The organism is Pseudomonas sp. UYIF39, from assembly GCF_029963765.1.
GTDB lineage: Bacteria > Pseudomonadota > Gammaproteobacteria > Pseudomonadales > Pseudomonadaceae > Aquipseudomonas.
The window spans coordinates 575017-632687 of record NZ_JALBYU010000001.1; the positions used below are offsets into that span (position 1 = coordinate 575017).

41 protein-coding genes and 7 pseudogenes (2 of these 48 only partly in view) are annotated in these 57671 nt (G+C 56.5%); 23 read left to right on the top strand and 25 right to left on the bottom strand.

Translation table 11 applies throughout. The features are described from left to right. From MO767_RS02680 to MO767_RS02705, 6 genes and pseudogenes are all read right to left on the bottom strand, one after another. Window positions 1–2346, bottom strand: partial view of a bacteriophage N4 adsorption protein A gene (locus tag MO767_RS02680; protein WP_282479297.1) — the 5' portion only. Its footprint begins 198 nt before the window's first position; 2346 of the gene's 2544 nt are visible here — the first part of the coding sequence; its start codon is at window positions 2344–2346; its stop codon lies beyond the left edge, outside the window. Further along, complete coding sequence (locus tag MO767_RS02685; RefSeq protein WP_282479298.1) at window positions 2343–4457, bottom strand: glycosyl transferase family protein; 2115 nt, start codon at window positions 4455–4457, stop codon at window positions 2343–2345. Before MO767_RS02685 ends, MO767_RS02680 begins: the two co-directional genes overlap by 4 nt. A 12-nt stretch (window positions 4458–4469) precedes the next feature. Further along, on the bottom strand, window positions 4470–6683 hold the full coding sequence (locus tag MO767_RS02690) for a hypothetical protein (RefSeq protein WP_282479299.1): 2214 nt from the start codon (window positions 6681–6683) through the stop codon (window positions 4470–4472). Between the two features lie 41 nt (window positions 6684–6724). After that, window positions 6725–7963 carry a UDP-N-acetylglucosamine 2-epimerase (non-hydrolyzing) gene (gene wecB, locus MO767_RS02695; protein WP_282479345.1) on the bottom strand — a complete coding sequence of 413 codons (1239 nt, stop codon included), beginning with the start codon at window positions 7961–7963 and terminating at the stop codon, window positions 6725–6727. A 680-nt stretch (window positions 7964–8643) separates the two neighbouring features. After that, window positions 8644–8832 (bottom strand): annotated as a pseudogene (locus MO767_RS02700) (glutathione-dependent formaldehyde-activating protein); the annotation flags it as partial. A gap of 53 nt (window positions 8833–8885) precedes the next feature. Further along, complete coding sequence (locus tag MO767_RS02705; RefSeq protein WP_282479300.1) at window positions 8886–9788, bottom strand: LysR family transcriptional regulator; 903 nt, start codon at window positions 9786–9788, stop codon at window positions 8886–8888. A gap of 337 nt (window positions 9789–10125) precedes the next feature. On the opposite strand from MO767_RS02705, the gene MO767_RS02710 reads away from it, so the two are divergent. From MO767_RS02710 to MO767_RS02730, 5 genes and pseudogenes are all read left to right on the top strand, one after another. After that, the gene (locus MO767_RS02710) at window positions 10126–11466 is read left to right on the top strand and encodes an aromatic acid/H+ symport family MFS transporter (RefSeq protein WP_282479346.1); all 1341 of its coding nucleotides are present in this window, start codon (window positions 10126–10128) and stop codon (window positions 11464–11466) included. Between the two features lie 176 nt (window positions 11467–11642). Beyond that, window positions 11643–12926: a salicylate 1-monooxygenase gene (gene salA / locus MO767_RS02715; RefSeq protein WP_282479301.1), complete on the top strand. Its 1284-nt coding sequence runs from the start codon at window positions 11643–11645 to the stop codon at window positions 12924–12926. An 82-nt stretch (window positions 12927–13008) separates the two neighbouring features. Further along, window positions 13009–13170, top strand: coding sequence for a hypothetical protein (locus MO767_RS02720; protein ID WP_282479302.1), 162 nt, complete (start codon window positions 13009–13011; stop codon window positions 13168–13170). 55 nt (window positions 13171–13225) lie between these two features. Then, window positions 13226–13669 (top strand): annotated as a pseudogene (locus tag MO767_RS02725) (LysR substrate-binding domain-containing protein); the annotation flags it as partial. A 173-nt stretch (window positions 13670–13842) separates the two neighbouring features. Continuing rightward, a pseudogene (locus tag MO767_RS02730) lies at window positions 13843–14411 on the top strand (transposase). Between the two features lie 565 nt (window positions 14412–14976). Here the strand turns inward: MO767_RS02730 and MO767_RS02735 are convergent. Then, window positions 14977–15243 carry a hypothetical protein gene (locus MO767_RS02735; protein ID WP_282479304.1) on the bottom strand — a complete coding sequence of 89 codons (267 nt, stop codon included), beginning with the start codon at window positions 15241–15243 and terminating at the stop codon, window positions 14977–14979. Window positions 15244–15767: 524 nt separating this feature from the next. Here MO767_RS02735 and MO767_RS02740 point away from each other — a divergent pair. Further along, window positions 15768–15998 (top strand): hypothetical protein, encoded by a 231-nt coding sequence (locus MO767_RS02740; RefSeq protein ID WP_045060682.1) that lies wholly within the window; start codon window positions 15768–15770, stop codon window positions 15996–15998. Between the two features lie 387 nt (window positions 15999–16385). Continuing rightward, the gene (gene map / locus MO767_RS02745) at window positions 16386–17177 is read left to right on the top strand and encodes a type I methionyl aminopeptidase (protein ID WP_282479305.1); all 792 of its coding nucleotides are present in this window, start codon (window positions 16386–16388) and stop codon (window positions 17175–17177) included. A gap of 80 nt (window positions 17178–17257) precedes the next feature. Here the strand turns inward: map and MO767_RS02750 are convergent, their stop codons facing one another. From MO767_RS02750 to MO767_RS02765, 4 genes are all read right to left on the bottom strand, one after another. Continuing rightward, window positions 17258–18271, bottom strand: a complete 1014-nt coding sequence (locus tag MO767_RS02750) for an isocitrate dehydrogenase (RefSeq protein ID WP_282479306.1) — start codon at window positions 18269–18271, stop codon at window positions 17258–17260. Window positions 18272–18767: 496 nt separating this feature from the next. Then, the gene (locus MO767_RS02755; protein WP_282479307.1) at window positions 18768–19529 is read right to left on the bottom strand and encodes a YoaK family protein; all 762 of its coding nucleotides are present in this window, start codon (window positions 19527–19529) and stop codon (window positions 18768–18770) included. Window positions 19530–19698: 169 nt separating this feature from the next. Beyond that, the gene (locus MO767_RS02760) at window positions 19699–20943 is read right to left on the bottom strand and encodes a malic enzyme-like NAD(P)-binding protein (protein ID WP_282479308.1); all 1245 of its coding nucleotides are present in this window, start codon (window positions 20941–20943) and stop codon (window positions 19699–19701) included. Between the two features lie 539 nt (window positions 20944–21482). Next, the gene (locus tag MO767_RS02765; RefSeq protein ID WP_046047630.1) at window positions 21483–21713 is read right to left on the bottom strand and encodes a hypothetical protein; all 231 of its coding nucleotides are present in this window, start codon (window positions 21711–21713) and stop codon (window positions 21483–21485) included. 140 nt (window positions 21714–21853) lie between these two features. On the opposite strand from MO767_RS02765, the pseudogene MO767_RS02770 reads away from it, so the two are divergent. Further along, window positions 21854–22776, top strand: a pseudogene (locus tag MO767_RS02770) (SulP family inorganic anion transporter). A 69-nt stretch (window positions 22777–22845) separates the two neighbouring features. Here the strand turns inward: MO767_RS02770 and MO767_RS02775 are convergent. Further along, window positions 22846–23031, bottom strand: coding sequence for a ribbon-helix-helix protein, CopG family (locus MO767_RS02775; RefSeq protein WP_045060687.1), 186 nt, complete (start codon window positions 23029–23031; stop codon window positions 22846–22848). Window positions 23032–23774: 743 nt separating this feature from the next. Further along, on the bottom strand, window positions 23775–23948 hold the full coding sequence (locus MO767_RS02780; RefSeq protein WP_282479309.1) for a hypothetical protein: 174 nt from the start codon (window positions 23946–23948) through the stop codon (window positions 23775–23777). Window positions 23949–24210: 262 nt separating this feature from the next. Between MO767_RS02780 and MO767_RS02785 the strand changes: the two genes are divergently transcribed. From MO767_RS02785 to hutH, 9 genes are all read left to right on the top strand, one after another. After that, window positions 24211–24843: a trimeric intracellular cation channel family protein gene (locus MO767_RS02785; protein ID WP_282479310.1), complete on the top strand. Its 633-nt coding sequence runs from the start codon at window positions 24211–24213 to the stop codon at window positions 24841–24843. A gap of 618 nt (window positions 24844–25461) precedes the next feature. After that, window positions 25462–26136 carry a dTMP kinase gene (locus MO767_RS02790; RefSeq protein ID WP_282479311.1) on the top strand — a complete coding sequence of 225 codons (675 nt, stop codon included), beginning with the start codon at window positions 25462–25464 and terminating at the stop codon, window positions 26134–26136. A gap of 432 nt (window positions 26137–26568) precedes the next feature. Continuing rightward, on the top strand, window positions 26569–27351 hold the full coding sequence (locus tag MO767_RS02795; protein ID WP_282479347.1) for a transporter substrate-binding domain-containing protein: 783 nt from the start codon (window positions 26569–26571) through the stop codon (window positions 27349–27351). Window positions 27352–27406: 55 nt separating this feature from the next. After that, on the top strand, window positions 27407–28135 hold the full coding sequence (locus MO767_RS02800) for an ABC transporter permease (protein WP_282479312.1): 729 nt from the start codon (window positions 27407–27409) through the stop codon (window positions 28133–28135). Beyond that, on the top strand, window positions 28132–28842 hold the full coding sequence (locus MO767_RS02805) for an ABC transporter permease (protein ID WP_282479313.1): 711 nt from the start codon (window positions 28132–28134) through the stop codon (window positions 28840–28842). The genes MO767_RS02800 and MO767_RS02805 overlap by 4 nt, the downstream gene beginning before the upstream one ends. 16 nt (window positions 28843–28858) lie before the next feature. Continuing rightward, window positions 28859–29623: an ATP-binding cassette domain-containing protein gene (locus MO767_RS02810; RefSeq protein WP_282479314.1), complete on the top strand. Its 765-nt coding sequence runs from the start codon at window positions 28859–28861 to the stop codon at window positions 29621–29623. 119 nt (window positions 29624–29742) lie between these two features. Next, the gene (hutC, locus tag MO767_RS02815) at window positions 29743–30495 is read left to right on the top strand and encodes a histidine utilization repressor (RefSeq protein ID WP_282479315.1); all 753 of its coding nucleotides are present in this window, start codon (window positions 29743–29745) and stop codon (window positions 30493–30495) included. A 305-nt stretch (window positions 30496–30800) separates the two neighbouring features. Beyond that, the gene (hutU, locus tag MO767_RS02820) at window positions 30801–32492 is read left to right on the top strand and encodes a urocanate hydratase (protein ID WP_282479316.1); all 1692 of its coding nucleotides are present in this window, start codon (window positions 30801–30803) and stop codon (window positions 32490–32492) included. After that, the gene (hutH, locus tag MO767_RS02825; RefSeq protein WP_282479317.1) at window positions 32489–34021 is read left to right on the top strand and encodes a histidine ammonia-lyase; all 1533 of its coding nucleotides are present in this window, start codon (window positions 32489–32491) and stop codon (window positions 34019–34021) included. Before hutU ends, hutH begins: the two co-directional genes overlap by 4 nt. 235 nt (window positions 34022–34256) lie before the next feature. Here hutH and MO767_RS02830 read toward each other — a convergent pair. The 3 genes and pseudogenes from MO767_RS02830 to hisC form a co-directional block, all read right to left on the bottom strand. After that, window positions 34257–35205: pseudogene (locus MO767_RS02830) on the bottom strand (hypothetical protein). A 41-nt stretch (window positions 35206–35246) separates the two neighbouring features. Then, entirely contained in the window at window positions 35247–35984 is a 738-nt protein-coding gene (gene hutC / locus MO767_RS02835; RefSeq protein WP_149630893.1) for a histidine utilization repressor, read from the bottom strand. Then, complete coding sequence (gene hisC, locus MO767_RS02840) at window positions 35984–37120, bottom strand: histidinol-phosphate transaminase (protein ID WP_282479318.1); 1137 nt, start codon at window positions 37118–37120, stop codon at window positions 35984–35986. Before hisC ends, hutC (MO767_RS02835) begins: the two co-directional genes overlap by 1 nt. A 747-nt stretch (window positions 37121–37867) precedes the next feature. Between hisC and MO767_RS02845 the strand changes: the two genes are divergently transcribed. The 5 genes and pseudogenes from MO767_RS02845 (at window position 37868) to MO767_RS02865 (ending at window position 44932) form a co-directional block, all read left to right on the top strand. Then, entirely contained in the window at window positions 37868–38215 is a 348-nt protein-coding gene (locus tag MO767_RS02845) for a RidA family protein (protein ID WP_149630891.1), read from the top strand. Window positions 38216–38227: 12 nt separating this feature from the next. Further along, window positions 38228–39463, top strand: coding sequence for an FAD-binding oxidoreductase (locus MO767_RS02850; protein ID WP_282479319.1), 1236 nt, complete (start codon window positions 38228–38230; stop codon window positions 39461–39463). Between the two features lie 209 nt (window positions 39464–39672). Next, complete coding sequence (locus MO767_RS02855) at window positions 39673–41619, top strand: methyl-accepting chemotaxis protein (RefSeq protein WP_282479320.1); 1947 nt, start codon at window positions 39673–39675, stop codon at window positions 41617–41619. 137 nt (window positions 41620–41756) lie between these two features. Further along, window positions 41757–42269, top strand: a complete 513-nt coding sequence (locus MO767_RS02860; RefSeq protein WP_282479321.1) for an antitoxin Xre/MbcA/ParS toxin-binding domain-containing protein — start codon at window positions 41757–41759, stop codon at window positions 42267–42269. Between the two features lie 1343 nt (window positions 42270–43612). Then, window positions 43613–44932: pseudogene (locus MO767_RS02865) on the top strand (chloride channel protein). Between the two features lies 1 nt (window position 44933). Here MO767_RS02865 and MO767_RS02870 read toward each other — a convergent pair. Next, window positions 44934–46211, bottom strand: coding sequence for a DUF2254 domain-containing protein (locus MO767_RS02870; RefSeq protein ID WP_282479322.1), 1278 nt, complete (start codon window positions 46209–46211; stop codon window positions 44934–44936). A gap of 297 nt (window positions 46212–46508) precedes the next feature. Here MO767_RS02870 and MO767_RS02875 point away from each other — a divergent pair, with 297 nt between their 5' ends. Then, window positions 46509–47963 (top strand): TrkH family potassium uptake protein, encoded by a 1455-nt coding sequence (locus MO767_RS02875; RefSeq protein ID WP_282479323.1) that lies wholly within the window; start codon window positions 46509–46511, stop codon window positions 47961–47963. An 11-nt stretch (window positions 47964–47974) separates the two neighbouring features. Here MO767_RS02875 and MO767_RS02880 read toward each other — a convergent pair. The 8 genes and pseudogenes from MO767_RS02880 to MO767_RS02915 all read right to left on the bottom strand — a co-directional run. Beyond that, window positions 47975–49291 (bottom strand): annotated as a pseudogene (locus tag MO767_RS02880) (cyclic beta 1-2 glucan synthetase); the annotation flags it as partial. 520 nt (window positions 49292–49811) lie between these two features. After that, window positions 49812–50669 carry a hypothetical protein gene (locus MO767_RS02885; RefSeq protein ID WP_282479324.1) on the bottom strand — a complete coding sequence of 286 codons (858 nt, stop codon included), beginning with the start codon at window positions 50667–50669 and terminating at the stop codon, window positions 49812–49814. Window positions 50670–50727: 58 nt separating this feature from the next. Beyond that, window positions 50728–51894 carry an XdhC/CoxI family protein gene (locus MO767_RS02890; RefSeq protein ID WP_282479325.1) on the bottom strand — a complete coding sequence of 389 codons (1167 nt, stop codon included), beginning with the start codon at window positions 51892–51894 and terminating at the stop codon, window positions 50728–50730. A gap of 135 nt (window positions 51895–52029) precedes the next feature. After that, a complete protein-coding gene (locus MO767_RS02895) occupies window positions 52030–53418 on the bottom strand; it encodes an amidohydrolase family protein (RefSeq protein ID WP_282479326.1) in 1389 nt (462 codons plus the stop codon). Between the two features lie 12 nt (window positions 53419–53430). Further along, window positions 53431–54786: a nucleobase:cation symporter-2 family protein gene (locus tag MO767_RS02900; RefSeq protein ID WP_282479327.1), complete on the bottom strand. Its 1356-nt coding sequence runs from the start codon at window positions 54784–54786 to the stop codon at window positions 53431–53433. A gap of 164 nt (window positions 54787–54950) precedes the next feature. Further along, window positions 54951–55991, bottom strand: a complete 1041-nt coding sequence (locus MO767_RS02905; RefSeq protein ID WP_282479328.1) for a GTP-binding protein — start codon at window positions 55989–55991, stop codon at window positions 54951–54953. Next, window positions 55988–56599 carry a UbiX family flavin prenyltransferase gene (locus MO767_RS02910; protein ID WP_282479329.1) on the bottom strand — a complete coding sequence of 204 codons (612 nt, stop codon included), beginning with the start codon at window positions 56597–56599 and terminating at the stop codon, window positions 55988–55990. The genes MO767_RS02905 and MO767_RS02910 overlap by 4 nt, the downstream gene beginning before the upstream one ends. After that, window positions 56596–57671 carry the 3' portion of a UbiD family decarboxylase gene (locus tag MO767_RS02915; protein ID WP_282479330.1) on the bottom strand. It continues 310 nt past the right edge of the window, so the window shows 1076 of its 1386 coding nt (coding positions 311–1386); its start codon lies off the right edge, out of view — the gene reads right to left on this strand; its stop codon occupies window positions 56596–56598. The genes MO767_RS02910 and MO767_RS02915 overlap by 4 nt, the downstream gene beginning before the upstream one ends.

Consider the following 57671-nt stretch of genomic DNA (forward strand, 5'->3'; position numbering starts at 1 on the left):
TGTCTCGCTGTTCATCTTCGAGTCGTAGTCGAACGCGGCCACCACATGGGGGAACGTCACCCAGCGCGAGCCCGCGCCGCCGATGGCATAGCTGCGGCCCACCTGCCATTCGCTGTTGAAGTAGTCGCGCGAGTCGTTGACGTAATGACCGGCTTCAGCGAACAACTGCGAGGTCCACCAGCTGTCAGCATCGACCCGCAGATCGGTGCCGATGCTTGAGCCGTAGCCCAGACGCACCAGCCAGTCACCGTCGACGCCCGACGATCCCAAGGGGAATGTACGCTCGACGGCGGCCATCACGTTCAACGCGGTGAACGGCTTGACCCGCACACCCACGGCGCCTTGCAGCGCATCGAAACCGGTATCCGAATCTCCGTTCTTGCTCCACAGCGTGTCGGTGATGCGTCCGTAGAGTTCGACAAAGCGTGCGTTGCGATAGCCCAAGGGACGCCAGGAAAGCTCGGTGCTGTTTTGCAGGCTGTCATTGCTGCTACTGCCGCCGCTCGGCGCTGAGCTCAGGCCACTGCTGGTGCTGTTGCCGCGATAACTGGTGGTGTTGGTCAAACCCCAGGTGCGCGACACATCGGCCACCGCGCGACGGGTGTCGAACGTCTGCTGCGGAGACATGTCGAGTTCACCGGCATTTTTCGCGTCGATGACTCGCTTGAAGTAGGTGACGGCTTGCTCGTCGTCATTGACCCGCATGGCGTTGTACGCCGCATCCTGCGTTGCTGTCGGCGTGAGTCGGGTGTCGGCATCGGCCTTGCGGAACGAAGTGTGGGCACCGTCATCGTCGCCGGCCTGGACCGACAAATAAGCGATCTGCAGGTCGCTCATCGATTCCAGCTCGCCCGTGTCCCGCGCTTGTTGCATTCGTTCGCGCGCAGTTCGGCGCTGGCCGATAGCGGCATACAGACTGGCTTCTTCGTAAGCGGGCAGGCTGCCCAGTGCCAGTGCCTGGGTAAAGTCCTTGCGCGCCCCGGCATCGTCACCCGATTGCTGACGCAGACGACCACGCTGGGCGAGCAGACGAGCGTCATCGCCCGTGAGCTTGAGACCGTCACTGGCTGCCGCGATGGCTTCAGGCACACGTTTCTGATCACTCAGGGCGCTGACCAGCAGTCGGCGGTACGCCGGATTCTGTGGCGCACGGGCAATGGCTTCGTTCGCCAGGGCAACCGCGGCCGCAGGGTCTTTGCGGGCCAGGGCCGCGTAGGCTTGGCTGGCCATGTCGGTTCCGCCATCACGCTGGTTGCCCGGCCAGATATCACAGACCAAGCCGAAAGCCGTTTCCTGACAGTTCAAGGCCGGAGCAGGGAAGTGGGCAATCACGTTCGCGCCATTGTTTTTCTGCCGCAGCGCCATACGGGCGGCGGTGCGTCTACGGGCCACTTCACCGCCTTCATCGTCGGCCATTGGCTGCAGATGATCGAGCGCTTGTTGAGGCTCGCCATGGGCTAGTGCAGCGTCCGCGGCGAAGAAACGAATGTCACGGGTTTCCGCTTCCAGCAGGCCATCGATGGCCAGGGCGTGATTCAGGTCAGCCTGGGCTGCCTGAGTTTTGCCCTGGCGATCACGGGCGTAGCTGCGCAGAATCCACGGAGCGATTTCACCGTCGTCCTGAGCCAGTGCGCCTGACGCGGCCTGTTCTGCAGCAGGGTAATCCTTGGCCGCGAGGAGGGCACTGATCAGCAGTTGCTGATTGGCGCCGATTTCCGGCGCCCAGGCGACGGCTTTTCTGGCCTGGTCCACGGCCAGGGACACATGGCCTTGTTCCAGGGCACGATAACCCTCAACCGCCAGCGGTGCGGCCAATTGACGACGAATCGCTTCGCGACGCATCAGCAGGGTATCGTCGTCCGGGAACACGGCAAGCGCCTGGGTGGTGGCTTGATCCGCTTCCTGCAAGTGCTGCTGGCGCTGCAAGGACTCGATCAGCAGCAATCGATAATCCATGCGTTTGGGCGCTTGGGCGATGGCTTTGCGTGACGCCTGGGCTGCCGTGCCGAAGTCATCGCGGTCATAGGCCTTGAAGGCCTGGGCCGCGGCGCCGAAGCCTGGGGCCTGACGAGACTGGGGGTAGCGCTTGGGATGATCACGCAGGTCCTTGTCGCGCTGAGCCAACACAATCAAGGTGTTCAAGCGGGTGATGTCAGCGCGCTGACGCAAGGCTTCGCGGGCCTTGGCGATGGCCAGGTCGTAGTCTTTGCGTTCGTAGGCGCTGTAGGCCTCGTTGGCGGTGACATAGGCCGGACCGGTCAACGGCAGTGGCAGCGTTTCGGCATGGGCCAGCGCCGGTATCAGGCTCAGCCCCGTGGCCATGAGGGTCAGCAGGGGGCGATTCATACCGGAAGCTCCGCAGGGTAGTGGCTGTGCTGACGTGCCACGGCCTTTTCGATGGTGGAGCGGGGCAGCACGCCGCTATCGACCAGATAGTCGCCGATGCGTCCGTGACGCTGCGGGCGGTACTGCAACATGGTGCGATTGAATACGCCGCGATCCAGCAGGCCCATTTCGATCAACAAGTCACCCAGCAGTGGCGCGCGGGCATCCGGCACGGACTGGCCTTCGCGCACGTTCAGTTGACGCAACTGCGCGACGATTTCGCTTTCCCGGGCAATCAGCTGCACCGGTTCGCTGCCCAGTACCTCGCTGACCTGTTGCAGACCTTCGGCCGGCAACGGGCTGGCCACGGCAAGTTGTGCTCGGCCGTCGTCATTCAAGCCAACCGGCACCACGCGCCAGCGCAGAGCGAATTCATCATCCAGGGTAAGGGTCGACGCCTGCGCCTTGTTGGCCACATCGAACACCCGCGGCAGATCGTTCTGGAAGGCGATGGCTTCCGCCAGTGTCTCGTCGTCCAGCCAGCCATTGCTGAGCAAGATCCGTCCCAATGGCATGTGCCGGGTTTTCTGTTCGTCGAGAGCGCTTTGCAGGTCGGTTTCGTTGATCGCCTGCCAGGACACCAACACGCTGCCCAACTTGCGCGGTGCGAAGGCAACCAGGTCGGTGGACGGGAAGTCGTGCATGGTCTTGTCCCACACCAGTTTGCGGTTCATTACCTTGCCGACGATGAACATGCGCCAGGCGCGTGATGCAGCCATGAAGTTGACAAAGTTGCCCACCACCATGCGCGGGATAGACAGCAATCCATGCTGCCAGCCGTACAGCACGGTGGTGAAATAGCAGCGGTGCGCGATACGCCAGGCCAGCGCGATACCGTTGGCCAGCAGCAGATATTTGATGAAGCCGTTGGTTTCAAACGGCGTCGGGAAGCTCACATCCCACAGGCCACTCTGGCGCAGGATGACCAGGCCGAGCAGCTGCACCAGAATCACGTAGGCGATGATGCTGACGAACGCCGTCACCACGCCCTTGCGGTCACGAAACAGCAGATAGCGGTTGGCCAGCGAACCGTTCCAGCCCATTTGCTCCCAGCCTTGCAGTCCGATGCCCAGCGTCCAGCGGGCTTTCTGGCGGAACGCGGTACGGAAGGTATCGGGAAAGAATTCGCGCACGCACAACGGCATCTTCAGGGTCGATTCGTAGGGCTTGCGAAACCAGGATTTACGCAATACGCGAAACTGCACCGGGAAGCGCACGAAGATCGCGTTCATGCCGACCTTGGCCAGGCGTGCGCCGACGTCGTAGTCCTCGGTGAGGCTGTCCGTGTTGAACGGCTGGTTCTGGGTTTCCCCGGCCAGCACTCGCAGGGCACGGTGGGAAAAACAGGTGCCGACCCCGGCAGACGGCACCGTGTCGGTCATGCTTTCACGCACTACCAAATCCTTGCCATGCCATTCGGCGAATTCGTCCATGTAGGTGCCGGCCACCCATTCGTACCAGTTGCGCTCCAGTGAAACCACGGGTAACTGGATCATGTCCTTGCGCGGCAACAAGTAGTTGAACAGGCGTAACTCCATCGGGTGCAGTACGTCTTCGCTGTCGTGCAGCACCACGCCGGCGAAGGTCATGCCGTGGGTTTTCTCGTGCAGGAAGATCGCCTGGATCACCCAGTTCAGGCAGTCGGCCTTGCAGGTCGGCCCGGCATGCGGGACTTCCACGCGATGCAGCTGCTTGTAGCGCCGACGCATGCGTTCCACTTCATCGATGGTGCGTTGGTCATTGATATAGGTGCCGACGAAGACCACATAGTTCTGGTAATCCAGAGTCGACACCATGTTCTCGATCATCGGTGCGATGACGTCATATTCCAGCCAGGCCGGGACCATGATCGCCAACGGCTGTTCATCCCGGGCCATCAACTGCTCGGCAGTCAGTGGCCGGTATTTGCGATCCACGGTGAACTTGCGAAACAGGCGGCGAGACCAGTACCACAGGTCAATGAACAGATCGTCCAGGCTGGAGATCAGGATCAGCACCGCGACCACGATGGTCGAGATTTCCAGGAAGCTGTAGTAGTGGGCCAGCCAATAGGGCCAATAAAGCGACGTCATCGAAAGTTTCCGTTACTGGCGATTGCGACGGGCGTTACGGCCGGCCAGCAACAGGATGAGGACCAACAGGATGCCACCCGGAATCAGCCACAACAGCGACGGCTTGCGCCACGCGTCCAGGCCCTTGGGTTCTTCGTTGTCGATCAGTTGGCTGCCACTTGGGTCCTGGGTATCGAAGGTGGTCAGTGCACCGTTGTCACCGAGGATGGCCACGTCGCCGCGGGTCAGCAGAATCTGTTTGGCGAAGCGTGGCGCGTCATTGCCCAGGGCGCGATAGACCAGACCGTGCTGGCCGCCGGCATCCACCACTTGCAACGAGGCCAGGTGGTTGAGGGGATGCACGTCCAGTAACACCTGATCTTTGTGATTGATGCGCAGGCGACCCTGATCATCGACCTGCACCGATTCTTTGCTGTTCTTGATCGGCAGCTCGAAGGCGAGGAAGGCTTTGTCCGGTGCGACCAAGGCTTTCGGGTCGGCACTTACGTTCAGCTGCGCCCGCAACGGCGAAACACCGGCGGCGTCAGCCACCGAAATCACTTGCGGCAAGCTGCTCGCCGGATGATCGAGGTAGGCCTGTGGTACGAGAATTTGCGTGTCCATGGCAAAGCGCGCGGCCATGCCGGAGAAGTCATCACCCAGGGCCGTTTTATCCAGCACGATGTGGCTGGTCGGCAGCACCGAGACCGGGAACGCCTGTGGCGTTTCCAGGCAACGATCACTGACCGGCTGACGCTGAAACGACACGCGCAGCACGTTCTTCGAACCCAGGGCGTAACGCGGGATACGTGCTTCGATGCGTTGCTGTTCACCGTTGGCCACGAGCTGTTGCGCGCCAATCAGGTAATCGTTGAGAAACAGCGAGGCCACCGGCGCGGTGTCCGAGGCGCCGGGTGCGGCAGACACATCGACCACCGCCTTCACCGGCAGGCGACCGTCGTAGGCCACGCTGCCCAGAGGAAACGAAGTGCTCCAGTCGGACTTGGCCAGCACGTCGATGGCGCCGGGGTCACCGCCCAGGCGCGACAAGGCCACACGACCGTCGGCGCTCAATGGCATTTGTGCTTCGCTGACCGTCAATTGGCGGCTGCGTGCCAGTGCGTTCCAGGCAGTGCTGAACAGCGCCAGCGCCTTGCCGGTTGCTTGCGGCGCGATCATCAGCACCGGGCGGGTGCCCAGCAATGCCAGGCGCACGTTGTCTGTGCCGGTGGCGGCCAGACCTGCATTGATATGCCGCCCACGCCATTGCGTGAAGGCGTTGGCGGCCGTGGCGTCGAGGCCTTGAATCTGGCTCTGCAGCGCGTCCAGCGATTCGTTGACGGCTTTGAGCAGTTGCGGGTCGTTGATTGCCAGATCCGCCTGGACGTTCGGCGTTTGCCCCAACATCAGCAACGCACCGATTTGCGCCGGGTTGGCCAGAACGTGCGGGCCTTTGCCATTGAGGCTGGCGAACGCCGGAATGGCCAGCAGTTCGGCCGGGATGCGCAGGCTGGTCAGGTCGACAGTGTCTTGTACGGCGGGGAAGGGCAGAACGCGGCTGTGCTTGCCAACCCGCTCCAGAGCCACACCGAGACGCCAGGCCGCATCGTAGCTCTCGGCGGACAAGGTGCCCGGCGCGACCATGATTCCCGGTTTACCGGGCAGTGCCGTCCAGGCAGCGCCGACGTCCTGTAACTGGCTGGCGTCGTAGCTGTAATTGAGGCGGGTGTCCGGTTCGATACGCAATACATTGCCGATCGCGCGCTCGTCTTCGCACAACACACGGGACACGACTGACGACCAGGCAATGCCCAGGCGCAGCGAGCCGCTATCACGCGCTTGCTTGCCCACGCCCAGTGTGGCGCTGGCATCACCTTGGGCTTCGCTGAGCCCTTCGGCGCGCACCGGATAGCCGTCGAGCGACAGCAGCAGCGTGTTGCGTCCACCTTCGCCATTGAGGTAACTGGCGTCGAAATTCAGTGTGGCATCTGTCAGCGGTACGCCCGCCGGCACGGGAAGATACAGTTCACGCCGGGCGTCGGTGGAGCCGAGGATGATCGGTGCATCGATCCCCAGATCGCTCAAGCGGATCTCACGCTCTTGTCGCGTGTCGGCGTTGAGTCGGTTGATCGCCTGGGTGAGCGGGCTGTCCGCGGCCAGGGCGAAAGTCGGCATGAGCGCGAGCAGGCTCACGCCACAGGCAAGGGCGCTGAGCGTGCCCGTATGGATGGCAACGGAAGACTTCATTCAGGTAGATCTCGAGCTGATAAGGGGATGAGTGGTTTGGTTTATTGAGAGGTAAAAGCCGGGTAATTTTTTTCGGGCACAGGCACCGCTGACGAGTGGCGCAGGAACTTGGGCAAGGGCTGCCCGGCCACGATGAAATCATCGACCGGGCGACCCATCAGGGCATCGACGATGCGCGCACTGGCCTTGCCATCGCCGTAAGGGTTGGCCGCCTGGGAGCATCGGCGCCACAGCAGGTCGTCATCGAACAATGCATTGACGCCAGCGATGATCGAGTCCGGCGAGGTGCCGACCAAGCGCACAGTGCCCGCCGCGACAGCTTCCGGGCGTTCGGTCACATCACGCATGACCAGCACCGGCTTGCCCAGGGACGGTGCTTCTTCCTGCACGCCACCGGAGTCAGTGAGGATCACATGCGCCCGTTGCATCAGGCGCACGAAGGCCAGGTAGTCCAGCGGCTTGATCAGGTGCACGTTGGGCAGATCGCCCAACTGCTCGGTGACCGGGCCCATGACATTGGGGTTCAAGTGCACCGGATAGACGATCTGGATATCAGCGCGCCGCGCCAGATGGCTCAAGGCCTTGCAAATATCCAGGAAGCCTTCGCCGAAGTTTTCCCGGCGATGCCCGGTCACCAGCAGAACCTTGCGGCCGGCTTGCAGGAACGAGAACTGTTGGTCCAGGCTTGCCCGCAGGTCAGCGTCTTGCTCAATGCGCCGCGCCGTCATCTGCAAAGCGTCAATTACCGTATTGCCGGTCACGAAAGCGCGACCTTGAAGGCGTTCGTCGAGCAGGTTTTGGCGCGATTCGTGGGTCGGCGCAAACAGCATGTCTGCACCGAGGTCGATGCAGCGGCGGTTCATTTCTTCCGGCCACGGGCTGTAGATATCGCCGGTGCGCAGTCCTGCTTCGACGTGACCGACCGGAATGCGTCGATGGAACGCAGCCATTGAGGCAACCATGGCCGAAGTGGTGTCGCCGTGTACCAGCACCCGGTCCGGGCGGGTCATTTCCAGCACGGGGTCAATCGCACCGTAAAGCGCCGCGGTCAACGAGTTGAGCGACTGGTGCGGCGTCATCACATCGAGGGTGTAATCGGCCTTGAGCTCAAACAGATCCAGCACTTGCTTAAGCATGCTTTGATGTTGGCCGGTGATGCATATCTGCGAATGAATGCCTGGTTCCGCAGCGAGGGCTTTGACTAAAGGCGCCATCTTGATGGCTTCTGGACGGGTACCGAAGATCGAAAGGATTTTAAGCCTTGAATGATGGCGAGCGATGATGTCTTCCTTGCGCAGTTTTAGTGCGCAGCACAACAACGGCCCAAGTTTTATTGAAACTTGAGCACGCCATCGTTATTTGGATTTAGTAAAGGCCGGGGTAATCAGCGTGAGATCTGATGTTCACTTCATGTGAGGTGATGCGTCGCCCAAGAACCCGGAACCGGCCGGATTATTAGCATCGATCGCGAATGTTTAAAAGCGTTATATGTGTGATTTTCTTTAATAATTAAAGTTTGAAACTTTTGTGTTTTGGGTCGGTCTTCTTTAGTTTTTCATGATTTCAAGAGGGTTTATTCTGACTACTATTACAGCTCTAACTGATTGTTTTGTAAGGATATTAATTATAATTCATCCATTCATCAGGTTGAATGAATCATTCATTCATTATAACGGTCGTGATCTATGTATTTCCGGTCTGGCTTTCTAACGTGAGGGTTATGATAGTCGCTGAATTGACGCCTGTATATTGTCATGATGCAATAAGTGTTATTTCGGAGTAATAAATGAACTTTTCCCCCGCCTTCAATTATTGATAAGCCCTCCGCCTATATTGGTTAGGCAGATGACTCGAAGAAGGGGATCTTTGAGTCACCCATAACAGTGAAGCAACATTCCATCTTCCGCCGTTAGAAATGGCGCCGCAGCGGTCCGACGAAAAAACCGCGGCGGCCGATCAATCAGGCGGCAGGGAGCAAGCCTTTTTGTTTGGCGACATGAGTCGCCATTGCGTCCATCAAGTCCGGAGACAGGCAATCGTAGGGCTCCAGGCCGATCTCGCGCAGGCGCTCACGGATGGCCTTCATTTGCGCTGGGGGTATGTCGGTTTCGATGATGGAAGACACGAACGCCGCGAAGCCCGGCGCAGCCAATCGCGTCTGCCTGGAGCAGACTGAGAAGTTACTGGGGCTGAGGGCACGCCTCAATCAGAAAACAGCTCGAACATCAGCTGGCGAAGCCAACGATTGGCTGGGTCCTTGTTATAGCGAGCATGCCAGAACAAATTTATTTCGATGTTAGGCAGTTCCACCGGAGTCGGTAGAACCGTGAGTCCAAAGGGTTGTTCGCAGCTGGTGGCGAATCGTTCAGGCACTGTTGCCATTAAGTCGGTGCGTTGAAGTATGTGGCCGACTGCGACGAAATGGGGAACCTCGAGGCGTATGTTGCGCTCGATGCCGGCCCGCGCCAGAAACGTATCGACTTCGCCGTGACCCGTGTTCGCCGCAACGACGCGAACGTGGTCATAACTGCAAAAACGCTCAAGCGTTAACGGCTCCCTGGTAGCTGGGTGGTCCTTACGGCAAATGCAGACATAACGATGGTGAAACAGGCGCTGCTGAAAAAATCCGGCTTGCAGGTGCGGCAGTAATCCAACGGCGAGGTCGATCGCACCGTTCTGCAACCCTTCAGCCAAGGTGTCGGAGGTGTTGCGCAGCGTGCTGATCGAGCAACCCGGAGCGCGTTCAGACAGCGCGTCCATCAACCGCGGCATGAAGTAGATTTCACCAATGTCGGTCATCGCCATCGTAAATCTGCGATTGCAGTTGAGCGGGTCGAACGTGTCCTGTCGGCTCAGCGCGTCGCGTAAGGTCTGAATGGCCAGTGCAATCGGCTCAGCCAACTGCCGGGCATACGGCGTGGGCTCCATTCCTTGATAAGTGCGAACGAAAAGCTCGTCGTTCAAAGCGACACGCAGTCTCTTTAACGCGTTGCTGACAGCGGGCTGGGTCAGATCGAGATTATCTGCCGCCGTCGATACCCGGCGGTCAATCAGCAGTTGGTTAAATACCAGAAGAAGATTGAGATCCAGTTCACGTAATTCCATAACGCCTCGTGCAGATTGCGCGTTCATAAGGGCTATAAATCTTTGCCCACCGTTGGGTCTGCACCGCTCTGAAATCACCGCTGCAAGAGCCAAAGCCTAACAAGTGCCAGACCGCCGCGTCCATCGTGAGATCGATGGGACTTTTGCTCCCCTTCGATCTTTATTCACGCTCGAAATAATGCCTATTCACCTGGCTGCATTTATCACGGTCGATCGTTTGCCCATGATCGACTCCATGCCCAGTGCTGCACGCTCTGCGTCACACCATTGGGCACCGCGCAATTCCCGGAGGCGTCAGACTCTCCGGCTCTATAACAATGACAAGAAGAGCGATGCCATGCGTACGATTGATGTATCAGCCCTGATTGACGGGGCACGTTTCAATGCCTTCCATGCGCGCGTGCTGTTCTGGTGCGCGCTCATCATCATTTTCGACGGTTATGATCTGGTCATCTATGGGGTCGTGTTGCCCTCACTGATGTCCGAGTGGGGCCTCAGTTCGTTGCAGGCTGGTGCGTTAGGTAGCTGTGCACTGGTGGGCATGATGTTGGGTGCGTTGTTTTTCGGTTCATTGTCGGATCGTATAGGCAGACGCAAAACCATCATGATGTGCGTCGCCATCTTCAGCGCAGTGACAGCGACCAACGGCTTGGCCCGGAGCCCCGAGGCGTTTGCGCTATGCCGGTTCATCGCCGGCCTAGGCATCGGCGGGGTGATGCCCAACGTTGTCGCTTTGATGAACGAGTACGCGCCGAAGAAATCCCGCAGCACGTTGGTCGCGATCATGTTCAGTGGCTACTCGTTAGGCGGCATGCTATCGGCCAGCCTGGGCATGATGTTGATCCCGCAATGGGGATGGCAATCGGTGTTTTATGTCGCGCTGATTCCGCTGTTGGCCTTGCCATTTCTGATACGACAATTGCCAGAGTCGATGGATTTCCTGCTGCGCACCGGCCAGACCGTCAAGGCGCAAAACCTGTTGGCACAAGCCGCGCCGTCTTATGAACCCACCGCAAATGATCAGTTGAACCAGATGGTCGCCAAAGGTACGACCGTATCGATTGCGCAGCTGTTCCAGGACGGGCGCAAGTTGAACACCTTCATGCTGTGGCTGGCGTTTTTCTGTTGTTTGCTGATGGTGTACGCGCTGAGTTCCTGGCTGCCAAAACTCATGACTGCCGCAGGTTATGGATTGAACTCCAGCCTGGCGTTTCTGGTAGCGCTAAACGTCGGCGCGATTATTGGCGCGGTGGCCGGTGGATGGCTGGGGGACCGAATTGGAATCGCAAAGGTCTTGTTCGCGTTTTTCAGTTGCGGGGCGTTAGCCCTGGGCCTGTTGGCACTCAAGGCCCCGTTACCGGTACTTTATCTGCTCATCGCCATCGCAGGGGCGTGCACCATTGGCACGCAGATCCTGGCCAACGCTTGCACGGTGCAGTATTACCCCGCGCACATACGCTCCACAGGGCTGGGTTGGGCGATGGGCGTCGGTCGCACCGGGGCCATTATCGGTCCTTTGCTGGGAGGCGCACTGCACGCTTCATCACTGCCGCTGCAGGCGAGCTTTCTCATCTTCGCGGTACCAGGTCTGATAGGGGCCATCGCTATTCTGGTGTTTCTGATTCAGACCTCTTCAGGCCGTCAGGCCGCTTCATCCAGGCAAACCCTGCCGCAGTAACGATTGCAGAAAAAGGCGAGCTCAAGGAAGAGCTCGTATCGCCAATGACTGTTCGTCCTGAAGAGTAATATTCACACGCTTGATGGGATGTATGGGAGTTGCGGTATTTATCAATAGCGCTCAGATGGCGATGATTTGGTTACTCCAATAACAATCAGCCTCATGGGTAACTTGCTATGCGTACTTCTCAATCCAAACTGCAGATCGGTATTGTTGGCGGCGGTATTGCCGGCGTGGCTCTGGCCCTGGACCTGTGCCGTCATTCCCATCTGAGCGTGCAGTTGTTCGAAGCGGCTCCTGCCTTTGGCGAGGTGGGAGCGGGTGTATCCTTCGGCGCCAATGCCGTTCGTGCCATCGCAGGTCTGGGTATTGCCGAACCCTACCGCAAGATCGCCGACCAGACTCAGGACCCTTGGCAGGACATCTGGTTTGAATGGCGTCGCGGTGAAGATGCCGGCTATCTAGGCGCAAGCCTGGCTGAAGGGGTAGGGCAGTCTTCGGTACACCGTGCTGACTTCCTCGATGCGCTGGCCAGCCAGTTGCCCGAAGGGATCGCCCAATTCAGTAAGCGCGCCGTTAGCGTGGAGCAGGATGCCGAACAGGCTCGCGTCGTGTTCACCGATGGTACTGAGCATCGTTGCGATTTGTTGATCGCCGCGGACGGGATCAAGTCTTCAATTCGTGATCATGTGCTCAACGGTCTTGGCCAACCCCTGGTGGCGCCGCGTTTCAGTGGTACCTGCGCCTACCGTGGGATGATCGACAGCGAACAGCTGCGCGCGGCGTACAGAGCCCGGGGTGTCGATGAACACTTGATCGACGTGCCGCAGATGTACCTGGGGCTTGATGCACATATCCTCACATTCCCTGTCAAACAAGGCCGGCTGATCAACGTTGTGGCGTTCATTTCCGATCGCAGTCGCCCTGATCCAACCTGGCCAAGCGATTCTCCGTGGGTGCGCAACGCCAGTCAGGAAGAAATGCTCTCTGCCTTCAATCATTGGGGAGATGCTGCACAGGTGCTGCTCGAATGCATTCCGGCACCCACCCTTTGGGCTCTGCATGAACTCGATGAGTTGCCAGGCTACGTGCACGGCCGCGTGGGTCTGATCGGCGATGCTGCGCATGCCATGTTGCCGCACCAGGGCGCTGGCGCCGGTCAGGGGTTGGAAGACGCCTGGCTTCTTGCGCGATTGCTGGCCGATCCGCAGGTCCTGGACAGCCAGCCACAAGCGGTGCTCGCGGCTTACGACGCCATCCGTCGTCCCCGCGCCTGTCGTGTGCAGCGTACATCCTGGGAAGCCGGGGAGCTTTATGAACTGCGTGATCCAGTTGTAGCCGATGACGAACAACTGCTGAGCAAAACCCTCGCAGAGCGTTTCGACTGGCTGTGGAATCACGATATGCAGTCCGACCTTCAAGAGGCTCGTGACCAATTGGGTTGGCGAGCGCTCGCCTGACGAATTGAACCGACTTGCACGGAGGGAGCGCGTCGCGCAGCTCTCTTCGTTCGTGACTACCAATAAGATCTGGTGAATCAAGATGACCGTGAAAATTTCTCAACTGCCGCACTTGCAGCAATTCTTCCGACAAGCCTCGGGACTGGACAACAACGAAGGCGAGCCGCGCCTCTGGCCCTCCAGTCGCCAGCCGTTGCCCAAGATAAAGGCGTTCGTGAGCTTTATGACATCGCGCCTGACGTAATCCGTCACTGTGATCCAAGCGCAAACCGCCGTAACGCTGATTTCGCCGCGGGTCATCCAGTGCTCTGGTGGCGCGGCGGCTGACCCGACAACGCGGGGTCATTTGTGCCGCCCCCGACTATTTGACGCGCTTTGGCATTCCGCAGACCCTGGAAGAACTGAGCCAGCACCGTTGCATTGTCGGGCATCGGCGCGGCCAGCCGCTGTCGTGGCGAGTCACGCAGGCGGGGCAGACCGTACGATACGCGCCGCCGTCGACCCATCAGATTGGCGACGGAGAAGCCATGATTCTTGCGGCGGTCGCCGGCACCGGTTTGTGCCAGATGCCACGCAGCCTGTTCCAGGACGATATCCAGGCCGGCAGGCTTATGGAGGTTCTGCAAGTGCATGAACCCGAAGCTGTCGATGTGCATGCCGTGTGGCCAAAGTTGTCTCACCTGCGGCGGAAAGTCAGGTATGTGGTCGATGAGCTGGTCAAGCTATGTGAGCATTGGCACTGACGGAAAGCCAAAGTGAATAGAGAACGCGCCAAGCCCATGATTTCAAAGGAACAGGGTTTTGTGAAAAAGGTACCGGTGATTAGTGGAATTGGACACTAACTTAGGGAAACTCTGAAAAGGCTTCCAGATTTGGTGAAATACCCGCCTCACAGGAATCGAACGGTTGAGCCCCGATGAAACAGATGTCCTTCGCCGATGCCGAGTATGCCGGCAAACGTAAGAAGACCCGCCGTGAGCGCTTCCTGATCGAGATGGATCAGGTCGTGCCCTGGAAAGGCTTGATTGCCTTGATCGAGCCGCATTATCCGAAAGGCGAAGGCGGTCGTCCGGCGTATCCGTAGCTGGCCATGCAAGTGGAAGGTATTCTTGCCGATATCGATCCCCAGAACCGTCACGGTATTCATGAGAGATCCTCCTTCGGTAAAATACCGATGTGGAGAAGCGTGCTGAGCATCAGAACCGCACGATGATTTGGTCGATTGCCGCGCGTCCCAGCAGCTATAGAAAGCACGGAAAAAAGAGTTTGATCGGGCGTGTGCGACGCAAGATCGAATACGCCAAAGCGCAGGTGCGGGCCAAGGTTGAACATCCCTTTCGCGTGATCAAGCGCCAGTTTGGCTACACGAAAGTACGCTTTCGTGGCTTGTCGAAAAACATCGCCCGACAGACAACCCTGTTCGCATTGTCGAACCTGTGGATGGTGCGAAAACGGTTGTTGAATGCGGGAGAGGTGCGTCTGTAATGCGGGCTGATCGCCCTGAAACAGCACGATCAGAGGAAAGAGCCGTGAATTAAAGACAAGAAGGGTCTGTTTTTCGGCCGACTTGGATTTTTTTGAACCTCAAGCAGCGAGGGCCTCAAAAATCGGTGGGTACTTCAGACCTTCCTTAGAAACCAATTAAGAATTGAAGTCATTGCAAAACAGAGACTTACTGGTCTTGTTAATATTTTTCAATATTTTAGTTAGCCGTCAAGCGTCTTTCATTATAGAGGGGGCGCTGTAGCGAACTAAAACATAATTTTTAGAGAAGGGTAGCTTGAATAAAAAAAGATTCTTATTTTATTCTATTGGCCTTGGCTCGACCTGCAGAGTTTGGATTAGATTGTCACGAGAAACTAGAATAAATGATCATGGTTTTGGTTTTCAATGGATGAAAACTCTATAAGCTATTCATATTTCTTATCAATTATAGAATAAATCAATCTTCTAAACGGGCGCGAATAGTTGTGTGGCATTTCGAGCCGTTTAACTAACTTGGCGCTCGCTCGTACATTTCTAACGGTGGTGTCAACGCATAGCAAGCCCGTTATTCAGTTTTAAGTGCTGATACAAATGCAGCCAGCAAAGGATCTTTTTCGGCATTTTGCTTGTGCCTTCCGATGAAAATCCACTCGTCTTCTGTCCAAAGAATTCGTGTTGTTTTAGGTGCTTTCCAGTCAAATACAACCTGATAGATTTTCGTTTCCCGCTGCTGGACGACGACGCATTGCTCAAGGCAAACCAACAATCGCTGCCCGGGCTCCAGGGGCGGAGCATTGAGCGGGACACACATCTTTATTCCTGTTTTTCGCATGATGACTTTCGTCCTTAAAATTCAGAAATCGTCGGCGTTAAATCAAAAGCAAAGGAAATCCGTTGCTGCGAGGGACTCCTTTTATGCTTTTGAGCATGACGCCATATATGCTCTTCAAGGTGCAATCATCACCGTCAAGCAAGTCGTTTTGGACCCGTACAGACAATCACGTTCAAGGAGTGGAATTGATAGCTCATTGCTGATCGTGAGCGCTTTTCGGCTCGGTTTTATTCTCGATCTGGCCGTCAGAGCCTTCTACCACTTGAAGCTCATCCACAAGGTCGTGTGCCTTCAAAGAACAAAGCATTAGGCGGGTCCGCTCAGGCCGGCGTACCTCAGGAGGTATAGCGGTTCCGCTGATGACTAGCCTCCGAGGGTTCATATGTGCATAATATTATCATTCAGTGATAATAGAAAGGCAGTCTAGTCATCCTTGCCTCAGGCAGGAGCGAGGTTTTTTGCTGAATTGCCGGGAGGCAAAATCATGCATGAGAACAGAAATATGTGAGCGCTTGGAGAGCTGTATGAAACGCGAGGACGTAAAAATCAAACACGCTGAAGGCATTCAGTTTGATACCCATTTGATTGCTAATCCGGCCAACACACAGGAGTGGATTGCCTTCTTTAAAAAGGAAGCAGGACGAAGCTTTTTCCTGGTCAATGACAACGAAGAAATTGAACCCTTCCGACACCTTGATGATTTGATTCATGAACTGCGTGAAATCGGTATCAAGGTTGCTGAAATTCATTTTTGAATTCTTTTCCTTGGAGTAACGTCATGTCTGTAAGGGTCGAACATCTGTCTAGTCAGAGTGAGGATCTATGGTCCGTGTGTGTAGGTGCCCGACGAGTTCAGTTCCGCAATGAGCAGGGGGCAAAAGACTATGCGGCAAAACTGAAAGAGCGTATTGAAGCGCCACATCTATACCCGTATGCATCGCCGGCAACCGGCGACAGAAGTATCAGTAAGTAACTAAATGTGTTGCCCTTGCTTTATTATAAATATTGAAACATAACAAAAATAATAATATTCCCTGGATAAGGGTGACACATCAGTCTGCGAGTTAAATAGAAAACTTTAAGCTTATGTCGAGCGTGTTCGACAAGCGAATGCCCGTTCATTCAGTATCTGGAGTCACATAATGAGGGTGAAAGTGCCTACTAAAAAGCCAGCGGAAATTGGCCTGTCAAGGGCTGCTGGCAAACTGGCTGCGGAGGTTTTGAGCATGATCGCGCCTCATGTCAAGCCAGGCATTTCTACCGACGAGCTTGATACGCTGTGCCATGACTACATAGTTAACGTGCAGAAGGCCATTCCAGCCAATGTCGGTTATCACGGCTTCCCTAAAACCTTGTGCACTTCTATCAATCATGTGGTGTGCCACGGCATTCCGTCGGATAAAAAGCTTCGGGATGGCGATATCATCAATATCGACATCGCAGTTCTCAAGGATGGTTGGTTCGGTGACACAAGTCGCATGTACTTTGTGGGTGAGCCAAGCGCTGAGGCTCGCCGGATAGTGGAAACCACCTATGAGGCGATGTGTGCCGGCATTTATGCAGTGGGTCCTGGTGCCACGCTCGGCGATGTCGGGCATGCCATTCAAACTGTGGCGAACCGTGAGGGCTACAGTGTTGTGCGCGAATACTGCGGACATGGCATCGGCATGGTTTACCACGATGAGCCGCAGGTTCTTCATTATGGGAACCCTGGCGAAGGACTGAATCTGAAACCGGGCATGATTTTCACCCTTGAGCCAATGCTCAATGCTGGAAAGCGCGACGTAAGAACGCTTGGTGATGGCTGGACGGTGATCACCAAGGATCTTTCGCTCTCGGCCCAGTGGGCACATATGGTCCTGGTCACTAATGATGGCTTTGAGGTGTTGACTCCTTGGCCAGACCAATCAGAGGAGCAGCAGGAGATTTTTTAATCTAGTGGTCAGTCCTCCTGCTGAGGCGCGGCGGGGGACATAAAAGCGCCAGCTCTGACTGAGCTGGCGAGTGTGTCTATCTAGTCTCGCAAATAGGCCACCAAGGCATCAGCGAAGGACTCAGTTGTACCGGTTCCCCCCATATCCGGTGTCACTTGATCGCAGGAAGTTTTCAGAACAACGCGGATAGCGGTACGAATGCGTGTCCCCTTGTCCACCATGCCCAGGTAATCAAGCATGTCTGCGGCAGCCAACAACAATGCACATGGATTCGCTATGTTTTTTCCGGCGATGTCTGGTGCCGAGCCGTGGACTGCTTCGAAGATGGCCGCATCGGCACCGATGTTCGACCCGGGCGCCAAGCCCAATCCACCCACCAGGCCTGCGCACAAGTCTGAAAGGATGTCGCCAAACAGGTTGGTGGTGACAATGACATCGAATTGATGGGGATTCATCACCAACTGCATACAGGCGTTATCGACGATCATCTCGTGGAATTCGATTTCCGGATAATCCGCAGCGACCGCACGCGCAACCTCAAGAAACAAACCGGAGCAAGACTTGATGATATTGGCCTTGTGCACCGCGGTAACTTTCTTTCGGCCTTTGCTGCGAGCCAGCTCGAACGCGTATCGCACGATGCGTTCGGAGGCTGTGCGTGTGACGCGAATGCTCGCCAAAGCGACTTCACCGTCCGCTGAAATACTTTGTCCTTCGGGTAAGTACGCCCCCTCGGTATTTTCGCGCACCGTGATGATGTCGATATCTTCGAAGCGCGAACGGGTCCCAGGAAAACTGATCGCTGGTCGTACATTGGCATAAAGATCGAAATGGCGGCGAAGGTGGACGTTGATCGATGAAAATCCACGACCAATCGGTGTCGTCAGAGGACCTTTGAGCGCGACGCCATGTTTGGCGATTGTCTCAATGGATACTGGGGGCATCAACTGCCCATGTTGCTGTAAGGCCTCTAGACCGGCCTCAACGAAGTCGTAGCGAAGATTGCAGTCAAGAGCATCGAGTACGCGTAACGTCGCTTGCATGATCTCAGGGCCGATGCCGTCACCCTTGATGATTGCGATGGTTTTGCTCATGGTCTCTTCCTTAACAGCGCTATGTCAGCCAGCTGTATTGATTGGGTCATTGAGACTGGTGTCACGAGTCTGCTGATAAGCGTTGACTGCCCGACGGCTTTACCGCGGCAGCACGCTGTGTTTCATCGTCCGCGCCGTGACTGCGCAGGTCATCGCGGATCAAATGACGGGGCGTCCTGAGAGGGTGTCAGATCTCGCGCCGCACAGAGCTACTTGAGGAGGATGCTGATGCGGGGCGAGCTACCAGCTACCGGGTCAAGCGTGCTGTCATTGCTCCAGCGAATACAGGCATAACATTAACATATAATGATAATGCTATGCGTATAGAAGTAGCGTTTTCATCGTAATGACTGTAAGGCGTTTGAACGTCTGTGCATGACAGGTTGAGGTGGCTTTCTGGCCGGAATAAAAGAGCACGAGTTGTGGCTTGAATAGTTCTGGGCGTCGTACCGCCAAACCCAAACCAGCGGACTCACGCTTATCAACAGGCATTGGTTCAATTTCGCATGACGCGGCGGACAAAAAGCCTGACGTCATCAAAGGCAGGCACGATTGCCAGCGTCACCAGAACCATCGCGAGCGGTACCGTTGAGATGTAACCGATGTGCTTGAACCCAAATGCACCCACCACGCCGCCGAAGAAGAAATTCAGCGCGAGCAGTATCAGGATTTTGAGCCGGTTCCGATTGGCGAGAACTTTTGGATGGGTCGATGTGCTAACGGCATTCCAATAAAACAGTTTTCCAAACTCGATACCGATATCCGTGATGATCCCGGTGATGTGAGTCGTTCGGATTTCGGCTTTGGAAATTTTGGTGATCACCGCGTTTTGCAGGCCCATGATGAAACACAGCAGCATCACGGTGACGGACACGAACAAACCATCCACGGTGGAAAGCTGAGCGCCCATAAATCCAAAGCAGATGAGCAGAAAGGCTTCGAACAAGAGGGGCACTGCAAACTCACTGTGCATCCGTCTGCGTCGGGAGTAATTGACCATGACCGTAGAGCACGCAGCCCCAACCAGAAAAGACAACAATGCGCCGGCGCCACTAAGCACCAGGTCGTAGTCTCCCAGCACACTGTTGTCTGCCATCGAAGAAACGATGCCTGTCATGTGTGAGGTGTACTGATGCACCGCCAGGAAACCGCCAGCGTTGATTGCTCCCGCGACGAAGGCCAAGGCAAACCCAAGATGTCGGTTTGCGGCTGCGGTACGTCTTCGCCCGGTGAGGCTCCTGACATATTTGATCGGCATTTGTTCACCCTTGTCTCAAGGGTATGAGGAGCAAAAAAGCCAACCGATTATGCATATCTGATATCACCAGGTACTCGCGATTTAGACAGGGCTGCTCGTTGGGCGTTGAAGCCGTTGGTTGTTGTTTCTTCTGATCGGTGAACAGAGGATCGCCTGCTGGCGCAGCAGCTTAGAGCGGGTAATGCGTCGGGTAATGCAGCTTCGCAACGCCGGTGTCGATAGCGGCCTTTGCCACTGCGCCGGCTATGGCTCCGAGCAGGCGAGCATCGAGCGCTTTGGGGAGGATGTAATCGCGCCCAAACTCGAGCTTATCGACGTTGAACGCTTGCAGCACTTCCACAGGCGTCGGCTCTTTGGCCAATTGGCGCAGTGCTTCCACCGCCGCAATTTTCATCGCTTCGTTGATCCGGGTTGCGCGAACGTCCAGCGTCCCGCGGAAGATGAACGGAAAGCCCAAAACGTTATTGACCTGGTTCGGGTAATCAGAGCGACCGGTCGCCATGATCAGGTCATCGCGAGTGGCCATGGCGAGCTCGTAGCTGATTTCAGGGTCTGGGTTCGAGCAGGCAAACACGATCGGATTAGGTGCCATCGCTGCCAGTGCTTCTGCCGGAAGGAGATTGGCTCCAGACAGACCGACAAACACATCAGCGCCGTTCATGGCTTCCATCAGCGTACGAGGGCCACCGTCGTTAACGAACTGTGCTTTGTATTGATTGAGGTCTTCGCGTGCGGAGTGAATGACACCGGTACGATCAACCATGTACAGGTTGCTTTTTTGAGCGCCAAGACTAAGCAATAGGCGCATACAGGCAGTGGCGGCGGCACCGGCACCGAGGCAAACAATTCTCGCATTTTTCAGGGTTTTGCCCTGAATCTCCAAGGCATTGAGCATGCCGGCGGCAGTGACGATGGCAGTGCCGTGTTGATCGTCATGGAAGACTGGGATGCTGCACTGTTCGATCAGTGCCTTTTCGATTTCAAAGCACTCAGGAGCCTTGATGTCTTCCAGGTTGATGCCACCAAAGGTGTCAGCAATGCGCACGACTGTATCGATAAAGGCCTGGGAACTCTCAGCATTGACTTCGATATCGATCGAGTCGATTCCGGCAAAACGCTTGAACAGCAATGCCTTGCCTTCCATGACCGGCTTGCTGGCCAAGGGGCCTAGATTGCCGAGGCCCAGAATGGCAGTGCCGTTGGTGATCACGGCCACCAGATTTCCTTTACCGGTGAAGCGGTAAACATTCTCTGGGTCCTTCGCAATTTCGCGTACGGGCTCGGCTACGCCTGGGCTGTAGGCCAGTGCGAGTTGGGCGGCTGTGTCGGCAGGCTTGGTCAGCGCAATGCTGATTTTTCCAGGGATTGGGAATTCGTGGTAATCCAGTGCGGCCTTCTTGAAGTCGGTAGTCATGCGATCACCTAATTAGATAGTTATTACAATCGCATGTTAACACTATTATAATGATAGGCAGCTAGGTTCTGACCCACAGACCAGGATCAAATTGCCAGTTCAGCGCTGCTGATGAAGGGGTTTATCAGCCAGCGGACCCACTCTGTTGGCCCTAAGACTTCAGGGCGGGCCTGTATCTGTTGGTCAGTAGAGATCCTCCTATGCTTGAACCCGTCTTAGGCCACCTTGTGTGGCCATTTTTTGCGCGCTCGAATGACCTAAGCGCCAAGGCGCTTAGGTCATGGGCGTGAACGATAAGCTCGGCTGAGCGCGGTGATCAGCATTGATCAATGATCTTGGCTGTGAGAGACGTGGTGAGTTCGCGGGAAGGCATGGGGTGCGTCGATTCTTTCTTTGAGTGTGGCGGCATAGTCCGTTGCTCCCTGCTCAGTCCGAAATTGGATGCAGCGGCTACCGAAACAAACCGACCAAAGCGCTTCGCTTTGGCCGGACAGATACTCAACCTTTACTGACATGATCAAACTCCTTGAGTGGAACAATCAGAAATGAACTTCGGCGGACTTGATACCCAGCTCTCGAAGCTCGCGGATCAGTTCATCGAGGTGTCCAAATGACTCAATTTCCTCGTTGTCATTGACCAGAAAATAGCTTCTCCCAGCTTCCTTTTTGAAAAGAATGATCCACTCGTGCGTATTGGCCGGGTTGGCTATCACATGCGTGTCGAAGTGCATGCCTTCACCGTGTTTGGTTTTGACGTCTTCGCGTTTCATTCGGGGTCTCCGGGCATATGTTTATGCGCTCTCGACACCGTATCTACAGTGTCGCTGGTGTCGTACGAGGCGAGGCCAATTGCTTGCCTATTATCACTACGTGTAAATAGTATGCACATGGCACCATAGCGAGGCTAGTCATGATTGCCATACGAGAAGATTGGAAAGCGGGCTTGTTAGGGCGCGAGCATTGGCTTCGAAATATCGTCTCGGGGGTCATCGTCGGCGTCTTGGCGCCACCCTTGGCCATGGCATTTGCCATCGCCTCGGGCGTCAAGCCGGAGCAAGGGATCTACACGGCAATTGTTGGTGGCTTATTGGTTTCGCTTTTCGGCGGAAGTCGACTACAGATCGCCGGCCCTATCGGCGCGTTCATCGTCATTCTGGCCAGCGTAACGGCCAAGTACGGCGTTGATGCTTTGCAGATCGCGAAAATGATCGCGGGCGCAATATTATTACTGTTCGGCATCACCGCGCTTGGTGCTCTCATCAAGTTCATTCCCGATCCTGTGATCGTGGGGTTCACCGCCTGCATCGGGGTACCCAAAATGGGTCTTCCTGAAATAACGCTGCCACAGATCATTGAATTGATTGGTCCTGCGATCGCGATGCTGGGGGCGATCGAGTCGCTGTTGTCGCCGACGGGATGGCCGACACCAAGCATGATTCCAATCAGGAGTTAATCGGACAAGGCATTGCCAATCAGCCCATTGCGGGTTTTGCGCAGGCCGGCACGTTAATTTTATTGATCTTCTTGGCACCTCTGGCTTCGGATATGCCGCTGTGCGCGTTGGCTGCGATCTTATTCGTGGTCGCTTACAACATGAGCGAACTGAAACACTTCAAACGCATGGTCAAACGAGTCTATATACGGACGCTGCGCGAAGTTATTGAGCAGTTGCGCAAACGCAGCATCGTCGTGAACTTGTGCGAAGCCAACGAAAAAGTCCTTTGCAAGCTCAACAGGGCAGGGATTCGTCAGGCGCTCGGCTTACAGCACTATCATGCTGACTTCAGTGACGCACTGGTCAGTAACGACGAGATCGACAAGACCCAGGGCTAGAAATGAGGTGCAAGAGAGTAGAAGGAGCGATGAGCAGGTATTCGTCGTACCCGCTCATGCGCAGATGAATCACTTACCATTGGCCGCAGTTTTGCTTTTGGTGGCGTAGGACACGCCATGCGTCTCCAGATAGTCCCGAATAAGCTGACGAACGACCTGAGAGGGCGTCAGATCCTGAGACGCGCACAGCTCCTCAAGCGCTTTTTTCTTGACGGGATCAATGAGCACAGTTAATCGTGCAGTCTTATTTTCCATGGAATTACCTGTACCCTAAAACGGTCAATGTTAATCAAATTGTAATGGTCGGAGTTTTATTTGTCACCGGTTAGGTTCGTTACAGTTAACTGGATTGACCGTGATCAAAAAATGGCGACGGCACGTCTACCAGAAACGGGTATAAGTAGGGATAAATGGACGGGGAGTGGGCAGGGAAACTGGTTCTGGCCTCGCCCGAATCAATCTTCATGGTCTCATTTATCCGTCGGGCTCTGACGTCCACGGCCCCTCGGAAGACGAAGGACGATGCCAGACAGCTGGCTAATTCATTTGAATGTTCGAAACTGTCAGTGACGAGAATCAAGTCCGCCCGAATTTCACGAGCCTGCCAAGGCAAAATCGCCCGATAGGGGCCGGCGTAGGCAAACACGATGGGGTTGCTTGCCATAGGCAGAATCGCTTCCGGGATTAACCAGTTCGGGTCTGCAATCCCTTCATGGCTGCAGGCGAGTGCTGCGTGGGTCCATATTGAACCGACTGCCCCAGCTGCGCGATCGTGTGAACACACTCGTGGTTATGACAATACGAGATAAGTGCGCACCCAAGTTCAGTAGCCTCACACACTCGGCCGCTGCACGCCCGTGCAGTCCATAAACGATTCTGACGCCTTTAAGTCTTTTCCCATGAGCTCTAAGTGCAGTCAACAGACTGGCCACCACCACAATTGCAATCCCGCGTGCTTCGTCTGAGATCATCGGGATGTCGCATTGAGCGATCAGCGCTTATTCGATCTCCAAGCTCTTAGACTCGGCCATACCCTCCATATGGATGCCGCCGAAGGTATCGGCAATGCGAGTGACCGTATCGATGAATGCGGCCGATTCGCTGGTGTTGACCTGAATATCTCTCGCGTTGATCTTGGCCAGTCGCCTAAACAGAAGTGCTTTTCCCTCCATCACCGGCTTGCTGGCAAGAGATCCCGGTTGCCCAGATACAGAATCGACGAACCGTCGGAAATGATCGCGACGAGGTTGCCCTTACCTGTAAAGCGGTAGACGTCTTCTGGATTTTTGGCTATCGCCAAGCAGGGCTGCGCGACCCCTGGGCTATGTATTTTTATTATCATTCTATGATAATGTAATTAGACCCTGATGCGTGTCTTTGAGGGTGCCTCATTTCAAGAACTTCTCCCATTTGCAGTACAGGCTGGTTCCGTAGATGAAGGCTTACCACGCTGGTTGGGTGATCTATTACTGTGAGTTGTCAGGCGTTGCAGCCTTCGCAGTGACAGGCACCCTGATGGCAGGGCGAAAATCGTTGGACTGGTTCGGAGTAATTACGATCAGTTTAGTCACCGCTTTAGGCGGCGGTGCCTTGCGTGACGTACTGATGGCACATTATCCGATCGAGTGGGTTTCCAATGAGAATGGCTTTTTGGTAGGGGTTAGTGCTTCGCTAGGAACCATGATTTGGGCGAGGACCTTGAAAGCCTTTAACGATAGGGTGTTGTTGGTAGCCGATGCATTTGGATTGGCTGTATTTACGGTCAGAGGGACAGATATGGCTCTTCAGCAAAACCTCCCTCCCAGCATCGCAGTGATCATGGGCGTAGCTACAGCGGTCGCAGGGGGTGTGATGCGAGATGTGTTGTGTAACGAAATACCGTTGGTGTTTAAACGTGAGGTTTATGCATCCATCAGTATTTTGGGGGCCGTCGCCTACATCACGCTGCTGGATTTGCAGATGTCACTTGAAGTAGCGTCTGCAATCGCCATTACGTTCGTTTTTGTCAGCCGTATTGCCGCCATTCGTTGGAAATGGAAGCTACCCAGATTCCATGTAGTCGATTGATCTTGTTGCTTAGCCGACAAAGCTACGTCCTATAAAAGAACATGAGTGATGCTAAGTCATCTCTGCCCCCCCATCCTTGAGGCTGCTCCTGCAGCCTTTTTTTCCTTCGCCATTAGATGATTTCGCGTCAAGGGAAGGGCTAAAAAGCTGCCTTGCACGTTTACTCGACATTATTAGGTAGGCCCCAAGGTCACCAGGTTCGAACCCGAGTGCGCACGCCGTCATATACAAACACCACGCGCGTCAGGCGGTCACATGGTCTTTGTTCGCCTCCAGCCGCTCAACCCAACGCTTGAGCCTCAACGCGTAATGGTGGCGTAGGGCTTGTATCCAAGAATCAGTTGCCAAAAAACCAAGGAATTAGTTCGGAGCGCTTGAGCATTCGCAAACAACTGCCGGCAAAGTTCCATGCAGACACATGATTGAACATATGGGCGATGACCGATGTTCATAAGCGGCTGTAACCCTGGATTTTGAGACCCGTTAGCCAGAAATCAGGTTAGAGTGCTCATCAATGTCTGTTCATAAGGGCCCTCCATTCGATTCGCGTAGTCGCGCCAAGCGGTTCCAGCGAATGAACCGGGCAAAAAAAACCGTATATCAATCGTTATGTGAAGAATGAATCGTCCGCTGTTTGTTTCTCTAGATGGGCCCAAGGGAACCGGCAAAACCACACTGTTGGAGGCCGTTACGAAAGTATTGAGGGCAGACAACAAAAAGGTGATCCGACTGTGCGAGAAAAAAAGCGATCCCTATAGGGGTGAAACAATGGCCCTCGTTAACAAGCTCGTCAGAAATCCCAACCGGGATTTGGAGTTGGGGGTTTGTGAGCGCTTTGCTGATAGCCGTACCTGGATTTCCCAGCACGTGCTGGCTAAACAGCCACCAGGCAGCATCATCTTGATCGATCGCTGGTACCCATCTGATGCCGCGTTTCGCCTGCTAATCCCGTTTGCAGAGATTCTACAGTTAAACATTGATCGAAATGTGCGAGTGCCAGACCTGCATATCGGGGTTGTCACCGCCCCTGATATTTCATGGGCGAGGGCAGCGGCACGACGGCGCGGGCTGAGCAGTACTGTGATCCATAAGCTGGAAGAACATGTCGCTTGTACCATGGCGTTCGAGCGAGCGATTGCAGATCACGGCTGGGTTTTATGCCGTAATGAAGGAACGATCGAAGACGCAACGATGCAGGTGATTTCGGAGATCTATAGAGTCCTTCGATGCCCTGCAGGCGAAGTTCGCTGCGCCGGCCTTAATGCGGTTGAGATAGCCGTAGATATAAGGTGATTTGTCACCGCTGCGGTAGCCGGCTGACGCTTTGACTGGGGGGCCTGTCGCCTAAATGGGTGTCCGGTTTCATTAGACCACTACAGTTGATCCGTTCACTCGCTATCAACAGGGCAGTCGCCTGCCAGTGAATGGGCGCACAGGGACAGATGACTGTCAGGCTATGCTCGTGTCGCAAACGCTTCAACCAGCAGTATTCCCGGCACCATCCAGCCTTCCTCATGCTTCCTGAAGCAGTCGGCCAGATAAATGGCTGATTGATTGCCTATGCCTGTCTGTACAAGTATGTATTTGCGCGTTAGAGTCGACCACGCGTCTCGACACGCTTATCCGCGAATTGGGGTCTGTGTGTGTTCTTTTTAACGACACACGTGCTCCATAACTGTACTCGTGCGCCACAAGCGCTTCTGTTGGTTCTTAGGAATAAAAACAATGAAAAAATCTATTTTGACCCTTTCAGTATTGGCTCTATGCGTGGCTGCTGGCTCTGCCCTGGCCAAGGAGTACAAGGAGTTGCGCTTTGGTGTCGACCCCTCTTATGCGCCCTTCGAATCCAAGGCCGCCGACGGTAGCCTGGTGGGCTTTGATATTGATCTGGGTAACGCGATTTGCGCTGAACTGAAGGTCAAGTGCAAGTGGGTAGAAAGCGATTTCGACGGCATGATCCCCGGCCTGAAGGCCAACAAATTCGACGGCGTGATTTCTGCCATGACCGTGACCTCATCGCGGGAAAAAGTCATCGATTTCTCCAGCGAATTGTTTTCGGTGCCCACGTCGTTCGTGTTCAAGAAGGGCTCTGGCCTAAGCGAAGACATCAAGACGCTGGCTGGCAAGACCGTGGGCTATGAACAAGGCACCACCGAGGAGGCCTACGCCAAGGCCGTGCTGAACAAGGCCGGGATCAAGACCCAGGCCTATTCCAATCAAGACCAAGTTTATTCTGACTTGGTGACTGGTCGCCTCGACGCCTCAATTCAGAACATGCTGCAAGCTGAAATGGGTTTCCTGAAGTCCCCGCAAGGCGCCGACTTTGAAGTCAGTAAGCCAGTCGATCACGAGCTGCTGCCAGCGAAAACAGCGATGGGTCTCCTCAAAGGCAACGCCGAGCTCAAAACCCTGGTGGACAAAGGTATAAAGGCGCTGCACGACGACGGCACCTACGCGGCCATCCAAAAGAAACACTTCGGTGATCAGAATATTTACAGCGGCAAATAACGACGCTGCGCCCATTCGCGGATGGGCGTTTTCCTGATTTACGAAGGGCTCCCCAATGTTAGAAAACATATTGCAGATGCTGGGGCTGTCAGGCTTCAGTCTCAAGGGCTTCGGCCCACTGTTGCTGCAAGGCTCCTGGATGACTGTCAAGTTATCCTTCCTTTGCTTGCTGCTAAGCGTGGTCTTGGGCCTGGTCGGTGCCAGTGCCAAGCTTTCAAAGTCGGCACTGTTGCGCGTCCCCGCGCAGGCTTACACCACGCTGATCCGTGGAGTGCCGGATCTGGTTCTGATGCTGCTGATCTTCTACAGCCTGCAAACCTGGCTGACCAATCTGACCGCAGCCATGGGTTGGGATTACATTGAGATCAATCCATTCAGTGCCGGTGTGATAACTCTAGGCTTTATCTATGGGGCGTATTTCACCGAGACTTTCCGTGGCGCGATCCTCGCTGTGCCCCGTGGCCAGATGGAGGCAGCCACTTCTTACGGCCTGACCCGTGCCCAGCGTTTCCGCTTCGTGCTGTTCCCGCAAATGATGCGTTTTGCTTTGCCGGGTATTGGCAATAACTGGATGGTCATTCTCAAGGCCACCGCTCTGGTCTCGATCATTGGTCTGGCCGACTTGGTCAAGGTGGCTCAGGACGCGGGCAAGAGCTCCTATCAACTGTTCTTTATCCTGGTGCTGGCTGCCTTGATTTATCTGGTTATCACCACCGCATCGAACTACGTCTTGCGCCGGCTGGAAATCTTCTACGCCGCAGGCACTCGGGAGGCCGTGCGATGATCGAGCTACTGCAGGAATACTGGAAACCCTTCCTCTATAACGATGGCTACCACATCACCGGGTTGGCGATGACGCTGTGGCTGCTCAGTGCCTCGCTCTTCTTCGGTTTCGTGATGTCGGTTCCGTTGTCGATTGCCAGGGTTTCGACCAACGTTTGGGTGCGCTGGCCGGTGCAGTTCTATACCTATTTGTTCCGTGGCACGCCTCTGTATATACAGCTACTGATCTGCTACACCGGCATTTACAGTATCGCAGCAGTGCGATCCCAGCCCATGCTCGACGCATTCTTCCGCGATGCATTGAACTGCACCATCCTGGCCTTCGCCCTGAACACTTGCGCGTACACCACAGAAATCTTCGCTGGGGCGATCCGTAACATGAATCACGGTGAGGTCGAAGCAGCCAAGGCTTTCGGACTGCGCGGCTGGAAGTTATATGCCTACATCATCATGCCGTCTGCACTGCGCCGCTCGCTGCCGAACTACAGCAACGAAGTAATACTGATGCTGCACTCGACCACCGTCGCGTTCACCGCCACTGTGCCGGACATTCTCAAGGTCGCCCGGGATGCCAACTCGGCAACGTTCCTGACTTTCCAGTCGTTCGGTATCGCCGCCGCGATTTACCTCGCAGTCACTTTCTCTCTGGTTGGCCTGTTCCGTTTGGCTGAACGCCGTTGGCTGTCTTTCCTCGGCCCGGCTCATTAATTCAGGATGTTTGAACATGTACAAATTGACCGTTGAAAACCTGCATAAAAGCTATGGCAACCACGAAGTGCTCAAGGGCGTTTCGCTCAATGCCAAGACAGGCGATGTGATCAGCCTGATCGGCGCTAGTGGATCGGGCAAGAGCACCTTCTTGCGTTGTATCAACTTTCTGGAAACGCCCAACGACGGTGCCATGGGCCTGGATAACCAGCCAATTCGCATGATCCATGACCGCCACGGCATGCATGTGGCCGACGCTGATGAACTACAGCGTCTGCGCACGCGCCTTGCGATGGTGTTTCAGCATTTTAACCTGTGGAGCCACATGACTGTGCTCGACAACATCACGATGGCCCCGCGCCGAGTACTGGGTGTCAGTAAGAGGGATGCAGAGGAGCGGGCCCGGCGTTACCTGGACAAGGTAGGTTTGCCGTCCCGCGTCGCCGATCAATACCCGGCCTTTCTCTCCGGCGGGCAGCAACAGCGGGTTGCTATTGCCCGGGCTCTGGCCATGGAGCCGGAGATCATGTTGTTCGACGAGCCGACTTCGGCGCTGGATCCGGAGTTGGTGGGCGAGGTGCTTAAGGTTATCCAGGGTCTGGCCGAAGAAGGCCGAACCATGATCATGGTGACCCATGAGATGAGCTTCGCGCGCAAGGTGTCGAACCAGGTTTTGTTCCTCCATCAAGGGCTCGTGGAAGAGCAAGGTTTCCCTGAAGATGTCCTGGGCAATCCCAAAAGCGAGCGCCTTCAGCAGTTCCTCAGTGGCAACCTGAAGTAACCGGAATGCCGTCGAGCGACTGTTCGGTCGCTCAGATGCTCCTTCGCACGCGCTCTGCCCACTCGGTCGTGCGTTTGCGGTGGGAGTAGGCCGCTGTACAGCTTGACGAGGAGAGCAACGTGCCGAAGCAATTCCGAAATTTTCCTTCGTGGGTAGATCAGCTCAGTGATCCCCCCGCGCCACACTATGCGCAAGTCAAACAGATGATCACCCAGCTGATCTTGAGTGGCACCTGGTCAGCTCACGAACGGATACCTTCGGAGATTGAACTGGCTCAAGAGCTGGGATTGAGTCGCATGACCATAAGTCGCGCCCTTAGAGAACTCACCGCCGACGGTGTGTTAGTGCGCATGCAAGGGGTAGGGACGTTCGTAGCCGAACGGAAAGGTCAATCGGCATTGTTTGCCGTCACCAACATTGCCGACGAGATCAGCGAACGTGAGCATCGCCACCACTGCGAGGTGATTCTCCTGTGCGAGGAGGGGGCTAGCGCGGGCCAAGCTTTGTCGCTGGACATGCGCGAAGGACAGCGGGTGTTTCATTCCCTGATCGTGCATTACGAGAATGATGTGGCGGTGCAATTGGAGGATCGCTACGTGAACGCGGCAGTGGCTCCGGATTATCTGCGGCAGAATTTCGTGATGCAGACGCCCTATGCCTATCTTTCCAAGGTCGCTCCTCTGACTGAAGGTGAGCATGTGGTCGAGGCGATCCTGGCCGACGAGGAGGAGTGCAGGCTGTTGCAGATCACGCCTCATGATGCGTGCTTGTTGATTCGTCGGCGGACTTGGTCTGGCTATCAGTCTGTCACGTCCGCGCGCCTGATTCTGCCAGGTTCACGGCACCGTCTGGAGGGGCGATTCGGTGCATAACTTGGGGCTGAGCCTGTCGCGCTCATGGGGCCGCACGCCTCGATTGCCTGCAGTAACCTGCGACAGCGCAGGACTGTCGAATTGCTGAATCCCATCACTACGCTGTCTTAACCATCTCTTCAAATAGCCTTGCCCTTGATCTGCAATAGGCACAACTCCGCTGGATGAACGAGTCACAAAAGACAAATTAGAGGTGAGCAAAATTTTGCTTGATTATGGTTGTATATACATGATTATATTTATATGCGATGTGTAGCACTAAACCAATAAATAGGCTGAGAAAGTCATTTCGAGAGGATTTACCGGTGAGCAAGCCATCCCATTTCCGTAATGTCGAAATCCGCGCAGCGCGTGGTAATAAGCTGACGGCCAAAAGCTGGCTGACTGAAGCTCCACTGCGCATGTTGATGAACAACCTCGACCCGGAAGTGGCCGAGAACCCTAAAGAACTGGTGGTTTACGGTGGTATCGGTCGTGCGGCGCGTAACTGGGAGTGCTACGACAAGATCGTCGAGAGCCTGACCAATCTGAACGACGACGAGACCCTGTTGGTGCAATCCGGCAAGCCGGTCGGCGTGTTCAAGACCCACAGCAACGCTCCGCGCGTGCTGATCGCCAACTCCAACCTGGTGCCGCACTGGGCGAGCTGGGAACACTTCAACGAACTCGACGCCAAGGGCCTGGCCATGTACGGCCAGATGACCGCCGGCAGCTGGATCTACATCGGCAGCCAGGGCATCGTCCAAGGCACCTACGAAACCTTCGTCGAAGCCGGTCGCCAGCACTATAACGATGACCTCAAGGGTCGTTGGGTGCTGACCGCAGGCCTCGGCGGTATGGGCGGTGCCCAGCCGCTAGCCGCGACCCTGGCCGGCGCTTGCTCGCTGAACATCGAATGCCAGCAAGTCAGCATCGACTTCCGTCTGAACAGCCGTTACGTCGACGAGCAAGCCAAAGACCTCGACGACGCACTGGCCCGCATCGCCAAATACACCAAAGAAGGCAAAGCGATCTCCATCGCGCTGCTGGGCAACGCGGCTGAAATCCTTCCGGAACTGGTCAAGCGCGGCGTGCGTCCGGACATGGTCACCGACCAGACCAGCGCCCACGACCCGCTCAACGGTTATTTGCCAGCCGGCTGGAGTTGGGAAGAGTACCGCGCTCGCGCCAAGACCGAGCCGGCTGCTGTTGTGAAGGCCGCCAAGCAGTCGATGGCCGTGCACGTTAAAGCGATGCTCGAATTCCAGAAAATGGGCATTCCGACCTTCGACTACGGCAACAACATCCGTCAGATGGCCCAGGAAGAAGGCGTGGAAAACGCATTCGACTTCCCTGGCTTCGTACCGGCTTACATCCGTCCGCTGTTCTGTCGTGGCATCGGCCCGTTCCGTTGGGCTGCACTGTCGGGCAACGCAGAAGACATCTACAAGACCGACGCCAAAGTCAAAGAACTGATCCCGGACGACGCCCACCTGCACAACTGGCTGGACATGGCCCGCGAGCGCATCAGCTTCCAAGGTCTGCCGGCGCGTATCTGCTGGGTTGGCCTGGGCCTGCGCGCCAAGCTGGGCCTGGCATTCAACGAAATGGTGCGCAGCGGTGAATTGTCGGCGCCAATCGTCATCGGTCGCGACCACCTGGATTCCGGCTCTGTGGCCAGCCCGAACCGCGAAACCGAATCGATGCAAGACGGTTCCGATGCCGTGTCCGACTGGCCACTGCTCAACGCTCTGCTCAACACCGCGAGCGGCGCGACCTGGGTTTCCCTGCACCACGGCGGCGGCGTCGGCATGGGCTTCTCCCAGCACTCGGGCATGGTGATTGTCTGCGACGGTACGGACGAAGCGGCCGAGCGTATCGCTCGCGTACTGCACAACGACCCGGCGACCGGCGTCATGCGTCACGCCGATGCGGGTTACCAGATCGCAATAGATTGCGCCAAAGAGCAAGGCTTGAACCTGCCAATGATCACCCCTGTTAAAGGAGCCAAAGCATGAACACACTCAACATTATCCCAGGCCAACTGAGCCTTGCCCAACTGCGTGATGTCTACCAGCACCCGGTGAAAATTACCCTCGACAACAGCGCTTCGGCCCAGATTGAAGCCAGCGTTGCCTGCGTGGAACAGATCCTCGCCGAGAACCGCACCGCCTACGGTATCAATACCGGTTTCGGCCTGCTGGCCTCGACCCGCATCGCCACCGACGACTTGGAAAACCTCCAGCGCTCGTTGGTTCTGTCCCACGCTGCCGGTGTTGGTGAGCCGATCAGCGATGCGCTTGTCCGACTGGTTATGGTGCTCAAGGTCAACAGCCTGAGCCGTGGCTTCTCCGGCATTCGCCGCGCCGTTATTGAAGCGCTGATCGCATTGATCAACGCCGAGGTTTATCCGCACATTCCGTTGAAAGGTTCGGTCGGCGCATCCGGCGACCTGGCGCCTTTGGCCCACATGTCGCTGGTGCTGCTGGGCGAAGGCAAGGCCCGCTACAAAGGCGAATGGCTGGAGGCGACCGAGGCGCTGAAAATCGCCGGTCTGACTCCACTGACACTGGCTGCCAAAGAAGGTCTGGCGTTGCTCAACGGTACGCAGGTGTCTACCGCATACGCATTGCGTGGTTTGTTCGAGGGCGAAGATCTGTTCGCTGGCGCACTGGCCATTGGTGGTTTGACAGTTGAAGCAGTCTTGGGCTCGCGCTCGCCGTTCGACGCTCGCATCCACGCCGCTCGTGGACAAAAAAGCCAGATCGACACCGCTAGCGCTTACCGTGACTTGCTGGGCGAGCGCAGTGAAGTCTCTGACTCGCACCAGAACTGCGGCAAGGTTCAGGATCCGTACTCCCTGCGTTGCCAGCCGCAAGTCATGGGCGCGTGTCTGACCCAGTTCCGTCAAGCCGCCGAAGTGTTGGTCGTCGAAGCTAACGCCGTCTCCGACAACCCGTTGGTCTTCGCTGCCGAAGGCGATGTGATCTCCGGTGGTAACTTCCACGCCGAGCCTGTAGCCATGGCTGCTGACAACATGGCACTGGCCATCGCTGAAATCGGTTCCCTGAGCGAGCGTCGCATTTCGCTGATGATGGACAAGCATATGTCGCAACTGCCGCCGTTCCTGGTGGCTAATGGCGGCGTGAACTCCGGTTTCATGATCTCCCAAGTTACCGCAGCGGCGCTGGCAAGTGAGAACAAGGCACTGGCGCATCCGCATTCGGTAGATAGCCTGCCGACTTCCGCGAATCAGGAAGACCACGTGTCCATGGCTCCAGCAGCCGGCAAGCGGTTGTGGGAAATGGCTGAAAACACCCGTGGCGTGCTCGCTGTAGAGTGGCTAGCGGCCTGCCAGGGCCTAGACTTGCGCGAAGGTCTGAAGACTTCGGAGAAGCTGGAGCTTGCCCGCACCAGTCTGCGCAGCAAAGTGGCCTACTACGAGAAAGATCGCTTCTTCGCGCCGGATATCAATGCGGCGAGCGAGCTGTTGGCTTCCCGTTGCTTGAACGAACTGGTGTTGCCGAAGTTGCTGCCTAGCTTGTAATCGGGGGGAGGGGCCTTTGGCCCTTGTCTCGGGTGAGCTGAATTGGTCGAGTAATCCCGCACATTAGCTACAGTGTTTATGCAGTTTTTTGCTCTACAGCTATTGGCGACAGACAGTCGTTGTAGCTGTGGAGCTTTTTTGCGTTTGTAGTACATGAAAATTCACGACAGCCATGGCCTGAGATTTTGAGTCTCAGCGCGATGCCTATGACGGCCGCATTTTCGCTGAAGCGCTGTTACAGGATCTCTAAACGCCCGCCCGTTCCACCGGCAAGCTTTGCGTCGGAGTGTCCGGCAGCGTAATCGGAGCTCTTAGCATTCGATTCATCTGCCTGCTTGCCAAGCCTCCATCCCAGGCGGCCCCAGAGCAATGCGCACGCTGTACCGACAACCGCAAGCAGGCCGCCACCTTGGCCCAACATGTCAAGCGCACTTTTGCCCCCGCTAAATGGCATCGCCTGCGCGATAAACGACGGTACCGATGACGCTTTTGGCCTTGTATTTACTCTCGGCGTCGAGTGGCGCGAAGAGCATCTCCCGACCCGGACGGGCGAAGGCATATTCGCCGATGCGGCGCACGGCCATTTGGGCAGCGAGGATGATAAAACTTGGTGCCAGCGCGAGCCCAATCAGGCCGATGCACATCAGCAGCGGCACGATCGCGAGAAGCATGCGCACCCCCAACCTCTCCGCCAAGCGGCCTGTCAGGAATAGCTGCGAGAATATGGCGCCAGCCTGGACAATGAAGTCGATGATTCCTAATACGCGAATCTGAGCCAGACGATCAGGAAAAAGCTCGGCCACCAAACGTGCTTGTTCTAAGTAAAGAAATGTCGTGATAGTTGCGAGCAGCACCACAGAGCTGGATATACCGAGTAGGTAGGGCGACTTCAGGACTCGCGTCAAGCCGCTGAAAGGGTTGCGGGTACAGGATTGCTCAGAATATCCATCGAAGTGGCGCTGGGGCGTCCTGCACCGCCGATCTCATGCCAGCGTATCAGCGGGCAGCCATTGCAAACTCTCCACGCCCGCCGTTATGCCCGTGGATTCGCGGATCGGACGCAGCATGAAGCAGCCGGTGAACAAGCAAAAAAATAGCAGGAAGCCTGAAGTCGCGGGGAGCAACTCCTGAGATTCGGCGTTGATACCTTGGCTCAAACGAAGCTGCGGGAATGACGTGTTCATCCCAAATCATGATGGTTCAATTCATCAAGTGCCTTCAGGCCTCAACTGTCTCTATGCGCCCCATTTACTGGCAGGCGACTGCCTAGGCGATAGCGTGAGGACGGGTGTACTAAACGTACATAGGTGACGATTTTGCTCTGACTCCAGGTTCGGCGTATGAGCACGAGGCAAGGTTCATTAGCATCGATTTGCATGTGTTTGCTTTCTTCGTTGCTGGGGTGACAGGCTTCGACGATGTGTTCCATCTCGTCGGGCTTGATGACCCGCAACAGGTACTTTGCCGGTTGCAGGTGCTCGCCAAAGTCTTGCTTCAGAAATTCTGGCACCAGCTCGGGATTGACGTAACGATCCTCGAGTTGCACGGGCACGCCTTCTTCGCTGTGAACACAGACCAGATGAAAAACTGAAGAACCGGTGGTCAAGCCCAATGCGGACGCCACCGGCATTGAGGCCGATTCGCGCCCCAGGTGCAGGACACGGCAGGTGTAACTGTGACCTCGGGCGAGGATTTCGTCGGCAATGTTGGTGATACGCAGCAAGTTTGATTGCGGTTTGCTTTCGGCTACGAACGTGCCAACGCCTGAAATCCTGACCAGATGACCTTCTTCGGTCAGTTCGCGTAAGGCCCGGTTGACGGTCATGCGCGAAATGCCCAGTTCTTGCACCAGTTGGTTTTCTGAAGAAATCAGGTCACCAGGTTTCCAAACGCCCGCGCGAAGTTGGTCTTGCACATAATCCTTTGCACGCCGGTAGAGCGCTTGTGGTGCATTTTTGATCATTAGTCATTCCGTGTTTCTAGTGCGGCAAGGACGTTTGCCAGTGCTTGGAGGAAAAGGTCGTTATCCTCACAGCTTCCGACAGAGACGCGCAAGTACTCAGTGTATCCAACTTCGCGCCACGGTTTGATGATAACCCCTTCACGCAGCAGTGCTTGGTTGATTACTTCGGCCGGATAAGGCGTGCTAAAAAACAGGAAGTTGGCCAAGGACGGTGCGGTCGTAATGCCTTGCTCGTGCAGCGCCACTTCCAGCCGCCGGCGCTCGCTGGAGACATGGGATAGACAGGCGTTTAGATGACCATCATCTGCCAGCGCCGCAATCGCTGCAGCTTGTGCCACGCTGTTGACGTTGAACGGGGTGCGCAGGCGGTTAATCAGATCTGCCAGCAGTGGATCGCTGACGATACCGTAGCCGATGCGCAAACCTGCCAGGGAATAAGCCTTGGAGAAAGTCCGCAGAAGGATGAACGGTTTGCCGCTGGCCTGAATCAAGCCGAGGCAATCCGGGTACTCGGCCTCCCATTGCGCGTATTCGTAATAGGCCTCATCAAACACCAGCAGACACTTCGAGGGCAATGCGTCGAGCAGCTGCTGCAACTCGTCGGCGCTTAAGGTGCAGCCGACCGGATTTGACGGGCATGAAAACATCAGCACATGGGTGTGGGGGGTGAGTGCAGCGATCATTGCCGCTACGTCGAAGGTGCCTCTGTCGGTCATGGGAACACCTACCACCCGGGCACCGGCGGCCATTGGGTATATGAAGTGCAACCCGAAAGATGGCACCACGGTAACTACTTCGTCATCGTGGTCTAAAAACACCCGGCTGATGACGCTCAGCAAATCTTCCGAGCCGTTGCCGAACACCAATTGATTCTCGGGTACGTCGAGCTTTTTCGAGAGTGCAGAGCGTAATGCCTGGCAGCCAGTATCGGGGTATAGCGCAATTTCGCTGCAAGCTCGAGCCGTTGCGGCGCTAACGGTGGGTGCTGTGCCCATCGGGTTTTCGTTGCTGCCTAGTTTGGCGACGCGAGTCAGGCCGAAACGCTTGCGCACAGCATCCGAGGCGAGGCCGGCGTTGTAACTGGCCAATTCGCGCACTTCTGCGCGGGCAAGCAGGTTCAAGTCATTGGCATTCATACAGGGTTAACCTCATTAGTGTCTTGCTGGAAGGCATTACGATCTAGGCAGTTCTGCAGGAATTGCTGCAGGCGCGGCTATTCGGCGTTATGTCTGATCTCGTACGGCTGGTAGTTGAATGGGTCTGAGCGGTATCAGTACATTCATGAGTAACATCCTTGGGGAGCAGGATGATTACGCAGCAGACATCTGTATGTGCCTGTATATACCAGTCAGGCAAGATGCAGGCCAAAATGTCTGAGCTGCTCTTGATTCCGCAGTACAGGCCTGTTTCTAGCGAAGTAGATCAGGCTGATGATCGCTGCCTTTTAACCTTATGTAACCAATGGTTGCGCTAGGAGTGTTACCCATGATGCCTGGTGGGGAAAAACGAAACCTTGAGTATCGGGGCACCTAAGATGTCCTAATCGCGAGAGGAGGGTAAGTCGCTCTACCTCAGGCTCATGGCGCATTTTTTGATCGAGCGGCATGGTAAATGCTTGATCTTGTATATACAGGATTGGTGTTTCAGGCTAAAACATACACTTCACCCCTCCTGAACCTATTAAGCAACGAGTCGACATGATCTCAAGCAGCTGTTCGCTCCTGATCTATGTGTCCGGTGTCCGGTGTCCGCGAGGGGGATCACATGCTCAAGCGTATGCATGACTCAATGGCCTACCGTAAAAACCGCTGAAGTCGAATCGATGATTCACAACCGGTGCTCGTTGATGGGCGCCTCCTTGAAATACCCAAGAGAGAACTGCCATGACCGTTAGCAATCTGCCCTTTTCCAAAGTCCGCCACAGCCAGGGCCTGGTTTTTTTGTCTGGCGAATTGCCGTTTGGTGAGGACGGTAGCTTTCCTGAAGGTATCGAAGCGCAAACGCGTTTGACCTTGACGCGTATTGCCCAGACGCTGGAAGCCGAATCGCTGTCGCTGGACGATGTTGTCAGCGTTACCGTGTACCTGACCGACCGGAGTAATTTCGCCGAATTCAATCGGGCTTATGCATCATTCTTCACGACCAACCTGCCAGTGCGCGCGACCGTCTGCGCCGGCCTTGTGGTCGATGCATTGGTCGAGATCAGTGTCATCGCGCAACAGCGTGCTTGATTCGGAGGCAGCGTGAACGAAAAACAAGTGGTGGTACTGGGGGCCGGCATTGTCGGCGTATGCACGGCGTTGCATTTGCAACGCCGTGGCTGCGCGGTGACGCTGGTGGACAAAGGTTCGCCGGGGCGTGAAACGTCGTTCGGCAACGCAGGCATCATTCAGCGTGAGGCTATTGAGCCTTATGCGTTCCCGAGGGATCTTGCCAGCCTGATAAACGTGGCAGCCAAGCGTGACATTGGCGTCAATTACCATCTGCGCGCGATGCCTGAATACGTGCCTGCCTTGGTCAGGTATTGGGCCAACTCCGCGCCTAGGCATTACCAGGCCATTGCAGATGCCTTTCGCACGCTGATTGAGCACTCGATCAGCGAGCACTCGGAGTTGATTGAGCAAAGCGGTTCGCAAAACCTGATCGTGCGCAAAGGGTGGATCCAGGCTTTTCGTAGCCCACAGCAATTCGATGAGGCGGTGGAGCGTGCGGTACGCGTGAGTGCACACGGCGTGTTGTCCGAGCATCTGGACGGTGTCGCGCTCAGACTGGCGGAACCTGCGTTGAGCGATGCATTGGTGGGGGGCATTCATTGGCTGCAACCCTGGACTTGCATTGAACCGGGTGAGTTGGTGCAGCGTTATGCCGATCTGTTCGTGCGTGAAGGTGGAGAAATTTTGCGCGGCGATGCGCGATCGTTGCGTCAGTCGGGAGCCGGTTGGAGCGTCGACACCGATTCTGGATCGATCGGCGCGTCGCAGGTGGTCGTGGCGTTGGGCCCTTGGGCTCACGAATTGCTTGGCGAGTTGGGTTACCGCATTCCGTTGTTCGTCAAGCGTGGTTACCACGCTCACTTTGCCGATGGCGCGACATTGAGCCGCCCGGTGCTGGATACCGAACAAGGCTACATGCTGGCGCCGATGAAGCGCGGTATCCGCCTGTCGACGGGGGCAGAGTTCGCCAGCCTAAGTGCGCCGCCAACACCGGTGCAGTTGGCCAAGGCCGAGCGGGCCGCACGGCAGGTATTAGCGTTAGGCCCCCAGGTGGAGCGCACGCCATGGAGCGGCGCCCGACCCTGCACGGTAGACATGAAGCCGGTGATCGGCGCGGCGCCCTTGCATAAAGGGCTCTGGTTCAATTTCGGCCATGCCCATCAGGGGTTTACGCTAGGCCCGGTCAGCGGTCGACTGCTCGCAGAATTGATGATGGGCGAGACGCCTGTGGTGGATCCGGCACCCTTTGCTCCAGGGCGTTTCTGAGCTGAGTAGCGGTGCAAGAACCTTCTCGCCCATCTCCGTCGGAGTAACGGGCGAGAACCTGCCTGTCAGGAAAATAAACACTGATTTTTATCTACGGACGCTGCCCTGCAGATTTCGTGGCAGTCGTCGTGGGCGCTGTTCTGATTTCAGTCGGTTTATCCGTTCCATCGGCTCGCCCTAACTCCTTATAAATACCCGCTGGAGAAGTCATGAACATCAAACAGAAGCTGACATGGGTATTTGCCGCCATCGCCTGCCTTCCGGTGATTCTGGTCGCGGTGCTTGTCGTATTGAACTTGCGGAGCGCGGCACAAGCCAATTTCCTGGATAGCAGCGGTCGTGAAATTCGCCAGATCGATAACAGTATGAAGCAGTTCTTTGACAGCATCCGCCAAAACGTCGAATACCTTGCCAAAGATCCTCGGATCGCCACCGTCAAGGGATTGAAAAACTATACCGCTGCCAATGCTGAGCAAACGCCTGTGACCGAAGCCGATCAGCGGCTCCAGGCTATTTTCGATCGATTTGCCGAGACCCATCCGACCACCGCGTCCATTTCCCTGGGGCTCAACGACGGCGGCTTTGCCGGTTGGCCCGACGACCCGAAAATGGCCAGCTACGACCCCCGAGTACGTCCTTGGTACAAGACCGCCATGGCGGCCGCGCCAGGCTCAACCGTGCGCACGGGCGCTTACTACTGGGCGCCGGATGACATGGTGCTGGTCAGCACGGTTCGCGCTTTCGCCGACTCCAGCGGCAACCCGGTGGGTGTCGTCGGCGTTGACGTCTCGCTCAAGCAACTGACTGAACTAGTTAAAACCATCAAGCTGGGCGACAGCGGGTACCTAATGATGGTCGAAGCCAACGGCAACGTTCTGGTCGATCCGGCAAATGCCAAAAACAGTTTCAAGCCCCTGGCCGATCTGGGCCCCGGCTATACCGAGCTGGCAAAGAGTGGCGATGGCGTGACCCAGGTCGAGATCGATGGCGTGCCATACATGGTCAATGTTGTCAGTTCCGAAAGCCTGGGCTGGCGCTTCATCGGGCTGATCAAACGCGACGAAGTCATGGCTCAGGCCACCAGCCTGACAGGGTTGATCGCACTGATCGCCGCCGTGTTGGCAATCATCTTCGCCATCGTCGGCGCGAGCTTCGCCGGCGTGATCGTTAGACCGATTCGCGGTGTTGCCGATGGCCTGCAGGAAATCGCCGAAGGGGAGGGCGACCTGACCCGCGAACTGGAAGTGCGGGGCAAGGACGAAACCGCCACTTTGGCTGGTTGGTTCAACCAGTTCCTTGGCATGATCGCGCAACTGATGCGGCGCATCGGCAGCGCTTCCTCCGATTTGCAAGAGGTCGCTGCGGACACCAGTCAAGTGGCCAGTAACATGAACAACGCCGCAGTGCGCCAGCGCGAAGCAGTTGAGTTGGTGAGCACAGCTTTCAACGAGATGGTCGCTACCTCTAACGAAGTGGCCCGCTCTTGCAGTCATGCCGCTTCCAGCGCGGACGTCGGTTATCGAGAGGTGCACGACGGGCAACGGCACATTGGTGAGGCCACGGGGAGTGTTCTTAAATTGAGTGACGACCTGCAGCAGTCGGCAGGTACCATGCAGATGCTCGAGCAGGACAGTAAGAACATCAACACCATTCTCGATACCATTCGTTCGATCGCTGAACAGACCAATCTGTTGGCCCTCAATGCCGCCATTGAAGCGGCGCGCGCCGGCGACCAGGGCCGTGGATTTGCGGTGGTGGCCGACGAAGTACGCGCCTTGGCGCGGCGCACTGCAGACTCAACCGGCGAGATCGACAGCTTGCTCGGCAACTTCGCGCGGCGAACTGAGGAGGTCACCCAGCAGATGCAACGGAGCCTGGAGGTGTCGCAAACCAGCGTTGAATGTATCCAGCAGGCGCGCGACAGTTTCGACAAGATCCGCGACTCGGTGGACTCGATTCGCGACCAGAACGCTCAGATCTCCACGGCAGCAGAGGAGCAGCATCAGGTGGCCGAAGATATTAACCGACACATTGCACAAATCCATGCCGATGCCCAGTTGGTCGAAAGGTTTGCGCATTCGGCGCACACCGGATCGGGTCGCCTGACGGATATTTCTGGTCAATTGAAGGGGCTCGTAGGGCGCTTCAAGTTTTAATAATGACGCCTAAGCTAGGATGACTACGCTACCCTTCGAAATCACGTTGACCTGTGATTCTGATAGACCTACGAAGAGGGCAATGTAGAAGTCGCTGATTCGGGCCAGCGGGCCCGGCTTAGTTGTAGGTTTTTCAGATGGAGATGAAAGTGCTGTCATCGATCAAGGAATACCAGCCAGGGCCCCAAATCCCACAGAGCATTTGGATGACCCTCGGGCTGCCGTCACGCGGTACTAGGCTTCATGACCTAATTCGCGAAGGACTTCCTTTTGAACTCCTCGACCGGATAGCGAACCTTCTGCATGTGCAGCGGGGGGTTATTTCCAAAGATATTTGCATGTCACCTACAACGTTGGCGCGCAGAGCGGAAGTAGGACGGTTCAACACCCTAGAAAGCGACCGGCTGGTTGCATTGATAGCTGTCTCTGAGGAAGCTCTTTCCTTGTTTGAAAGCGATGTCGCCGCAGCAATGGATTGGATGAGCACGCCGGTTCGTGGGCTTGGTTCGAAGCGTCCTCTGGATATGATGAGGACGAGGGTGGAAACGAAGGCCGTCTTCGATCTTATCGGCCGACTAGAGAGGGCGTTTCCTGTGAGTCTGGTAATTAGAGGCAAATTCCGATTTTTGGGTACTTGTCAGCGTCCGTAATTAACCGGAGCTCTGTAAGTCTTTGATAGATAAAGAATTCCGGTTAATTCACGCTATTGACCGGAAAAACTATAGAATATTTCGCATATTTTCCGGTTAATTACAGATCAGAATGCTCTCATGTTCCATAGCCTATGGTCTCGCCCTAATTCAGATGTAGTTTCCTTCTCCCGTGCACTCTGAGATCTATACTCGATAGGTCAACAAATTAACTCGTCTAAAGATTTAGGGCATCTCAATCGGACGCTATGAGGGCGCCCGAATCCGAGGTGTATGGATATGCGTAAATCTTAATCAATTAAGTTCAAAGTGAAGGCTGTCTGCAGGAGTCGGTCCCCGAGGCGAGTGCAAGTCTGGATATCGGTCCTTCGACGTTGCGCCGTTGGGGCTATCAGGTTCGTAAAGGGCGCTTGGGTTCGACCCCCGTGGGGCCTAGGCGAATATCGCGGTTCAGCGAGAGATGCGTTGGCTCAAAGCCTTGCTGATACAAAAGGACTTGGATATCGAAATCCTAAAAAAGACTAGTGCTCTCCTGTTTTTTGAACACCAAATATCACTCTCGTTGATAGAGGAGCTAGACGAGCAGCACGGCGGTAACAACTGCAACCGGGCCCTTGGGATCAACCGGGTAGCTTTTAAGCACAGCATGAGCACCATAGGCAACGTAAACCTGATCGGGAAAAGCTCAAGGCCTTGATGATCGAACATTACAGGGCGCCGAAGGAGTCTGAGGGCGTTCGCAACTTGGCCAAAGACCAGCAGGGAAGGTACATGGTCCACATGTTTAATGCACGAAACTGCTATCGTCAGCCGTTAGCACCGACGCCATAATTACAACTCGTCTGGTGTTGAGATATTGGTGGCGGCACACGTCCTCTACTTTTGAACTAAACGTCGTCTACAACCAGGCACCGATTTCGCTTTATCTGGTCGCGAATTAAATGCAACGCTAGACGTGGTGTGAAAACCCAAGTACTCAACAGTGAGCTTAGGTAGACTGATGGTATATCAAGTAGCGCATCTAAAAAATGATCCGAGCCAACTTTCAATATCACGTTTAAATGCTTGCTTGATTTTGTAATGCAAAAATACGATTTCGGCGTATACTCGCATGGAAAACTCTCCGTCTTGTTATGGCTGTATGCAGAGTGACTCCACTTGTAGTTGATAGCGACGCAAAGGTGGCGAGTTGCTGGCCAATCTCTGCACTGGAATACCTTGGCAAGCTGACGTGCACGGCGGGCTGCGGGTGAATCATTTGGCCGGTGCCGGTTGGAGCTCATCACTTATCCGGTTAGTCTTGCCCTTACCACAGTGCTGAACTTCAACTGGAATCCACTCGGGTGATCAAACCGCTTTTATTGATTCGCCGTCGTTTTGCCTCGATCCGTTGGCGTACACGAGTCACGCTTTGGGTAGCCGCTACTCTCGCGGGGCTGCTGGTGGTGATGTTCGCCCGACTGGCCGACCTGGCACTGACGCAATTTGCCCAACAGACCGCCGAACGGCCTTGGCTGCCCTTTGTATACACACCGCTGGTGGGCATGCTGGTGGTGTGGCTGACCACACGTTTTTTTGTTGGCTCACAGGGCAGTGGGATCCCGCAGGTTATCGCCGCTACCCGTCTGGCGCACCAAGGTAAGCCGGTCGATAAGCTGGTGTCGTTACGTATCGCCTTCGCCAAGATCGGCTTGGGTACCCTGGCACTCACCGGTGGTTTTTCGGCCGGACGCGAAGGCCCTTCGGTTCAGGTCGCCGCCTCGATCATGCATTTTTTTCACCGCTACTTGCCCAACGCACGAATCATCCGCAGCGAAGACTTGATCCTCGCCGGCGGCGCAGCGGGCATTGCTGCAGCCTTCAACACGCCTTTGGCAGGTGTGGCCTTTGCGGTAGAGGAGTTGGGGCGCAAGCTGGAAACCCGAACCAGCGGGGTCTTGCTCAGCACGATTATCTTGTCGGGGATGGTCGCGATTGCCTTGCAGGGCAACTACAACTATTTCGGTCACTTCGACGTTCAAGACATCCAACTCGATATCGTTGTCCCGGTGCTGGCGATCGGTATTGGCTGCGGTCTTCTGGGCGGGTTGTTCAGCCGGATGCTGCTTTGGCCGCAGCGCCATCATCGATTTGTCGTCTGGGAATGACGCCGCGTGCATCCCGTCTGGTTCGCCGGTATATGTGGAATGATCGTGGCGATACTCGGTTGGCTCAGTGGCGGTATGTCGTTCGGCAGTGGTTACGGGATCACATCCCAGATCATCACGTCCGATATCGGCCTGCCATGGCATGCGCCCATTACGCGTTTTCTCGCGACGGTGGTGACTTACTTTTCCGGTATTCCCGGCGGCATTTTCGCCCCCTCCCTGGCGGTAGGAGCGGCCATTGGAGCCAACGTCGCGGAACTCTTCGGACTGGCTGCACAGCCGATGATTGCTCTGTGTATGGTCGGTTTTCTGTCTGCTGTAACGCAGTCGCCGATCACGTCAGCGATTATCGTGATGGAGATGATCGACAGCCACGGTATGGTGATCAGTCTGTTGGCTGTAGCGCTGATAGCCAAAGCGGTCAGTGCCAGGATGGGGCCTGAGTTGTATCAGCAATTGGCCCGTGGTTTTTTGCACGCCCCGGACAGTGGCGCAGCCCCGCGAAAACCAGATTGAACTAGCGGATCAGTTGTCGAGCCGCTGCCCTGAGTGTTTGTTTGTTTTCCTCCAATGTCAGCGACAGGTCTGAGCGTTTGAGTAGAAGGCCTGCGTGCCTGGCACAAGCATCCTTGAACATCTCGGGGTTTATCTGCGCCAGGCTGACAAGCGCCTTCATCATGCGCAGGTCTACTTCGAGCAAGCTCGCGCCATCTCTGGCAATTGGCGCAAAAAAGTCATCGAACAGATCATCTACAGTCAGGCCGCGGAGGTAAACCTGCTCGCAGTCTTCATCGATTTTCGCTGCGGGGTCTTGTGGTTTACCCCAGCAGGAGAGGCTTCTGACCCCCCGGCCAATGACGTCAATGGCAGTCCCTGGGTCGTTGACTGCCGGCGACAAGGCGCGAGAGGCGATTTCCGACAGCACCGACAACCCGAACCGGGGATCGTGTTCAAACGTTCGGCGTACGTCAATGGTCAACGTGGCGAGGATTTTTTCGGTGCTGGCGTGCAACTCGTCTACGCGCTCCGCGTTCAAGCTCACGGTTCGGGCGAGCGGCATGCCCAGATGCACAAAAGTTCCCGGAAGGATGTCCAGAAAAACCTGTATCTCGTCTGCTTTTGCAACGGCGCCTAACGCGTGTACGTCGATGTGTTGGACGTACCCGGTTTGGTGGCTTGTGATTGTTTGAGCCAAGGGTGGAATCATCCACTCGGCAGGATAAGCGGCACCGCCCAAATGAGGCCATTGGACCCTGTTGTTAATGGCGTCGATTGTCGCCTGTTCGACACGATCAATGGTTTCACCCACCCGTCCGAGCTTGGACAGGTGATCGATCCAGCGCAGAAGTGTGTAAACAATCAGAATCACCACGGCTATCGTCACTGCAAATAGCAGAACCCTTCCTTGTGTTCCGTAGGCCCCTGTACTCAGTGCAATGATTCCAACCAGGCTAAACAGAAACGAGCCGATAAAGGTGGCAAGGGCATTTTGCGTGGTGGTGTCTTCCATCACCAGTGTGGTGGCTCGGGGCGTCACGCCACTGCTGGCTGCACCGTAGGCGGTTACCATCGTGCTTAACGAAAAAGTGGTCACTGCGAGCATGCTTGAGGCGATGATGCCCAGGATCTTGTCGACAGCGTCGGCGCCGATACGGGCGGGCAATGATTCGGGAATGTAGTCTTTGAAGACAACGGCGAGCAACGCTGTTGCCACGCCTAGCAGCGAAAACAGCGTGGCTCTGAACCATAGCCGTTTGGTCAGTTGTTGTAACAGCCAGCGCCAGCGAGCGATCATTTTTCATACCTTTTGATAGTGGGGTGATCAGTCAGTGGTTTCAGGTTTCGGTCAGCAAAGACGGGAGGTGACTTTCCTTGGTTGGGTTCTCATAAGTAAGGATGGTTCATTCAGCAGTCACCCTAGCCGCAATCTTCGAATAAACCCGAGGGAGAATAAAGTTTTGAGGTGGACGTACCCCTTAATAGGCGAGAATCAGGCCGACGCATTGCGATCCTCCTGATCGCACTTGGAAATTGCGGACCCAGGAGGCGTAGCCTCCGATATCGCGTGGCGCACATTTGTCAGGTTACTTCTATGTCGATCGCAGCAATACGGCTCATTGGCTTCATCTTAGGTATTTTTCTTATTACGTTGGCCGTCAGTATGGCTATTCCCATGATCACGTTGGTGGTCTATGAGCGCCGCGACGATCTGCCAGCCTTTCTCTGGTCCAGTTTGATTACCTTCATCTGTGGTCTGTTATTGGTCGCTCGTGGGCGCCCCGATACTGCGCAACTTCGTCCGCGAGATATGTACTTGCTGACCACCGGCAGTTGGGTGGTGGTGTGTACCTTCGCTGCGTTGCCGATGGTCTTTATCAGCCACATCAGTTACACCGACGCTTTTTTTGAAACCATGTCTGGTATCACAACTACCGGTTCAACGGTACTGAGTGGTTTGGACGCAGCCTCTCCTGGATTGTTGATCTGGCGTTCGATGTTGCACTGGTTGGGAGGTATCGGCTTTATCGGTATGGCCGTGGCGATCCTTCCTCTATTGCGAGTGGGCGGCATGCGTCTTTTTCAGACAGAGTCTTCAGACTGGTCGGAGAAAGTGACCCCGCGCTCCCATGTGGCAGCCAAGTACATCCTTTTCCTCTATCTGGGGCTAACGGGCGCCGGAGCACTGGCGCTCTGGATGGCCGGAATGACGCCGTTTGAAGCAGTCAACCACGCCATGTCGTTGATCTCTACCGGGGGATTCTCAACCTCGGACGCGTCACTTGGGCATTGGACACAGCCAGCTATTCATTGGGTAGCGGTGGTGATCATGATTCTGGGCAGTCTGCCCTTTACCTTGTATGTCGCGACATTGCGTGGTCATCGACGTGCGCTATTGAAAGATCATCAGGTGCGCGGATTTATCGGGTTCTTGATCGTTACCTGGCTGGCGGTGGGGACCTGGCTGTGCTTTCACAGTGATTACGGATGGTGGGATGCGTTTCGTATCGTGGCAGTCAATGTGACCTCGGTCGTCACGACCACCGGTGTTGCGGTAGGCGATTACACCTTATGGGGTAGCTTCGCCGTCCTGCTCTTTTTCTATCTGACCTTCGTCGGTGGATGTTCAGGCTCCACGGCCGGTGGTCTCAAGATTTTTCGTTTCCAGGTGGCTGCCGCGTTACTGGTCAGTAGCTTGAAACAACTGATTCATCCACGGGCAGTGATTCAGAAAAAGTACAACGGCCATCCGATTGATGAGGAGATCGTGCGCTCACTTTTGACCTTTTCGTTTTTCTTCACGATCACGATTGCCGCTATTGCCCTGGGTCTGGCTCTGATTGGACTTGACTGGACAACAGCATTGAGCGGCGCCGCTACGGCGGTGTGTAACGTAGGGCCAGGGCTTGGCACGATCATTGGGCCAGCAGGTAATTTTTCATCATTACCTGACTCCGCAAAATGGCTATTGACCGTTGGAATGCTCCTTGGAAGGCTGGAAATTCTGACGGTGCTGGTGCTTGTAACGCCAGTGTTCTGGAGATACTGAGCTTGGCGTTTCTACTCATCTCCCGCTTTCGCATATTCGTGCTCCAGCAGCCCTGGCAAGCGTGCACGACACTGAACGTGAACCCGGTGTTCGATGTGGTCATCGATCAGCACCAGCGCACCGTCTTCGATGCGCCGGTCGTCCAGCGTCATTGAGGTGGAGCCGGTAACGCCTTGGGTGACTTCGAAATGGTAGTGGGTCAAGCCGAATCGGTAAGTCAGGGTAAAACCGGGCCAGTCCTGCGGGATCAAAGGCTCGATTTTGAGCGTGTTTCCGCTGCGTTGCAGACCTAATAGTGACTCCACCCCCAGTCGGTACATCCATCCTGCCGAGCCTGTATACCACGTCCAGCCGCCGCGTCCTGCGTGGGGCTGTTTAGCGTAAACATCGGCGGCCATCACATAGGGCTCGACTTTGTACGGCTCAATATTGAGAGGGCCGGCGGGGTTGATCAAGTTCAGTAACTCCCAAGCTTTCCGGGCATCGCCCAATTGAGCAAACGCCATAGCTGCCCAGATGGCGGCGTAGGTGTACTGTCCGCCGTTCTCTCGGACACCTGGCACATAACCCTTGATATAACCGGGGTCTTGTTCGCCTTTGTCGAATGGAGGGTCGAGCAGCAGGATGGCGCGAATCTCGGGTTTTACCAGATGCAGATCCAGCGCACGCATTGCCAGGCGCTTATGTTTTGCCGAGCAGACACCAGACAGGACTGACCAGCTCTGGGCAATGGAGTCTGTGCGGCAATCATCGTTGATTGATGAGCCCAGTAGCTGGCCGTCATCAAACCATGCTCGACGATACCAGGCGCCGTCCCACGCAGCTTTTTCCAGATTGTCACTGAGCTGCCTGGCGTGTTCGTTACAGCGTTGTGCAAAGTCATCATCACCGTAGCGTTGCGCGACAGCTGCGAAACGCTTGAGCACGTCGCAAGTAAAGAACCCCAGCCACACACTTTCGCCTTGGCCGAGATAACCGATACGGTTCATCCCGTCATTCCAGTCGCCGCTACCCATCAACGGCAGCCCGTGCTTGCCACGGCGCAGGCTGTGCTCGATAGCGCGGACACAATGGCGATAAAGTGGCTCGCGCAAATCCGATACACCTGGCAAGTCGTAATAGGACTCTTCGCCACTGTTCAAAGCGCGGCCTTCCAGAAATCCAGCAGACTCGTCCAGCACAGTCAGATCACCGGTTATCTCCACATAGCGGTTGATGGCCGCCACCAGCCACAGGAAATCGTCCGAGCAGGCCGTGCGCACGCCGCGATTCAGCGGCGGGTGGCACCAGTGCTGGACATCACCTTCCTGATACTGGTGATTTGCGCACAACCATGACTGCTGGTTACAACCCCGTGCGACAAATCTTCTCAAAGACAGGGCAGGGGTGGGCTCCTCCTCATATTGAACCTGGTTGACCTTGCCGTTGCGGATTCAGTCATCTGATCTTTGTGGCCTTAGGGAAACTCTGAAAAAGGCTTCCAGATTTGGTGAAATACCCGCCTCACAGGAATCGAACGGTTGAGCCCCGATGAAACGCATGGCTAGGGAAAAAGCTGACCATGCAGGGATCGGGCGGAGGAGAGCGGATTAATTTGCGGGGTATTCAGCAATGACCTGATCTGTACCTGCTTTGGTCAAGCCGGGAAATTCAGGCCACTACGACAAGTCGGAAAACCTTAGCGTACGATTTTTTCCGAATTCTCTCGGTTCCCCCCACTAGGTTGGCGCACTTTCCATGTGCATTGTCGATGCGCGGAGCCCCACGCATCGGTGCGGTTATTATCCATGGAGTGGATAAGCTCGATGCAATTGTCTGTGAAAGACAGCGTGCCTTCCGATTGGAGGCTTACAGATGCCATTCCAAGTTCAGAAACGGCGTATTGGCCTCAGTGCCAGGTGTGTTGGCAGAGTTGTTGCCGAACTTGTTCTTCCAATATTCGTAACCCACCCCGGCAAAGAAAGTATTTTTCTTGCCGAAAGTGAGCTCACCCACGTCCACGAGTAAGGAGGCGTGCACGAGCGTCTCGCTCACGGTGTCGTTACCGAAGCCGTCCTTACCCTTGGGCGGGACGAAGTTGGCAAAGCCCTTGAACTTGAGCGGTACCGTAGCGAGATGGAATGGAATGTCCCAGGCGGTTTCCAGGTAATAAGTGTTGTTGAAGCGGATATCGTGCTCCTGGGCGAACGACAGACCATTGTGGTTGCTCTCGGAGCGGTACATCACACTCAAGTCCCAGAAGCCCGGCACATCGAAATTGATCGTCGGGCCGATGACGAGCATGCGTTTTGCCGGCGCGAAGGTAGTGTTTTTGGTGTTCCAGTCGAGGCCGCCCGAGAGTGACCAGTCCCGAACGTGCCCCCACTTATAGTCCTGACCGGAAATTTTGTTGAGTGAAAGTTGATGGCGATACACCACATACACCTCGGTAGCGCCGTTGTCTCCACCGTTGGCTGGATCGTTTATATCGGAAAACAGCGCCTGTACGTCGAAGAAGTTGCTGCCGTATTTGTATCCATCACTATGAGTGAACTCAACTATATTCTTGGTAATCGGACCATTGATACCCGGCTCGGCGAATCGAGTGCCATATAAGTAACTGATAGAGTTGTCGCTCCAATCGGCTGCTTGCACTGAAGTGGTCGCGCTCAATAATAGAGCACTTAAGGCAAAGGTGTGGCGGACGAGCAACTTATGGTTATTCATCTTATATTTCCTTGAGTAGTCGCCAATTTCAGATGAAGGGCTGTTTTTTATATTTGCCTCAATTAACTGCTGCCGCTTCTACAAGCTGTTCACACACCAGCAAGTCCACCTGATGAATCGGCTTGCTCCGATGCTTCAGCATCCCGCCGTTACGCAGATTCAGCACTGCCGTCATCTCCGCCAGATTCGAGAGCGCCACGCTTTCGGGTGCATCGCCGCCAAGGTCCAGGCCCATTGGGTAGTGCAACTGTTGGAACGCATTCAGCACCGGCGTGCGTTGGCGAATGTCGGTCAACAATCGCTCGGTACGCTCTCGGGGGCCGAGTTGGCCGATGTAGGCCGGTGTGGCTTGCAGCAAATGGCCGAGCCAGTGACGGTCCTGGCGGTAGCTGTGAGTCATGACGGCCACCGCGGCGCCCTCGATCAGCGGTCCGAGGACGAAGGGGGTGTCCAGGTTCGAGCAAATCACTGCATCCGCCTGCGGGAATCGCTCGAGCCGGGCAAAGTGGCTACGGCTATCGACGACGCTGACGTGCCAGCCCAGCAGTTTTGCCATACGCACCAGCGGCTGGGCGTCGTGGCCAGCACCGAAGATTACTAGCCGCGGGGGCGGGGCGACATACTCGAAAAACACTTCGATTTCGCCACGGGCATCGGTGTAGAGCCGCAAGGATGATTTTTTCTCGGTGAGGGTTTTGCGAAGGTCTTTGCGGATAGTGGTTTCGAGTGCTGGGTGTCGAAGAGAGGGCGCTGCGTCCGACAACACCCGATCACCGACCCGTACCAGCGCATTGCGTGACGTGGCGATGATGGTCGCCATGGCTGCGGGTTGCCGGCTGTCGCGCACCTGCCGCAATAGTTCGATGGCCGGTGACGGGGTTTTCGCGCGCAGGCGTTCGAGCATGACGAATACCGTGCCGTTGCAGCCGAGACCGAAGGTCAGATTGCTGTGTTCGTCGTCTTCATCCGCGGTGGCGCCAGTGCTGTAGCGGCGTACCACCGGCTCGCCGGAATCGGTCAGCCACCACGCTTTTTTTGCCAGATCCTGTTCCAGGCATCCGCCGCTGACGGTGCCGATGGTGCGGCCGTGGACGGGGATGAGCATGCGTGCGCCGGGTCGACGGTAGGCCGAACCTTCGACCTTGACCACGGTGGCGAGGATGGTTTCTTCGCCTTGCCGGGCGGCGGTTTCAATGGCTTGGAGGAGGTCGTTGAGGCTGGACATAGTGTGTTATCCCGAAGATTGCTGCTGATTCTGTAAGAGTCGGCTTGCTGGCGAGGGGCCCTTGAACCTGGCACTGGCCTTCCGACCACCATCGCTGGCAAGACAGCTCCTACAGAGGTTGTATTGGCGCTTGGATCAGTCGTCGACCTGCATCAACTGCTGCACCCCATCCCACGCTTCAGCGCGCATGCGCTCCAGATCCAGTCCCGGTATCACTCCGTCGTCAACCACCAACCTTCCCCCAACCATGCTGTACCGCACGGCAATCGGCTCACCCGCGACCACCGGCGCCAGCGCGATATCGTGGAAACCAAAGAAACGCGGATGATCAAGGCCATAGATCACCAGGTCCGCCGCTTGCCCGACTTCCAGTGTGCCGACCGAACCCAACCCCAATACCTGCGCGCCTCCGGCCGTACCCCAATGAATCACGTCTTCAGCCGTGGTGGCCGACGCCCCTTGCTCTGCACGATGGATCAGCCAGGCGGTATGCGCTTCACCGACCATGCTCCCGGACTCGTTCGACGCCACACCATCCACCCCAAGGGAAATCGGCACGCCCGCGTCGTACATTTGTGGCACTGGCGCGACGCCGCTGCCCAGCCGCGCATTGCTGACCGGACAGTGGGAAATGCCGGTGCCAGTTTGAGCGAGCATGCGGATTTCCCCCGGTTGCAAATGCACCGCGTGGGCGAACCAGACGTCTGGGCCGAGCCATTCGTGTTCGGCGACGAATTCCACCGGCAGGCAGTTGTACTTCTCACGGCAGAAGTTGACGTAGTTCTGAGTCTCCGAAAGGTGCGTGTGCAGCCGCAAGCCGAGGCCGCGCGCGGTGTGAGCCAGTTCCCGCAGCAAAGTCGGTGGCAGGGAAAAGGTCGGTGTCGTCGGCGCGACCACAACGCGGCGCATCGCGTCCGGGGTGTCCTGGTGGTACAGCGATTTGAGCCGTTCGATGTCGCCGACCATTTGGTCCAGCGTCTCAGGTTGCAGCGCGGTTTTCGAGAAACCCGGATGCGCGCTGGCCGACTCTAGCGCGCCGCCTCGACACAGCACGAAGCGCATGCCGAATTCATCCGCCGTGTCGAACAGCGAATCCCCGCTCTCGGTGGAGCCGTTGGCGTGGTAGAGGTAATGGTGATCGGCGCAAGTCGTGACGCCCGACAGCAGCAACTCGGCCATGCCCAGCCGAGCGGCGATCCGCGTCAGTTGCGGGGTAAACCGGTTCAGTCGCGGGTAAGGCACACTGGCCAGCCAGCCTTGCAGGTCCTGATTCAAACCTTCGGGAACAGCTTTAAGGAGGTTCTGAAACAGGTGATGGTGGGTGTTGATCCACCCCGGATAGACCACCGAATTTCGGGCGTCGATTACTCGCTCGCCGGGTTGCGCAACCAGGTTCGCAGCCATTTCGGCGATGCGACCGTTGACGATGCGAATGTCGACATTGCCGGCTCGGGCACGGGGGCCGCGCAGGCCGGTCATCACTGCCAGCGGGTTTTTGATCAGGATGTTTTGAAGTTGAGTCATGGGCTACTCCAGTCAGAGGCTGTGGGACGCAGACTTGGTGGCCGTGCTGTCGGAAACGCTGACGCCGTTGAGCGTGGCGTTGAGCAACACCGACACCAGGCAGGCGATCACCACGCTGCTGTGCAGGAACGGCTGGCACCACTCGGGCATTTGCTTGAACAGCGTCGGCGCCAGCACCGGCACCAGGGCGGCGGCGATGGTGAAACCGACGATCAGCACATTGAAGCGATTGCGCTCGTAATCGACTTTGGCCAGGGTCTGAATGCCTGCCGCGGCGACTACGCCGAACATCGCGATGCCGGCACCACCCAGCGCGGCCGTTGGCATCGAGGCGATCAAAGCCCCGGCCTTGGGCACCAACGCCACGGTGCACATCAGCAAGCCGCTGATTGCCACCACCCAACGGCTGCGAACACCGGTCAGGATCACCAACCCGACGTTTTCCATGAAGGCAATAAACGGAAAGGCCGCGAACATGCCGGCGATGGTGCTGGCCAATCCATTGGCGCGCAGGCCGTTGATGACTTGTTTTTCTTCCACCGGGTTGTCGACGATGTCGCCGATGGCCACGAACAACCCCATGGACTCGACCATCTGCACAATCATCACCACGACCATGGTGGCGATCGGGATCAGGCTAAACGTCGGCAAACCGAAGTAGAACGGGTAGGGCACGGTGAGCCAGGGCGATTCCTGAACGCTGTGAAAACTGCCCATGCCCAGACCGTAAGCTAGCCCCGCGCCCACCAGCATGCCGACCAATACCGCCATGTTGCGCATTAGCGGGCTGCCGTAGCGGTTGACCAACAGGATAGTCAACAGCACCACGGCGGCCACTGCGAGGTAGGACGGGGCGCCGAAATTACTGGCATTACGCCCGCCACCGACCCACTCATAGGCAATTGGAAACAGCTGCAAGCCGATCACGGTGACGATGCAACCGGTGACCACCGGCGGGAAGAACCGCCGTAATCGACCCACGAACGGCGCGGCGAGCATGGTAAATATCCCCGCGCCGATCACCGCCCCACAGACCCCGGTGAACCCCACGTCCGGGTTGCTGCCGATGGCGATCACCGGGCCGACACTGCTGAACGCCACGCCCTGGAGAATCGGCAATCGCACACCGAATTTCCAGAAACCCACGGTTTGCAACAAAGTGGCGATGCCGGAGCAAAACAGCGTGGTGCTGATGAGCACTACGGTATCGGCCTGGGACATTTTCAAGGCGCTGGCGACAATCAACGGCACGGCGATGGCGCCGATGTAAGAGACGGCCATGTGTTGCAGGCCGAGGGTGAGCATTTGCCTGACCGGCAGAATCTGGTCGACCGGGTGGACGGTGGAGACGGTAGTGGCTGACGACATGGTGAATCACCTCTTGCTGTTTTTGTGCTGTAGAGAGGGGTATTCGTTCTGATGCCAGGCAGCGACGGTTGCTCCCACAGGGTTTGCGTCACTCGCGGCCTGGTTTCAGGCATTTCGTTCTGTGCGCCCGGAACCGCCATCCACCGATTCCGATGCCGTTTTTTTCAACCTGCCAGGCAGGCGGCAAAACCCTGGTTCAGCGCTGCGCGGTCCAGGTCGCGGCCGATGAACACAATCTTGCTGGAGCGTGGTTCATTGCCCCACGAGGTGGAAGCGCGGAACTCGACCAGGCTGTGAACGCCTTGCAGCACATAACGTTGGTCCTGATCCGCGACCGACAAAACGCCTTTCATGCGATAGAGGTTGTCAGCCTGCTCGGTGCGCAATTTGCTGATCCAGCGATGGAACGCGCCCAGGTTGACCGCGCCGTCCACGGCAATGCCGACTGAGGACACGCTAGGGTCGTGCTCATGGTCCGGTTCATCGTGATGATGTTCGTCGGCGTGATGGTCATGCTCCGAACCGATCTCCATCAGCTTCTGAGTCGATTCAAACGCGCCGATGCCAAGGACTTTCGTCAGGTCGATCTCGGCATAACTGGAGGTGACCAACTCCGCCGTGGCGTTCAAGCCGCGAATCTTGCCGCGCAGCGCCTCCACGTCTTCGGCGCTGACCAGATCGACCTTGTTGATCACAATCCTGTCGGCGCAGACGATCTGATCTACCGCCTGGTTGTCCACGCCATCGAGTTGCAAATCCTCCAGATGCTGGGCGATGTGCTTGGCATCAACCATGGTCACGATGGCGTCCAGTTCCACTTCGTCGGCAATCGGGTCATTGATGAAAAAGCTCTGCGCCACCGGGTACGGGTCGGCCAGGCCGCTGGTTTCAATCAGAATGTGATCGAGCCGCACCGGGCGCGCCACCAGTTCGCGGACGATGCGCACCAGATCCTCGCGAACCTCGGCGGTGCAGCACACGCAGCCGTTGACCATCTCGTAGATTTCTTCGGTCTCGGAGCTGAGCACCAGGTCGCCATCGATGCCGACTTCGCCGAATTCGTTTTCGATCACGGCGATCTTGCGACCGTGGTTTTCCTTGAGGATGTAGTTGAGCAAGGTGGTTTTACCGGCGCCGAGAAAGCCTGTGAGGATGGTCACCGGGATTTTGCGGTTCGGGGTCGGTTGGTTGAATGAACTGTTCATGCGAGCTCCTTCTGTGTTGCTAATTGGCCGGTGGTTGCTGTGCCGGGTTCACCCCAGCGCAGCGCGGTCCCGGCGTCGAGGCCGAACAAGTCGAGGACACGGCCAAGGCTGTGATCGACCATTTGCGAAAGGTTTTGCGGGCGGGCGTAAAAAGCCGGCACCGGCGGGGCGATGATTCCGCCCATCTCGGTGACGGCGGTCATGTTGCGCAGGTGGGCCAGGGTCAGCGGGGTTTCCCGGGCCATCAGCACTAGGGTGCGACGTTCCTTGAGGGTCACGTCGGCAGCGCGGCCGATCAGGCCCGATGAAGTCCCGTTGGCGATCTCCGCCAATGTGCGCATAGAGCACGGCGCGACCACCATGCCCAGGCAACGGAACGAACCGCTGGCGATCCCGGCGGCCACGTCGTCGGCGCGGTGGTAATGGCTGGCCAGCGCCGTGACGTCCGCCAGTTTGTAGTCGGTTTCATGGGTCATGGTCAGCAACGCGGCACGGCTGATGATCAGGTGGCTTTCGATGTTCAGCTCGGCGAGCAACTCCAGCAGACGCACGCCGTAGATGAACCCCGACGCGCCGCTGATGCCGACCACCATGCGCTGGCGGTTCATGACTGATAGCTCTTCAGCAGGTTGTGGGCACGTTCGACCACGTCCTGATCCAGTTGCGCCTTGATCCCGTCGAACCCCGAGCCGCGCGTGGCATCCAGCCCCATGCGCGAGGTGGTGCCGTTGACCGAGGACGAGGGGTCCAGTGGACTGCCGGGCAAACCGTCGATGACGAAGATGTCCTGATGCGGCTGAAAATGGGTGGCCAACCCCCACAGCACCTGGCTGTCGTCGGTGATGTCGATGTCGCTGTCCACCGCGATTACGGTTTTCAGGTACGGGTCCCAACCGAGCAAGGCCAGCATGATCTGCCGCGCCTCGCCGTCGCGGCTTTGATCCAGCGCCACGTAGCAATGAAAGTGCGTCCCAGAGTTCGGGTAATGCACGGCGGTAACGGCGGGGAAACGCGCCTTGAGTTTCTCACTCATTTCCGCTTCCCGTGGCAGCCGTGCCAGGGTCAGGTGTTCGGCGTAACGCCCGCCGACCACGTCGATCAGCCAGGCATTTTTGCGGCGCATCAGGGTGTCGATGCGCAGCACGTTATTGGTCGATCGGTCCGAGGAATAGCCACTGAATTCGCCGAACGGACCTTCCTCGGCATAGGCCGTCGGGTCGATGGCGCCTTCCAGCACGAACTCGGCATACGCGGGGACGCCGATGCCGTAACGCGGAGTCTTGACCAGTTCCAGCGGCGCACCGAACAGGCCGCCCGCCACCGAGCGTTCATCGCTGCCGAAGGGCAACCGCGCGGCAGCGGCGAGCATGAACAGCGGATGCGCGCCGACCACCATGGCCACACGCAACTCTTCGCCACGTTCCCGAGCGGTTTGCAGCATGCGCCACAGGTGACCGCGCGAGTGCAGGCTGGTGGCAAGGGTCTGCCGGGCATGGCGCATCGAGCGGTGGTAGCTCATGTTGGCGATGCCGGTAACCGGGTCTTCAGCAATGATGATGGCGTTGGTAATGTAAGGGCCGCGATCACTGTCGAAATGCTTGAGCATCGGAAGCAACGCCAGGTCCACGGCTTCGCCTTCGAAGATTTCGTCGAGCACCGGTCCGGTTTCGACGTAGCGCG

Coding starts and splice junctions, on each gene's coding strand:
- MO767_RS02685 (WP_282479298.1), bottom strand. CDS start 4,457: ATGACGTCGCTTTATTGGCCCTATTGGCTGGCCCACTACTACAGCTTC.
- MO767_RS02690 (WP_282479299.1), bottom strand. CDS start 6,683: ATGAAGTCTTCCGTTGCCATCCATACGGGCACGCTCAGCGCCCTTGCC.
- MO767_RS02705 (WP_282479300.1), bottom strand. CDS start 9,788: ATGGAATTACGTGAACTGGATCTCAATCTTCTTCTGGTATTTAACCAA.
- MO767_RS02710 (WP_282479346.1), top strand. CDS start 10,126: ATGCGTACGATTGATGTATCAGCCCTGATTGACGGGGCACGTTTCAAT.
- salA (WP_282479301.1), top strand. CDS start 11,643: ATGCGTACTTCTCAATCCAAACTGCAGATCGGTATTGTTGGCGGCGGT.
- MO767_RS02720 (WP_282479302.1), top strand. CDS start 13,009: ATGACCGTGAAAATTTCTCAACTGCCGCACTTGCAGCAATTCTTCCGA.
- MO767_RS02735 (WP_282479304.1), bottom strand. CDS start 15,243: ATGCGAAAAACAGGAATAAAGATGTGTGTCCCGCTCAATGCTCCGCCC.
- MO767_RS02740 (WP_045060682.1), top strand. CDS start 15,768: ATGAAACGCGAGGACGTAAAAATCAAACACGCTGAAGGCATTCAGTTT.
- map (WP_282479305.1), top strand. CDS start 16,386: ATGAGGGTGAAAGTGCCTACTAAAAAGCCAGCGGAAATTGGCCTGTCA.
- MO767_RS02750 (WP_282479306.1), bottom strand. CDS start 18,271: ATGAGCAAAACCATCGCAATCATCAAGGGTGACGGCATCGGCCCTGAG.
- MO767_RS02755 (WP_282479307.1), bottom strand. CDS start 19,529: ATGCCGATCAAATATGTCAGGAGCCTCACCGGGCGAAGACGTACCGCA.
- MO767_RS02760 (WP_282479308.1), bottom strand. CDS start 20,943: ATGACTACCGACTTCAAGAAGGCCGCACTGGATTACCACGAATTCCCA.
- MO767_RS02765 (WP_046047630.1), bottom strand. CDS start 21,713: ATGAAACGCGAAGACGTCAAAACCAAACACGGTGAAGGCATGCACTTC.
- MO767_RS02775 (WP_045060687.1), bottom strand. CDS start 23,031: ATGGAAAATAAGACTGCACGATTAACTGTGCTCATTGATCCCGTCAAG.
- MO767_RS02780 (WP_282479309.1), bottom strand. CDS start 23,948: ATGGAGGGAAAAGCACTTCTGTTTAGGCGACTGGCCAAGATCAACGCG.
- MO767_RS02785 (WP_282479310.1), top strand. CDS start 24,211: ATGAAGGCTTACCACGCTGGTTGGGTGATCTATTACTGTGAGTTGTCA.
- MO767_RS02790 (WP_282479311.1), top strand. CDS start 25,462: ATGAATCGTCCGCTGTTTGTTTCTCTAGATGGGCCCAAGGGAACCGGC.
- MO767_RS02795 (WP_282479347.1), top strand. CDS start 26,569: ATGAAAAAATCTATTTTGACCCTTTCAGTATTGGCTCTATGCGTGGCT.
- MO767_RS02800 (WP_282479312.1), top strand. CDS start 27,407: ATGTTAGAAAACATATTGCAGATGCTGGGGCTGTCAGGCTTCAGTCTC.
- MO767_RS02805 (WP_282479313.1), top strand. CDS start 28,132: ATGATCGAGCTACTGCAGGAATACTGGAAACCCTTCCTCTATAACGAT.
- MO767_RS02810 (WP_282479314.1), top strand. CDS start 28,859: ATGTACAAATTGACCGTTGAAAACCTGCATAAAAGCTATGGCAACCAC.
- hutH (WP_282479317.1), top strand. CDS start 32,489: ATGAACACACTCAACATTATCCCAGGCCAACTGAGCCTTGCCCAACTG.
- hutC (WP_149630893.1), bottom strand. CDS start 35,984: ATGATCAAAAATGCACCACAAGCGCTCTACCGGCGTGCAAAGGATTAT.
- hisC (WP_282479318.1), bottom strand. CDS start 37,120: ATGAATGCCAATGACTTGAACCTGCTTGCCCGCGCAGAAGTGCGCGAA.
- MO767_RS02845 (WP_149630891.1), top strand. CDS start 37,868: ATGACCGTTAGCAATCTGCCCTTTTCCAAAGTCCGCCACAGCCAGGGC.
- MO767_RS02855 (WP_282479320.1), top strand. CDS start 39,673: ATGAACATCAAACAGAAGCTGACATGGGTATTTGCCGCCATCGCCTGC.
- MO767_RS02860 (WP_282479321.1), top strand. CDS start 41,757: ATGGAGATGAAAGTGCTGTCATCGATCAAGGAATACCAGCCAGGGCCC.
- MO767_RS02870 (WP_282479322.1), bottom strand. CDS start 46,211: ATGATCGCTCGCTGGCGCTGGCTGTTACAACAACTGACCAAACGGCTA.
- MO767_RS02875 (WP_282479323.1), top strand. CDS start 46,509: ATGTCGATCGCAGCAATACGGCTCATTGGCTTCATCTTAGGTATTTTT.
- MO767_RS02885 (WP_282479324.1), bottom strand. CDS start 50,669: ATGAATAACCATAAGTTGCTCGTCCGCCACACCTTTGCCTTAAGTGCT.
- MO767_RS02890 (WP_282479325.1), bottom strand. CDS start 51,894: ATGTCCAGCCTCAACGACCTCCTCCAAGCCATTGAAACCGCCGCCCGG.
- MO767_RS02895 (WP_282479326.1), bottom strand. CDS start 53,418: ATGACTCAACTTCAAAACATCCTGATCAAAAACCCGCTGGCAGTGATG.
- MO767_RS02900 (WP_282479327.1), bottom strand. CDS start 54,786: ATGTCGTCAGCCACTACCGTCTCCACCGTCCACCCGGTCGACCAGATT.
- MO767_RS02905 (WP_282479328.1), bottom strand. CDS start 55,991: ATGAACAGTTCATTCAACCAACCGACCCCGAACCGCAAAATCCCGGTG.
- MO767_RS02910 (WP_282479329.1), bottom strand. CDS start 56,599: ATGAACCGCCAGCGCATGGTGGTCGGCATCAGCGGCGCGTCGGGGTTC.